Raw genomic sequence first — 54974 nt, 5'->3', positions numbered from 1 at the left:
TCCGCCCGTCGACCGATACCGGCGGAAAGACCGGCGGCAGCGCGCCGCTGGCGCGAACGTGGAGGGCGGAAACGCGTTCGCGATGCGTGTCGAACAATCGGTCGCTGCCGTCGGCCATGTCGACGGCCAGCGCAGCGTAGCGGATCGCGCCGTCGTTCAGCCGCTGCCAGTCGACGAGGCGCGCCAGCGTCCCGGCGAGCGGCGCCTGATCGAACAATGCGGGTGCGGCGGCATCGGCATCGGGGCGCCACCACGATCCCAGCGGCCCGACCGGGTCGAACCAGCCGGGTCGCCCGGCGAGCGCGGCGTGCTGCACCGCGAGCGTCCGGCGCCATGTCTCCGCCGCAGAGGGCCAGCCCGCGTCCACCGCCGCCGGGCGCCACAGGTCGTGCAAGGCGCCGATCCGTGCGCCGGGCGCGTTGCCGGCGATCACCGCGCCGTTGATCGCGCCGACCGACGTGCCGACGATCCAGTCCGGCTCCAGCCCGTGGCCGTGGAGCGCCTCGTACACGCCGGCCTGATAGCTGCCGAGCGCATTGCCGCCGGCGAGCACCAGCGCGAGACGGAAAGACGGGTCAGCCATCGTGTCGCAACGCAGCAAAGAGCGAAAGGTCCCACGCAACCAAGGGGATGTCGGCACATCGCAGCGGCCACGCGTTCGCTTGTCATTCGCGGGGCAGACGCCATATTGTGCATCGCAGCATTACACGTCTGGCGGCAATCCTGCCTTCTTTCGGCCTGCCTTCGGGAGTGCGCGCATGCGACGTCTGTCTGATACGATTAGCCGGCTGGTGGCGGCACGGGGGCCGGCGGAGCCGCAGGGCGCGGCCACGGTCGACCGGTTGCACGACCTCACCGACTTCGCGCCCAACCCCGGCAACCTGCGCGCGCGGTTGTACGTGCCGGCGCGATGCGCGCCGCGGCCGGCGCTGGTCGTGGTGCTGCACGGCTGCACGCAGACGGCGGCGGGCTACGATCAGGGATCGGGCTGGTCGCGGCTCGCCGACGAGGCGGGGTTCGTGCTGCTGTTCGCCGAGCAGCGGCGGGCGAACAATCCCAACCTTTGCTTCAACTGGTTCGCGCCCGAGGACATGGCGCGCGGGCAAGGCGAGGCGCAGTCGATCGCGGCGATGATCGCCGCGGTCGTCGCGGCGCAGGATGTTGATCCGGCGCGCATCTTCGTGACCGGCCTGTCGGCGGGCGGTGCGATGGCCGCGGTGATGCTGGCGACCTATCCCGAAGTGTTCGCGGGCGGCGCGATCATCGGCGGCCTGCCCTATGGCACGGCCAGCGGCGTCGCGCAGGCGCTCGACCGGATGCGCGGCCATGGCGTTCCGGATGCGGCGGCGCTGGCACGGCGGGTGACCGGCGCATCGGCGCATCGCGGCGCCTGGCCGATCCTGTCGGTGTGGCACGGCGATGCCGACGCAACGGTGCATCCCGCCAATGCCGAGGCGCTGCTGGCGCAATGGCGCGGCCTGCACGGGCTGGCGGAGGGAGCGGCGCAGCACGATCGCGTCGCCGGCCACCCGCACCGGACGTGGCGGGACACGGCGGGCCGGGCGGTGCTGGAGGATCATCGTGTCATCGGCATGGGCCATGGCACGCCGATCGCCGCGACGGGCGCCGAGGCATGTGGCGAGGCCAGTGCCTTCATGCTGGACGTCGGCCTGTCGTCGACGCGGCGGATCGCCGCCTTCTGGGGCATCGCGCCCGCGCTCGCCGACCGGCCCGACACGCCCGCTGCGGCGCCGACGCCTGCGCCGCCTCATGCGGACTCATCGCCGGCGGCCGTCATCAACGAGGCGCTGCGGGCGGCGGGGCTGCTGCGCTGATCCCTGCCCTCTCCCGCATTTCCCTTGCCCGCATCTTGCGGTAGGGCAGTGGCCATGCCTCTCGTTTTCGTCATGGTCGGCGGGGCCTTCGGGTCCGGCGCGCGCTATCTCACCGGGCGTGCCGCGCTGGCGCTGCTGGGTCCGGAATTTCCGTTCGGCACGCTGGCCGTCAACCTGATCGGCGGAGCGCTGATGGGCGTGCTCGTCGGCGTGCTCGCCCGCACCGGCGCGGCCGAATCGTGGCGGCTGCTGCTCGGCATCGGCGTGCTCGGCGGCTTTACCACGTTCTCCTCGTTCAGCCTGGACGTCGTCACGATGATCGAACGCGGCGCGGCGGGCGCGGCGCTGGGCTATGCGCTGCTGTCCGTGCTGGGGTCGGTGCTGGCGCTGTTCGCCGGCCTGTGGCTGACGCGCAGCCTGGGAGCGGCGGCATGAGCGAGACCCCCGGCATCCGCCAATTCGCGGTCGGTTACGACGACGATGGCATCCGCCTCGATCGCTGGTTCAAACGGCACCTGCCCGACACCAGCTTCACCACAGTCGCCAAATGGGCGCGCACCGGCCAGCTGCGCGTCGACGGCGCGCGCGCCACGCCCGGCGACCGGATCAAGGCGGGCCAGACGCTGCGCGTGCCGCCGCCCGAGCCCGAGGTGAAGGACGAGGCGGGCGCCGTCGTCGCGCGGCCCAAGCGCGAGCGGACGCCGCTGAGCGAGGACCAGATCGCCTTCGCGCGCGAAATGGTGATCCACAAGGACCTGCAGGCGCTCGTCCTCAACAAGCCGCCGGGCCTCGCGACGCAGGGCGGCACCAAGACCGCCGAACATGTCGACGGCCTGCTCGACGCGCTGCAATATGACGCCGAGGGGCGGCCGAAGCTGGTCCACCGCCTCGACAAGGATACCTCGGGTGCGCTGCTGGTCGCGCGCACCAGCCGCGCCGCCGCCTTCTTCGCCAAGGCCTTCTCCGGCCGCACGGCGCGAAAGGTCTATTGGGCGCTGGTCGTCGGCGTGCCCTCGATCGACGACGGCATGGTCGACCTGCCCATCGCCAAGCAGCCCGGCACCGGCGGCGAGAAGATGCACGTCGACGAGGAAAACGGCCAGGCGGCGCGTAGCCGTTATCGCGTCATCGAGCGGGCCGGCAACCGCTGCGCCTGGGTCGAGCTGCAACCCTTCACCGGTCGCACGCACCAGCTGCGCGTCCATATGGCGGCGATCGGCCATCCGATCGTCGGCGACGGCAAATACGGTGGGGCCGCGGCGTTCCTGACCGGCGGGATCAGCCGCAAGATGCATCTCCACGCCCGCCGCATCCGCGTCGACCATCCCGATGGCGGCAGCATCGATGAAACGGCGAGCCTGCCGACGCATTTCGCCGAGAGCCTCGCCAGCCTCGGCTTCGAGGAGGCGCAGGGCGACGCGCTGCCGCTGGAAGAGACCAAGAAGGGCCCGCCGCCCAAGTCCGTGCTGAAGCAGCGCGCCAAGGCGCATGCCAAGACGATGCGCAAGGAGCAGCGCGGCGAGCGGCGCCGCCGTGGCGGCCCGGACGCAGGTGGTAGCGGCACGGGGGGCCGCGGCGGCAAGGGCGGCGGCCGGAAGAGCTGATGCACCCCAGCCCGGCGTTCCGATCCGGCGCGGCGGAGGCCGACCTGCTCGCCCGCGCCGAGCGGATCGGCTTCGCGCATGTCTTCGCCGCGACGCCTGCTGGCCCGATGGTGGTGCATGCGCCGGTGACGCTGCACGGCGCCGCCCTCCGCTTCCACGTCGCGCGTGCCAACCGGATCGCGCCGCACCTCGACGGCGCGGCCGTGCTGGTCAGCCTGGCCGAGATCGACGGATATGTCAGCGCGAATTGGTATGCGCCGCCGGGCGACCAGGTGCCGACCTGGAATTTCGTCACGATCGAATGCGATGGCATCGCCCGCGCGATCGATGACGCGGCACTGACCGAACAGCTCGACCGGCTGGCGGCGGTGCACGAGCCGCGCGACAACCCCTGGACCCGCGCCAAGATGGATGCCGGCGTGTTCGCCCGCATGCTGACCGGCATCCGCGGGTTCGAGGTCACCGTGACGGCGGTGCGCGAGACGACCAAGCTCAGCCAGAACAAGACCGCCGCCGATCGCGCCGGCGTGATCGCCGGTTTTCTCCGCAGCGACAAGGCCGCGCTCGCCGATCGCATGGCGGACGGATGACGACGCCGCTCGCCTGGCCCGACCTTACCGGCCGGCCGCGGCCGATGGCGGATGCGACCTTCGCCTATGGCGACGCGCCGCTCCAGTGTGTCGACCTGTGGCGTCCGGCGGGAACAGGGCCGCATCCCGTGGTGGCGATGGTCCACGGCGGCTGCTGGCAGTCGGATATCGCCGACCGGCGGCTGATGGACTGGGTGGCGGCCGACCTGCGCGACAACGGTATCGCGGTGTGGAACATCGATTATCGCGGCGTCGATCGGACCGGCGGCGGCTATCCCGGCACCTTTTGTGACGTGGCCGCCGCCGCCGACGCGCTGCGGCTGCACGGCGCCGGGCTGGACCTTGGCCGCATCGTCGCCGTGGGTCATTCGGCGGGTGGCCATCTGGCGCTGTGGCTCGCCGCGCGGCCGCGCCTGCCGGTCGACAGCCCGTTGCGTGCCGACGATCCGCTGCCGATCGCCCATGTCGTCAGCCTGGGCGGCCTCCCCGATCTGGAGGCGGTCGCCGCCAGTCCCGACAACGGTTGCGGTACGGAGGTGATCGCGCGGCTGGTCGATGCGGGCCGGGCCGATCCGTTCGCCGACACTTCGGTTCCGCGCCTGTTGCCGCTCGGCGTGCCGCAGGATCTGGTCAACGGCCGCGAGGATCGCATCGTACCCTATCGCTTCGCCACCGACCATGTCGCGCGCGCCACCGCCGCGGGTGACGTGGCCCGGCTGCACACGGTCGCCGACACCGGCCATGTCGAGCTGATCGCGCCGGAGACGCCCGCCTGGGCCACAGCGCGCCGCCTCATCGCCGCCGCGCTGCGCCACACCCTGCCATGACCACGCTCGACCACGCCCGCGCCCTCGACCGCGCCGATCCGCTCGCCGGCTTCCGCGACCGCTTCGCGCTGCCCGAAGGCATCATCTATCTCGACGGCAATTCGCTCGGCGCGCTGCCCCGTGCGGTCGCGCCGGCGCTCGCCGATACGGCAGAGCGCCAATGGGGCGAGCGGCTGATCCGCAGCTGGAACGAAGGCTGGATCGACGCGCCGCAGCGGCTGGGCGCGCGCATCGCGCCGCTGATCGGCGCCGCCCCGCACGAGGTGATCGTCGGCGACACCACCTCGGCGCATCTGTTCAAGGCGCTGGTCGCCGCGCTGCGCCGCGATCCCGCCCGCCGCACCATCGTCAGCGAGGCGGGGAATTTCCCGACCGACCTGCATGTCGCCGAAGGGGCGGTCGGCTGCGTTCCCGGTGCCCGGCTGAAGGTGGTGGCGCGGGACGAACTCGCCGGTGCGCTGGACGCCGATACCGCCGTCCTCCTGCTCACCCATGTCCATTACAAGACCGCCGAACGCTTCGACCTGGCCGAATGGACGGCACGCGCGGAGGCGGCGGGGGCGCTGATGCTGTGGGATTTCAGCCATAGCGTCGGCGCGGTGCCGATCGACGTCACCGCCGCCGGTGCCGACCTCGCGGTCGGGTGCACCTATAAGTATCTCAACGGCGGGCCTGGCGCGCCCGCCTTCCTCTATGTCGCCGAGCGGTGGCAGGATGCGCTCGCCAATCCGGTGAGCGGCTGGATGGGGCATGCCGAACCCTTCGCCTTCCAGGACGGCTACCGGCCCGCGGCGGGCATGAAGCGATGGCTGGTCGGCACGCCGCCGATCCTCGGCATGGCGAGCCTGGAGGCGGCGCTGGCGATCTGGGACGCGGTCGACATGGCGGCCCTTACCGCCAAGAGCGCCAGCCTGTTCGCCATCCTGGCCGCCGCAGGCGATGCCGCCGGGCTGCCCTGCGTCACGCCGGTCGACCCGGCGCGGCGCGGCAGCCATATCAGTTTTCGCCACCCCTGCGCCTACGAGGTGACGCAGGCGCTGATCGCCCGCGGCGTGATCGGCGATTTTCGCGCACCCGACGTGATCCGCCTCGGCCTGACGCCGCTCTACCTCAGCCACGAGGACGTATGGCGCGCCGGCGAGCAGCTGCGCGAGGTGATCGCGACCGAGGCGTGGCGCGATCCGGCATTCGCCACCCGCAACGCGGTGACGTGAGCGGCGGGATTACTGGTCGAAGTCGTTCTGGTCGGCGCGGGTGCCGTGCAGCTGTGCCCAGAGCTGCTGCGTCCCCGCCTCCTGCGCGCGATTGACGAATTGCGAGGCGACCAGCCAGCCCTTCAACGGCCGGAGCGGCAGCAGCGTCCCCGCCGCCATGAACGGCACCGACGTGACGAGATGCACCCAGGCCGGCGGGTCGAACGCCACCTGCACCCACACGACGAAGGCGATCAGCGGCAGCGCGATGATGCAGAGCGAGAAGAACGCCGGGCCGTCATCCGGCGCGGCGAATCGGTAGTCCAGGCCGCACCGGTCGCAACGATCGACGATCTTCAGCCACGATTTGAACATGCGCCCCTCGCCGCAGCGCGGGCACAGCCCCTTCCACCCGCAGCGCAGGATCCAGCGGACCTTGGCCTTGCCGTCCAGCGGCGTCGTGGGATCGGCATCATCCGTTTGCATGACAAAGACATAGGCGCATGCGCCGCCGATACGATGGGACAAATTGTCCCGCCCGTCAGTCGTGCAGCAGCGGCAGGTCGAGATCGTGCAGGTTGATGGTCAGCTGCAGGGTCAGCGCATGGTCCATCTGCGCGCGCGCATGGCTGCGGCCGGGCCGGAACTGGTTGAGGTAGCCGATGTCGAGGTTCATCTCGCGGCCGATCGGCACCATCACCCCGGCGATGTTGCGCATCCGCTCATACCCGCTGCGCTGCCCCCAGCGCGTCGTGTTGGGCAGGAAGAAGCTTTCGTGGCTGGCGAACAGCGCGACGCCGCGCGAGCCCAGCGGGTAGTTGTAGCGGACCAGCGGACGGATGCGCACGCCGATCTCGGGCCCACGCGGATTGAAGCGTTCGTCGATCCGGAACCGCGTGGAGAAACGGCCGAAGGTCGCCACCACCTGCTGGCGCAGACGGTCCTCGTTCGCGCCGCTATTGCCGTTGTGCGCGCCGACCTTGCGATAGCCCCCGCCCAGCTCGACGCCCTTTGCCACACGCAGTCCCAGCAGCACGCCGAATTCGCTCTGGTACAGGCCATCCTGCCGATCGCTGAACCGCGCGATCTGTTCCAGCGTCACGCGCACGCCATCGGCGACCGGCACGTTGGTGTTGATCTGCGTCCAGAGCTGCGCATCCTGCTGCTGCGCACAGGCCGGCGCGGCGGCGGACGCGAGCGGCAGGGCGATGGCGCAGGCAAGGCGGCGGCGTGACATGGCATCGCTGCTAATGCGTGACGGGGCCGCTGTCACCTCGGGCCGATACGGCACCGGTGTCGGTCAGCGAGGCTGGCTTGACGGCAAATCCTACCGAGCGGATGGTGTATCGAAACGTGGGGAGGGAGATGCCATGCGGAAGGTGTTGGCGACAATTTGCATCACGCTGGCGATCGGCGGATGCAGCAAGGCACCCGATGCGGAAAACTCCGCCCCGTTCGCGAGCGGCAATCACAACAGTGTCGAAACCCTGGCCGACACCGGCGACACCGTGGGTGCGCCGGGCGTCGCGGTGACGGCGGCGCCCGGCGTCGCCTTCACCTATCATTACGGCTTCCGCCTGCCGCCGCGGGCGATCACCGCCACGCAGGAGGCGCATGCCCAAGCCTGTGAAAAGCTTGGCATCGCGCGCTGCCGCATCACCGGCATGGACTATCGCGTCGTCGGCGAGAACGACATTCGCGGGCGGCTGCTGTTCAAGCTCGATCCGACCATCGCCCGCGCATTCGGCAAGCGCGGTATCGACCTGGTGGCAGCCGCCAAGGGCAGCCTTGCCGATGCCACGATCACCGGCACCGATGCGGCGGAGGCGATCACCCGCGCCAACGCCGCCGCGCGCAAGGCCGCCGCCGCCGAACGGGACGCGGACCGAAGACTTGCCGCGTCCGGTCAAGGCACGGACGAGCGCGCCGAACTCCAGAGCCGCCGCATCGCCGCCGCCAACGCCGTCCAGGTCGCCACCGCCCAGGCGGAGGAGGCCCGCGCCAGCCTTGCCACCACGCCGATGGAGTTCGTGTACGAATCCGGCGACACCGTGCGCGGGTTCGATACCAGTGCGCCGCTGACCAGCGCGCTCGATACGATGGTGGTGTCCGCCCAGGTGACGCTCGCCGTGCTGCTCGGACTGATCGCGATCTTCGGCCCGCCGGCGATCGTGATCGTCGTCGGCCTGCTCCTCTGGCGCCGCATGCGCGGCCCGGTCGGCCGCTGGCGTGGCGGGGACGGCGAGTCGTAACGCACTGGTATGCACATGGGCGCAGGCACGCCGCCAAAGATTGCGCGCCTGCCCCCCTTCCCCTATAGGCCCGGCCAATCCGGCCCCGGCCCGCGAAACCCTCGCGCCGCCGGGGCTGCTCTTTTCAGGGGAAGTCGCGCATGGCTCGCCGCCGCCAGATCTATGAGGGCAAGGCCAAGATCCTGTACGAGGGTCCCGAACCCGGCACGCTGATCCAGTATTTCAAGGACGACGCCACCGCCTTCAACGCCCAGAAAAAGGGCACGATCAACGGCAAGGGCGTGCTCAACAACCGCATCAGCGAGCATGTCTTCACCCTGCTCGATGCGATTGGCGTGCCGACGCACTTCATCCGCCGCCTCAACATGCGCGAACAGCTGATCCGCCAGGTCGAGATCGTGCCGATCGAGGTCGTGGTGCGCAACGTCGCGGCGGGTTCGCTCTCCAAGCGCCTCGGCATCGAGGAAGGCGTCAAGCTGCCGCGCACGATCATCGAATATTATTACAAAGACGATGCGCTCGGCGATCCGATGATCTCCGACGAGCATATCGCCGCCTTCGGCTGGGCGAGCCAGGAGGAGATGCACGACATCGCCGACCTCGCCATCCGCGTGAACGATTTCCTCACCGGCCTGTTCGCCGGGATCGGCATCCGCCTGGTCGACTTCAAGCTGGAGTTCGGCCGGATCTGGGACAACGATTACGGCCGGATCATCCTGGCGGACGAGATCAGCCCCGACGGCTGCCGCCTGTGGGACATGAATTCCAACGAGAAGCTCGACAAGGACCGCTTCCGCCGCGATCTGGGCGGAGAGGCCGAGGCCTATCAGGAGGTCGCGCGCCGGCTCGGCCTGCTGCCCGAGGGCGAGGACAGCGCCGTGCTCGATCTCGATTCGCACCGCAAGCGGCGGGGTAAGTAAGCCATGAAACTGCGTATCTTCGTCACCCTGAAGCCCGGCGTGCTCGACCCGCAGGGCCGCGCCATCCACCACGCGCTCGGCAGCCTCGGCTTCGCCGGCGTCGAGGACGTGCGCGCGGGCAAGATGTTCGAGCTGGAGGTCGCCGACACGACCACCGACGAGGCGATCGACGGCATGTGCCGCCAGTTGCTGGCCAATACGGTGATCGAGAACTTCCGGGTGGAGCGCGCGTAAGATGAAGACCGCCGTCATCGTCTTTCCGGGATCGAACTGCGACCGCGACCTGGCCGTCGCGCTGGAGGCGGTGACCGGCACCCGGCCGGATATGGTGTGGCACGGCGACACCGCGCTGCCCGACGGCGTCGGTCTGGTCGCGGTGCCGGGTGGCTTCTCCTATGGCGATTACCTGCGCTCCGGCGCGATCGCCGCACGATCGCCGATCATGCAGGCGGTGGTGGAACAGGCCGGGCGCGGCCTGCCCGTGCTCGGCGTCTGCAACGGATTTCAGGTGCTGACCGAAGCCGGACTGCTGCCGGGCGCGCTGATGCGCAATGCGGGACTCGACTTCGTCTGTCGCGACGTCGCGCTCACCGTCGCCAATGCGCAGACGGCGTTCACCAGCCGCTATGACGCCGGCGAGACGATCCGCGTGCCGGTGGCGCACCACGACGGCAATTACTTCGCCGATGCCGACACGCTCGACCGGCTCGAAGGCGAAGGCCGCGTCGCCTTCCGCTATGGCGAGGCGGTGAACGGGTCGGCGCGCGATATCGCCGGCGTGCTCAATGCGGCGGGCAACGTGCTCGGCATGATGCCGCACCCCGAACGCAAGATCGAGGGCGCACACGGCGGCACCGACGGGCGCCGCCTGTTCGAGGGCGTGCTGGAGACGATCGGGGCCTGAGCGCCCCGCCCGCTTCCTTCGTCACACCCGCGCGCGAAACGGCGTGAAGTCGGTGCCGCGGTCGAACACGTCGACGCCCTCGGCCCGTTTCAGCGCACCGACGACGAGATAGGTCAGCGGGGTCAGGATCACCTCCCACGCGACCTTCAGCGCCCATTGCGTGAACAGCACGGTGACCACGAGCCGCGGCGTGAAGCCTTCGGCGCCCAGGAAGGCGACGGGGTAGAAGATCAGGCTGTCCACTCCCTCCCCCAGCACGGTCGAGCCGATGGTTCGCATCCACAGGTGCCGCCCCTCGCTCCACAGCTTCATCCGCGCCATGACGTAGGAGTTGACGAATTCGCCCGCCCAGAAGGCGAGCACGCTCGCCAGCACGATGCGCGGCACCTGGCCGAAGATCGTCGCATAGGCGGCCTGGTTGCCCCACGACGGTGCCGGCGGCAGCGCGACGACGACATAGGCCATGAACGCCATGAACACGACCGCCGCCGTCCCCGCCCAGATCACCCGGCGGGCGCGGGCATAGCCATAGACCTCGGTCAGCACGTCGCCGATCACGTAGCTGACCGGAAAGAACAGGATGCCCGCGCCGAACGGCCACGGCCCGATGCCGGGGATGACGACCTGCGCGACCTTGCCCGCGCCGATCACGTTCGACAGCAGCAGGATGGCGACGAAGGCCGCCATCACGAAATCATAATAGCGAAACGCCTGCCCGCGCATCGCACCGGCATCGACCGCCGGCTCGGCTCCCGTGTTCATGGCGGCAGATTATATGGCTGTTCCCGTCGCACGCAAATCGCGCTAACCCTGCCCCCGCGCGCGCCCGTAGCTCAGTTGGATAGAGCACGAGCCTTCTAAGCTTGGGGCCGCTGGTTCGAATCCAGCCGGGCGCGCCATTTCTGTTCAGCTTTGGGCACTGCGGCTCCCGGCGTCTGGGATGCCATGATGGCCCGTTCCAGCATCGCGTTGCGCCCCGTGATCCGTACCTCGCGGTCGCCGACCTCGACGCGATCGACGAGCAGGTGGATGTATTCCTTGCGCGTCCTGCCGTCCGGCTCGCGGAGCTTGTGGCGGAGCAGATCGCCGAACCGGGCGATGATCGCGGGCGTGATTCGCCGATCGCCGGCATCAAGCTGCCGTTCGAGGACGGCGATGTCGGCCTGCGTGCTGGCCTTCTGCGCACGAATGTTGCCCAGTTCGCTTGCAACCTGCGGATCGTCCGGGCTGAGCACCTCGAGCCGTACCAGCTTGATCACGCGGGCGCTCTCGCCTTCAAGCTGGGTCAGCCGGGCGCGAAGCCGCTTCAATTCGGCGGCGCGCTCGGCCACGGCAGTTGCTGACCGATCCAGCCATGTCTGGAGGAGCGCGGTCAGCCGTTCTGTCTGGACAAGATGGCGAGTCAAGGCGCCGACGACCAGATCGTCCAGTTGCGCCATCGGGACGCGGCGTCCCGAGCACGCATCCGGCCCGCGCTTGATCCGCGCCGAACAGGCGTAATAGCGATACTGACCGGATTTGCCGGTGCTGGTCATCATCCCTGCACCGCAGCCATTCCCGCCGCACCCGCAAACAGCGCGGCCAGTCAGCAGGTTTGTGTTGGTCTTCGCGGCCGCTTCACCCATCCGCGGGTCGCGGTCAGCCATCTGCTTCCGAACCGCGTAGAATGTCTCTTCATCAATGATCGGCGGTACCGGGATCGGCACCCACTCGCTTTCCGGCCGCACCTCCCCGGTGCGCGAGTCCCGCCGGTTGAAGCTGATGTAGCCGATATAAGCGGTGTTGGTCAGGATGTTGTGCAGCGTCCCGACGCTGAACCGCTTGCCTCGAATGCGATAGCCGCGGTCATTGAGATGATGCGCTAGGCCCGTGATCCCGATCGGGCCATCGGCGATGCCCTCTACATACGTCTTGAAGATATAGCGTACCATGTCGACCGTTTCTGGATCATGCTCCAGCTTCTTGCGGTCCTTGCCGCGTGTCTGCTGCACGGTGCAGGTGCGGAAGCCGATCGGCGGTGTCTGGCCATTCCAGAAGCCGTTGACAGCGTTGGCCACCATCGTTCGCCGAACATGCTTGGCGTTTTCGGCCGAATGATATTCGTCGAAGACGGCGAGCATCGACACGGCGAGATCGGATGTCGGATCGTCGCCGAAGTTCTGCGTCACTGAGATGATGCGGATCTTCTTGCGGCGAAGCCGCTCGCGATACCGCATGAAGTCGAGCGCGTTACGGAACAACCGCGATAGCGAATGCGCAAGGATGATGTCGATCGGATGCTCATCGGACTCGGCGAGCGCGATCATCTCGCGGAAGGCACGGCGATGGTCGTCGGTGGCGCTACCCGCCTCCGAGAAGACGCGGACCGCCTGAGCGCCGTTTTCCTCGATCCAGCGCTCGGCGGTGGCAATCTGATCTGGCAGCGACAGGTCGTTCTTCTCCTGCCGCGTTGTCGAAACCCGCGCATAGACGAAGACACGCTTACCCGCGATCGTTTCGGTTGTCATGACCAGGCCTTTCGAACAGCGCGGCGATCTCGCCGCCGAACAGCCGATCGATCAGCGCGACCTCCTGTTCGAGGGTCGACCATGAATCGTCGAAGGCCGCGCTGACAAGCCCCGGATCGTTGATGCGCGCATCAACGACCGGCGACGGGGAAGTCGCCTGAGGCGTTGGAGGTGATGCGCGCGGGCCCATGGGCCGGGCGTGGCAGGTTCAGCGCGGCGCCGTTGCGGGGGGGCGCTCGCGAATCTTTCGGACGAGCTTTCTTTATGGGTTCGCCATGCCAGGTCGACAAGAAGCACGCTGGTTTTCGACTCCTCTCCCTTTATCTCTAGCCGGTCGATGACATTCCCGATTTGCCGTATTTGACCGGTCGTTTTGATAGATAGCAATCGGGAATAGGTTTCGAGAAAGCCCTTGCCGGGGACACGAAATGAACCGCCCGACCCGGCAAGAATCCCACCTCGTGTTCGTTTGTGGGAAGGGCCGAGGTCGAGGTGCAGCATTGCCCACGCGACCGCGAAGCAAGTAGGTCCTGCCTCATGGAAAAACGAACCTGCCCCACGCCAGCTGAGGCGCTGACGATCGCCGAAACCGTGCTCCGAACTCGCTATCACGACGCGGCGTTCGCCTATGCCGCAGGATCAATCATGCGCGGGGAAGGCACTTATCTATCGGACATAGACCTGGTTGTCGTCTTTGATCGCCTCGACGCAGCGCGGCGAGAGTCCTTCATCGTCGATGGCGTTCCGATCGAGGCGTTCGTTCACGACCCCGAGACACTGGCGTGGTTCGTCAACGAGGATGCGACGCGGGGCCGCCCCAGCATTCTGAACATGATCGTGGAGGGAAGGATAATCGGCCTGGATCGGAGCCGTGCTGAAGGCTTGCGCGCTGGAGTAGCGGCTCGGCTGAAGAACGGACCGCCTTCGTTTTCAGCCACCGCATTGAACGCGTTGCGTTACGAGATCACGGACGCAGTGGATGATCTTCGTGGCGACCGAACTCTGACCGAGGCATTGGCGATCGGGGCCATGCTTCATTCAAAACTTGTAGAACTCGCCCTGCGCGGCCGAGGGCATTGGTATGGTGCTGGCAAGTGGGCGCCTCGCCTCCTGACCAAGATCAGTCCCGAATTGGCAGACCGGTTCGACGATGCCTTCCGGGTATTATTCGTTACGGGCGATGGTGGCCCTGTGATCGCGCTCGCCGAAGCAGAACTGGCTTCGCATGGCGGCCCGCTCTTTGATGGCGATCGTCGGGATGCACCTTCTTCGTGGCGCTTCGCCTGAAAGCCACCTTTCCCAATATACCAGCCCATAGGAGACGGGATCGCGAAACCTGGGTTTTATCCCGCCCCCAACCATACCGGCCGCCGGCGGAGATTTTTTTCCAGCTCCGGAAGGTTTCCGCACAGGGGCAGGCCGTGATTCCCGCCGCGCACAGACAGCATGGTCGAGGTCATCACCTCCTGGTCTTCGTCTTCGTCTTCGTCTGCTACTTCTTGCGCGAGGCCATTTCCCTCATCGGATCGGTCGACAGCGGCGAGATCATCATCCCGACGTTCTGCGCGCCGCGCCTTGCGGTGATATCGCCGGTCATAGGAAGCGACGGCGGTTGGTTATGCCCGAGACCGCCATGATCCGGCGACACGCCGTGCGCGTGACCAAGAGCGGCGACCACCCCTTCGGGTATGCGGCTGGTATCCTGCAGGACCATCGGCAGGACGCCCTTCCTGGCCCGGTGATAGCCTGTAATCGCGTCCCATTGGTAATGACGGTAATGCGCGATGTCGTCACCACGGTCGTTCAGCCACAAATGAGCCTGATAGCGCGCCGTGTAACCAAGCTCGCCCGGCTTGGGCCGGTCGGCAACCAGCGCCATCGCTTTCTTGCGCAGGCTGTCGCCTGACTTTGGCTTGAGGATGTCGTCCATGGCGAAGGGGCCAAACGCGAGGGGAAGGGCGTCCTCCTCCTTATCCATCGCCTGCTGCAACAGCCACAAGGCGGCGGCCGGATTGCTTTCGGCCATCCATGCAAAGCTGATCGTCGCGATCGCCCAGGAGACGCGTCGCATCGACACGGATGCCAGCTTTGGTCCCTTCGGCCTAAAGCGTCTGTTCCAACCTTGAGCCGTCATCATGAGTTCCACCAGTCCGACCGCGGCGTGCTGGCGCCAATCGAGCCCCCAGAATGTTGCGGCCGGGCGGTTCTGGCGTGACCAGCCATGGGTCCTGCGCGGTTCCAGCCAGAACGCAGGACTGGCGGCGAAATCGCGGGCGATGGCTTTGGACTCTTTCGGCGTCGCGGGCGTGACATCGAGACCGCCCCGTTCCTCGGCGGCCGCTGACAGGCTCGCCGCGCATACCCTTGCCCACGCCGCTGCCGCTTCGGCATCGCCGCGTTGCAGAACGGTACCCGGCGCGCTGAGCGCGATCGACTGATAAGGCAGCATCTCGATCGCCCGCAGGATCGCGGTCGGTTGATGGGGGCCGCCTGCCAGCGGAACGCGAGGCAGGAAGCGCCGCGTCGACAGCTCGATACCCGCATCGAACGCCATTTCGAGCAGCCCGGCATGGTTGACGGCAAGCCGCGCCAGTTCGGCATAGAGGACGGCGACCAGGAACGGCGGCAGATAGTCCGCCTCCGGCTTCGTCCATAGCGCCCGCACACGATGGGGCCACGGGTCGTCGATGATCGTGGGGTACAGCGCAAGCGCGCCTTTGAAGTCCTTGGCGATCACACGATCGAAGACCGGTCGATCGCGCAGCTTGAGATCGCCGAGGTACATCGCCAGATCGCGGGGCGAATGACCAAGGAGCGTGACGAGGTACTCGGCACGTTCGCAACGCGCGGCCATGTTGCTGATGGCAAAGGTGTCGGGTCCTCCGCCCGCACCGGCCTCGCGCGGGCGGATCAGGACCTGCCGCCAGAACGATCCGCCGAGTTGCGCCTCGCTCATCCCACCATCGATGATCGCACGAGCGCCATCGGGCAGCGGGATTTGATCGCTCAAGTGGCGGTGCGGCGTACGGGCGATGCCGCAGCCATCGGTGGCGGGTTGCCCTGGAATCCAATAGTCCCAGCCGCGCCGCAATCCGACCGCCGGATCGACGCTGTTGTCGAGGCCGGCCTGCGCGACGGCGGCGGCGACGTCGTCGATGATGCTCATGCACCAGCCTTATCGCGAGGGGAGTTTAGGGATCGTATGTCGCTGCGCGCCTCTTCGATCGCACGGCCGAGCGCCGCGTCATGATCGGCAAGCCACGCTTCCTGCGCGGTGCTGACGGCGACCAGCGCCTCCGCGGCGGTCGCCAGATCGTGCCAATCCTTTTCCGCGTCGCGTGGGGCTGCACCAAGCGCGATCTCGATCTGCTGCATCCAGCCGATCAGTCCCACGGCACGGCGCGCAAGCGCATCGTACCCCTGGAAGCGCTCGGCGCGTCCCCCGATGATGACCGAGCGGGTTTCATCGAGGATATCGGTCATGCCGCATCTCCCGCATCGTCCATGTCGCCCAGCGGCAGCTGGTCGGCTGCGGGCACGGCCTGGCTGGCTGACGCGTCCGGCGCGCTCGGGGCGGCGGAGGTCGGCGCATGCAGCGCATCCGGATCGGCCGACGCGGCCGCCAGCCGAGGATTGCCGCCGTTCTGCTCGATCCAGTCGTGCGCTTCCCCACGGTTCAACCTGGCGGGCGGTTCGAGGTCCAGGGTCGCCACCATCCGCCCGATCAGGAAACCCTGCGATCGCGTCATTGGCTTGCGCCGCCACGCGTCACTGTCGGGATTGTCGCGCTGCCAGACGCGAAAATCCGCGACGTCCTTTGCATACGCGTGGCTCGCGCGATCAAGCAGCAGCGCCTCCCCGCGCTTCGTCCACTCGTCGAGATGGGCACGGACCGCTGCGACCTCGGCAGCGATGCCCGTGGCGCCGGGCTGCGTAGCGGCGAAGGGAGCGACGATCGCGATATAGGCGTCGAGCGGCTGATGGCGGAGCCACACGCGCGCCGACGCCATCTCGCCGGTGTATCCCGCATCACGGTCCAGCCACGCCAGCGACATGCGATGCCATTGTTCCGAGCGCGTCGTGGACAACAGCCGGGTCTTCGCGTTGCGCGCCTTGCGCTTGATCTCGGCCAGGCGTTCCGCAGCCCGGCGTTCTACCGCGATGGCCGCTGCATATTCGCGGCGGCGGCGGGCTTCGGTGGCGTCATAATCCATGGGTCGTCTCCTCGTCCGTGATTGGACGGGCTGACGATACGGAGCTTCGATCCCGACTTTTGCGGGGGGCGCTCCACTTTCCCAGCATATTGATCTGTGGAGGCCGATTGTTCGCCTGTTGCAGGACCCGGCCGGTGTCCCCTGCACACCGCGGCGCTCCTGACCGACCAAATGGAGCGCACCCCGCAACATGGGTGAGCGGGAGCCCCTACGAGACGGAGGACCGCAGTCGAGGAAGTGATTGGGGGGTGGGATGCGGAAGAAATGTTGACCCCGGTCAACGGCGCATCCGCTTCCTGTCCCACCCCCCAGCCTGCGGCGTCACGATGAGGTGCCGCGATGCTGCTGGAGACCGAGGAAGGGATATGGGCGCGGGCGGACGCGCAGGTCTTCCGGTTGCTGATGGACGGTGGGCGGACCGAGCGCCGTCTTCGCGCCGCCGAGCGCACGGTTGCTGCAGCCTTCCGGCGCGTGGCTGCCCTTCGCGAACGTCGCCGGGCCGGAGCGGCCCGCGAACAGGCAGCTGCCGATCGCAGACTCGACCAGGAACTGTCGCGCGCGTGGGGGCGTCCGATGCGCATCCGTATGGCCAAAGCCGATCATCCGACATCGGTTGCAGTCACTGCCTCCCGCAAGATGGCGATGCTGGCGGGGGCTTCGAAGCGCGCCATCCGCACCTACCGGGTGCCGCTGGCCGACGAACGTGGGCGCGTCGCGCTGTTCTTCCGCGTTCGCTATGTCGGCTTCAAATCGAAGACGTGGCGCGCAGGCCTGGCTGCCGATCATGCACTCTATATCCTGCGCGACGAAGCGCTTGAGCGGGTGGGAGAGGTCGAGGTTGATTCCGGACCCATGTCGAACATGGGTACGGACGCGCATGAGATTGCCGCGTGCTGGCGCGCGCTCGAAGATGTCGAGGAAGGATACCGTGCCAATGCGATCGTCCAGCACCGTATCATCTGGAACCTGCCGCACGACCTGAACGCGACCGAACGCCGCGCGCTGGTGGAGGAGTTTTGCGGTCGCACCTTCGGTCGGTTGGGCCTGCCCTGGGTTGCAGCGATCCACACACCAGATGCGAAGGGCGACCAGCGAAACTACCATGCACATGTGTGCTTCTCGTTGCGCCCCTGCGAGCGCACCGGCGACCATGAATGGGCAATCGCCCAGGAGAAGCTGAACGGTCTGACCGACCCGGACGGTCTGAAGCTGATGCGCGCGCTGGCGAGCGGACATATGAACCGCGCCTGCCGCGCGGCTGGGCGGCCTGAGCGCTTCACTCATCGAACCTACCTGGAACGCGGCATCGACGCGCAACGCCAGGCCCATGTCGGCGCGGCTGCGATGGCGGCGCATGAGCGCGGCGAACATGTCCATGCCATCGCCCGCAACGCTATCGTCGCCGAGAGTAACGAGTTGGCCTTCGAGAAGGCTCGATCGACGCGAGAGGTCCAGGCCCTTAACCGTCTGACGTCGCTGCTCGACCGGCGCATCCAGATGGATCGTTCGCGTAATCGCATCGCCACCATGACGGCCCGCGCGGGTATGATCGCGAGGTCCGCGCGCGAAATGGTTGATTGGGTGCGCCGAGGCAGGTCCGCCGCTCGACCTTTCGCGCGAGATGCCGCCCCGATGGTTCGCGACTACGCCCGCTCGATCATGGAGCGGCTCCAGCGTGGGCGGACACTGCGCCACACTTCTGCGCTGCGGGGTACGGCCATGTCGCTGGCGAGCATGGCTCGATCGGTCGCGCAACGGATCGGCACGGTGCCAGCGCCGATCATGCCGTCCTCGGCGGCGACTGCACGATCACGCCGCATCGTGATCATCGCGACAGGCCAAACCACTTCGTCGACGCTGTATAGGAACTTGGCCGCGCAGCGGGCCGAAGCGGCGGCCATCCACCAGCGGCTCGTCGCGCGCGACCAACAAACCTCGACCGAACAGGCCCGCCGCCTGATTCTAACAACTGAACCGGCCCCCTACCGGCTGGAGCACAACCGCCTGGTCCTCGATCTGTCCTCGATGCCGACGGCGGGACGGCAGGTGATCGAAGGCTTGCCCCGCGACGATCTCGGCCACGCCTTGCGCGAGCGTCATCGCCTCGACCAGCAGCGTGAAGTTGAGCAACGGAAGGCCGCCGATGCAGCGGCGAAGCGGGATGAAGTCGAACGCGCTGCGAAGGTTGCCCGGCGGACTCTCGCCGAGGAAGCGTGCCGCATCCTGCGCGACGCGGAACCGCCTCCATATCGCCGCAGCGGCAAGCGGATCCAACTCGACTGGTCCGCTCTGCCCGAGCGCGACCGGAGCACGGTTATCGCGGTCGGCATCGGCGACGATGACCTGCGCCGCGCCCTCATCGAGCGCGCACGGCACGACGAGCGGGTGGACCGGACGGCCGCAATGCTGGACGCTATCGAACAGGAACGCCGTCATGTGCCGAGCATCGACGGTCGCCGACAGGTCGATCCGCGCACGCTGGCGGCATTCGGCCTTGGCCAGGAGGACGTGCAAACCGCACCGGTGCAGCGCGAGCTTGAGGATATCGCGGCGCAGCAGCTCGGCGAGATCCAGATGATCACAGTCTATTCCGAGGCTCATCCCCGCCAGCTGGTGCACCTGGAGGCGGGCTGGTCGCTCGACGAGGAAGCCCCCAAGGTCATGCGAGAATTGGTCGAGGCCTGGCAGCATGACGATAGGGTGCAGGCCGTCCTTGGCGGATTGGCGGAGCGCGAACGGACTGTCGTCCCGAGCCTTGGAGCTTCACAGCAAGTAGCAGATACTTTCCCGACCAGCCGCGACCACGTCGATGAACCGTCGAGCGCCTTGCGAATGGCTGTGACGGCCGAAACGGTGCGACGGATATCGTCGGCACCCACCGGAGCGCAAAAAGAGCGTAGCGAGGACCTGGGCGATCGCGCGACCCGCATCCAACGAAGCATCAATAATCCCGGCGATATGTCGCGATGAACGACAAAGCTGGAAGGCGCAGCCACGCTGGCAGCATGGAAAAGGGCGCTGATGGCGCTCATCCTCATGGGCAGCTGATGCGAAGGTTCTGAAGGAAGGGAAAAACAAGGTCGGCATGCGCCGGCTGGCCCTAAATTGGAATCTTCGTCGTCGATCGGCTTCCACCGGTCATTCCCAGCATCCGCGCTATTAACCCATCCGCCTCGTGCGGATTGGGAGCAATGGCGCGTGTCCGGAGCCAAATACATGCTTCCAACACCCATCATCACTGCGCTAAGCGCCGCTCGGCTCGACATCGGCCATCGCCTCGGCGTCGCCCGGCAGATTCCGGTCGGGGCGGCCGTCCTAACCGCCGAATTGCGCGGGACGGAGGTTCACTTCACCCTCGACAGCCGCGTCCTCCAGCCCTCCGATCCCGCGGAGGCCTTGCTGGTCTGGCTCGACCGGCACCTAACGCGTGAGGGCGCGACAATAGCTGGCTATCGCCTCGATGATGCCTCCGCGCAGCTCGCCCGTCTGCCCGGTGCCGAATGGTCGCCCTCCATTCGCGCGATGACGGGTTGCGGCAAGCAATATGTCCTCGACCTGTCCGCCAGCATCGACAACGGTCCGCTGACCTTCCGGCAGGCGTGCGCCCAGATGCGGATATTCTGCGCACCGGCCGATCCAGATTCCCGCTTTTCCGCCTGGGTGCGCTCCGATGTCCGCGACATCGAGCAAGATGCGCAGATTGATGCGATCGCCACCTTCCGCCTCATCATTCGCCGTCTCGCCTCCATTAATCCGGTCGGCCGCAGCATCGCCGCTGTCATCAGCAGTCATCTCGCCGTCTGGCTCGAACAGGCGGACCATCCCGCAGCACAGGCCCACATCGCCCATCTGCTGTCCGCAGCCGACTGATCCAACCCGGCCGCGTTGCGGCCAATCTCGAGGAATAACCATGTCTCTCATCGACCTGTCGATTGAGCAGCGCGGATTCGCGCCCGCTTCGATCGCGCTTGCCGTCCGGACCATCGGCGCCTGTCCGGCCGCCGGTCACCGGCCGGACGCTCGAATCCTCTGCGGCATCGGGCTCCTATCCGTCACGCCGGATGACGTCGGCGGCTACCGCTTCAGCGGCGACTCTCGTTGTCTGGGCAAAGGCGACATCCCCCAGGATCTACTCGACTGGCTGGAGCCGCGTATACCTGCGGCCGGTGGCATCATCAGCTGGCACAATTGGGGCAGCGTCCCGCGCCGTCTGCTCGCACTGGCCGAGCAGACGCGACATGCGCACATAGTCGCCGCTGCCGCGGACACCGCGGGCCGCTGGCGCGACATGCCGCGGGGACACACCTGGCACATTCGCCAAGCGCCCGCGATGCTCATGCCCTGTGTATGCCCCTTGGGAACCCGCGTCGACGAATGCGATGCGGAGATGCCCACCGTCCTGCTGCCCAACCCAACCACTACCGCGGCCGAGTTGATCGAGGAGGCGATCGCCGGCTGGCAATGCTGGGCGCGAGCCTTCGGCGACTTCGACGATGCCGACCACCCTGCGCAGGCCGCCCTTCGCGCCTTGGACCGCTGGCGCGCCGATCCGCCGGCCGCCCGCTGACCTCCCTTTCCTTAACGCTTGGGCGCGCAGCGCCCGCCGGAGAACCACCATGCATCACGATCTCACCTCGCTTTTTAAGAGCACGTCGCCCCGTTTCGTCGTCGTCCTCGATGCGGAACGCGCCTATGACCTTGAAGCCCATGCCCGCTACCAGGCGAGCGAACGCTTCCTTCCCGCCGATGCTGCGCATCTGTTGCCGCGCGATCCGCGCGTGACACCGCGTTGGCCCTGTCACCGGATCACCACCCTGTCCTGGCTGGTGATGACCGACGCTGAAGACGGCCTGCGGCCGGTCCGCCTAGAGACCCGCGGGCTGCCGGAGCAAGACGAAGCCGGCGGCCTCAAGGCATTCTTCGCCGACATGGAGCAGCTCGGCCACGTCCAACTTGTGACCTGGGGTGGCTTCCACACCGACCTGCCGCAGATCCTGATTGGCGCGCTGGATGCGGGACTACGGCTGCCACCAAATCTCACCGGGCTGCAATCACCATGGCGACGTGACGCCTCGGGGCACCTCGACCTGTGCAGCGAGATGTGTGGCGGTGCTACGCCTGCCCATCTCGCCGAATTCGCAGCCCGGCTTGGCATTCCGGCCAAGCTGACCTGTCGGCCGGACCTTGTCTCTCAGTTGATGCAGCAAGGGAAATGGTCGGCCGTCCGCTCGGTGTGCGAGGGTGACGTCATGACCACGGCGGCGCTGCTCATGCGATGGCGCCATCTGTCCGGCGGCGGCGCCTCGATGCTGGAAGCGACGCGGCGACTCGCCAGCTTCATCGCCGATCATTGTGGTCACCGACTCTACGCCGCTGACTGGCAGCAATATGGTGACGACCTCGTCGCTGCGGCCTTCGCGGCGGAAGCCCGCAAGCTGAAATTCCTCGCGCCGGCGGCATGCCGCTGAGGTGATCATGGCCTCTGTAAGGGGCGGAAAAGGAATAGGGGCCCACGGCCTCAAAGGAGATCATCGACATGAGCATCAATCAATCGATCGACACCATGCAGGCTTGGACCTTCGGCCTGCGCGTGGCGATGGGCTATCCGGAATACGCACCGATCGGGAATCCGGTGGCGTTCGCCTCAGGCGGACGCAAGACCTTCGCGGAGGCGATCGAGGTCGCCGCCATCGTCGAACAGACCGGCCGCGACCTGATCCTCGTCCAATTCGATCTGCCCATCGCCGATGGACCGATCGGCATCTCGCTGGCCACCCGCGCCAACGTCCACGTCGAATGGCATGCCAACGTGCAGCCTTACCTGGCCAGCGAAGACGCGTACGTTGAACTGCTGAGCGACACGCACCGTTGGTCTGTTGGGCCCCGGTCCGTCCTGACCGCTTCGGCGCTGCCGCCCCGCAACCGCATCAAGCGCGGCGTCGAGCGGGCCAACCGCCGCTGGCGAGAAATGACCGATCGAGTGCACGGCCTCGAGCTTCCCGGGTCCGTCTTCGTTCCCGCCGGCACGAGCTATGCCGACGCCCTGCCACTGGAAAGACTGCGAGCGGCGGCGTGACGTCGCACGACTACGAATGACTATCGGGCGGACGTTCCCTATCGTCCGCCCAATGACTCCGCCCGCCGATGCGGGTCAGCCCGTTGGACCTGTCAAACCGCATGAACGCCGAAGAGATCGAAGAAGCCGTATCCGACCTCGTCCAAACAACCACCGCATCGGGCTGGTGGGGGCGCGCCAGTGAACCGGCGTGATCGCCCATGATCGGCATCGCGACCACCCGCATCCGGCCTCTGACCGAGGATGTTTGCAACGAGATCATCGAGGCCGCCGGTGGGCGGCGTGCCCATCCCGACCAGGCCGAACGCCAGAAGCGTAATGCCGACTACATCCTCGGCGAATCCGTGATCGAGCTGAAGATCCTCGAGGACGAGGGGCTGAGCAAGATCGAGCGGCAACGGAAGCTAGCCGAGATCTTCACGGCGCTAGACCCGAACCGTCCGGTCTATGTACTCGATCGCGGCCAGCTCGATCTGAAAGGCCAACGGGCCTACGACCGCGCGATGGAGAGCCCGATCAAGGGCGCGGTCAAAAGCGCAAAGGGCCAGCTTGTCCAGACGCGGTCGGAGTTCCCCAACACCAAAAGATCGATCCTGCTGCTCGTCAATAACGGTAACACGGCGCTCGACCATGACGAGATCTGCGAGCTGGCCGGCCGCCGAGCGCGCAACGATACCGACGATATCGACGGCGTTGTCGTTGCCGGCGCCTATCTCCACAGCGACGGGTTCGACACTCTCGCGTTATGGCCGATCCACTACGTGCCAATCAGCCTAGACCAGCCCTTTCCAGAATATGATGCGCTGCACGAGGCCTTCCATGGCTACGCTGAGCGAGCGATGACAGAAGCGATCAGGAATGGTCTCTCGAAAGAGATGACCAAAAGACCGGTTCTCGACACCGGTTTCGATCTCGACGGCAAGACCTTCGTCAAGCCGGCGCCGCCGCTCGGCCAGAGCTCGGACTTCTACGTCAACGGTCGGCCTCGAGTGAACAGCGCCGGCGACGATTTTCCGCCGGTCGGCTTGGTGTTCCCAGAACTCGACCGCGCCGAATGGAACAGGTTTCGTGAGTTTATGCCCGACGACGGGTCGTTGGGCGAACGGTATGAGGATTGGCTCGCCGAGCGCGAACGGGCGCTCGACGAAGGCGCCGAGCTGAAGCCGACCGTGCCGATGACCGTCACGCTGGACGGCTGGCTTGCTAGCCTAGGCGGCGCGGCGCCACCCCGGCGCTTCGGCCCCGTGCGTCGTTACGCAACGACACTGTTTCAGCAGGCCGTCAATGCCGTGCTCGCGGGCTCGCGCAGTGTCGAAAATACCCGGATCGTGCCGAGCCGGTTCGTCTTGGTGACGACCGAGGTCATCGGCCAAGATCAAGCCAACGACGTTTCGCATATTTTGCTCGTCGAGCCCCAGGCCGGAGCCGAGCCGCGGATCACGACGCTGGTGAAGAATGCGCGGATCAGATTCCAACATGCGGGCGCGCTCGGTGCCTCCTATGCCGTCAAGCACTGCGCAAGCAGCTTGCAATGGCAAAAGGACAAGACCTACGCGTGGCAATGAGCAAATCCTTCGACCTCCGCCGGACACCCGACCCCGCCTGGCGGGCCGAACTGCGGTCGATCGGCGAAAAACGTTCGTCGATTAAGTAGTTTTGCCTTCACCGCTAGAGCCACCCGCTGCTTCAATATTTCCCTTCGCGGGCTCGGGCGGTCTCATTTCGTCCATCAACTTAATCCAAAGCTGAGGGGGCACGGGCAACCTGAGCCGACGGCAGGCGAGCAGGAGGACCGGCCAGTGCTCGAGACGTATAGCGGAAAGAGCGGGATAGTCCGGATTGGCCTGCGCCTCGGCCCGCTGCGCCGCAATTAACTCCGAGCCATCGGTCCCGACCTTGAGCCCGGTGATCGATGATCCCTGCCACGGGTCTCCCTGCCAAATCTTATTCTCGGTCCGGCTGTTGGGGACCCAGGCCTGGAAGCTGCAGTTCGACGCCTCAGCCTGCTGGAATTCCCCGATCTCGGCGATGGTGTCCGCATCGTCCAGGATGTAGGCGACGGTCGCCAGGAGCGGCATGGTTACGCTCGCCGCCATCGCCGCCTGCCGGTATTCATCGGTCGCGCTTTCCGGATGCCGCAGGAGGAAGCCATAACTTCCGTCGTCCGAAGGATAGCGGCCATGGTGTCGGTAGGCGAACATGATGCGCTGCGCCGCCTCGCGAACCCACTGACGTGCCGCGTCCCTGGTGTCGCGCACGGAGCACAGGAGCAGGAGCGCTAGGGCGAGGTCAGTCGAATGGTGGTCGGCGAACGGCGTCAGTAGCGTCGGGTTGGCGAACGGCATCCGTCCCAATGCCTCCGCGATCCTCCTCGCCGGCCAATTGGGGAGGTCCGAGGTCTGCGGCGCGGCGCCCTCTCCGGGTTCCATCCAGAGCTGCCAGAGCCCACCCATCGCCACCCGGCCCGCGGTCTCGAACATCGACAGGTTGATGTCGAGGCCGTCGACGGACCCGACGGCGAAGCTGAGCACGTGCAGTTTTCCCGCGTGGGGCAGGACCTTCTTCCCGTACAGCTCGTCCCATATCTGAAGGTGCAGGCTGACGACCTGGTGAAAAGAGTGACTGGCGTCGAGCCGGCGACCCCGATCTCCCTCGATCTGCCGGTACAACAGGTTCCAGGCCCTCAGTGTCACGATCTCGCTCGCCTGATACGGTGCCTCCAGGTTCCCTGCATCCCGACCCCAGACGAACAGGATCCACAAGGCGAGGTAGAGAATTCGGACCTTCGCCACGGGATCGGCCTCGCCCTGCGCGACCTTCGCAACGAGCCGCTCGAAATGCGCGATCGACCGCTCGGGGTCGTCCGCCGTCGCAGCCGCCTTCCTCAGAAGCGACCGCAGCTCGCCCGAGAACAGCTCCTCGCGGAGCGCGCCGTCGAGAATTTTGCGGGTCAGCGTGTCCCCGGTCCAGACTTGGTAGTCCAGCGTATCTGTCCGGTTGGACAGCATGTAGCCGTTGATGAGCGGCTCCATCGCCTCGGGCACGATGCCGCCGAGCGTTATGCAGATTACGACCTTCAGGCCCTGGTGCTCGGGAGCACGGTTGTTGAGGATGACGTCCTTGATCTCGTCGAGCGACTGCCGAAGCGCCTGGTCCGCACCCGCCCATTCCTGCCGCGTCAGGTCGCCGCGCTTTATGGAGAAAACGAACAGCTTCCGCTCACCGTCGGCGTCGGTGCCGACGGCTATGACATCCGCGCCATACTGCCTGTTGCCGGAAACCGGCCTGCGGACGACCTCGAATCCCATGCTCGTCAACAGATCGGGGATCACGACGTCGAGCTCGTTCTGTTCCTTTAGACCCTTAAAATATTCGCGGATGATCGGCGTGATCACGGCGCTTTCCCCATGGATAGCACGATGCGCTGATACCAGAATCCGACCGGATCGATCGCGTCCAGCCGCGCCAGCGGGATGGAATGGGATACGGTGCCCATCCGGAACTCCTGCCGCTGCGGCAGACCATCGCCGGTGAACACCTCGCTCACAACGCTGTCGCCGTGCAGCACGCGCGTGATCGGGATGAGGTCCATGATTCCGGATCGCTTCGGCATATCCTCACGGACCTTGCGTTGCGCCTCGGTGCGATACAGCTGTCGCAGGAAGCTCTGCCGTGCCGTGGGACCCAACTCCGGGATGACGCCGGTCGATCGCACCGCGCCCTCATAATTAGCGAGTGAGGACAGCAGGCGCGATATGCGCTCCTGAACGATGGACGGCTGGCTGGGGGATGCGCTCTCGAGATACTCTTTCGGACCGTCCCAGTAACTGATCAGCACGGGGTTGAAGAGGAGTGCCTCGAGGCCGTCCCCGGCATCCGCTTGGCCAGTGCGCATGAGGCTCAAGATGATGGATGTCGCAGTCACCGGCTGGATCATGAGGCTGCTGACGACCTTCCTCGCCGAGGCTAGGGTCTGCTCCGCGCTGAGCTCAAAGCGGCCGAAGTCCAGCTCGAGCGTCATTTCCTTCGTTGACGCCGGGATGGAGGTGATGTCGCGCACCGCGTCGATCAGCCTGTCCGCCCCGTCCGCAATCCAATCCTCGACCACCGCCTCGAGCGACCCGTCGTTCGCCGTGAGGATCTGGTGGGCGCTGTCGTCCATCGCCTCGATGTCGGCGATGCCACTCGCCAGGATGTGCTTGAGCAGGTCCCGGTATGGCTCACCCTCGACGCCACGCAGCCGCTGGGCGATCGCCATGTTGACCGCCTCGATCGTGTCGGCCTCACCCTTCTCAACCCCTCCGAGCAGCGCCAGAAAGCGCCGCCGAAGCCCGTCGGATATCGCGTCCCTGGTCATGAACATGCGGGTCGCCGCGATGCGGCGGAGGCGCGCGTCTGCCTGGTCGGCGACCGCGTCCAGCACCGCCTCGGCGCCTGCCGGGTCGCTGCCCTCCCGGAGGCCAATGGTGAGTGCGGCCTCGAACGCGCTCGCCCGGCGTTCGGGATCACCGGCGGAAAGCGCGGCGTATATAGCATCCGACACAATGGACATCTCGGTCTCTTCCGCGGTCGAGACCGTGCCGAGCACGAAGCCCGCCGCGTCTGCTTCCGCGGCGTCACCGTTGACTAGCATCGTCGTGACGAGCGCAAGGTATCTCGCGCGGTCGACCCGCAGGCCGGCCTGTAGCGTGGCAATCCGCAGCGAAGCGGGCACGTCTCCGTCGGCCATCGCCTGAAGCATGGCGTTGACACGACGCTCGTCGCGGGCTGCCCATCCGGCGACCGCATCGAACATGAAGTAGGGGACGGTTCCGTCCCTCGAGCGCGCCGTGAACGCGTTCGCCATGCCGATGACGGTCGTTGGGTCCAACTCGAGTGCCTCGATGGCGGCACCGTAGACCGTGCCGGCAAAGTGGTCGACGGGTCCGGGCGTCCCCGTCGCCGTGGCGGCCAAGTCGATCAGGCCTGCCCGATGGGCGTCGGCCACCGACGCTTTGAAGAGACGGCCCGCATCGTCGTCGAGCGCGAGAAGCGCATCGCGAAACAGCGCCTCCAACGTGCCGTCGGCCGCCGCGCTACTGAGCGCGCCGGGCGAGGTATCGGGCGATTCACGTCGTCTTGCCATGGTCGCACCCGATCACGCGACGGCTGGCGCGGCAACCGATATCAATCGGGAAGTTAAGAAAAGCGGCGCGATCGCGGCCAAAGGGGATGCGTTTTTCCCGCGAAAGCCTGTGAGCCGATATGGTGGCTATCGACAGGGCACCACAAAGTGACATCAGTGTACCGATGAAGATCGTGACCACAGCTAGCGGAAACGTCCGTCGGGTTTCAAGGAATGCTTGATTTCACCCGAATCATCGCCGGTGTTGCCGGCCAGCGCGAGACGTTTGAGGAACTGGTTTGCCAGATCGCCAGGCGCGTGCCGCCGAACGGAAGCTCCGAGTTCCGACGGATTCATGGCGCGGGGGGCGACGGCGGGGTCGAAGCCGTCTGGCTGCTGAAGAACGGCGAGGAGGTCGGATACCAGGCCAAATTCTATGTCACCTCCGCCGGCATCGACTGGGCCGCGATCGACAACTCGGTCGACACCGCGCTCTCTACCCACTCGGCGATGACGACGATGCACATCGCCATCGCTTGCTCACTCACCGGGCCCACGAGGCGGCGGACCAAGGCGGGCGCGCCCACCGCCAACGGCTGGAGCGAGTGGGACACGCGTAAGGCCAAATGGACGGCTAATGCGGCGGCTCTCGGCCGGGAGGTCGAATTCGTCCCCTGGACGGCACCAGACATCGAGGAACTCCTTACCAGGCCGGAGACGATTGGACTCTCCGATTACTGGTTCGGCGCGATTGAACTGACGCCAGAGCGGCTTGCGCAGGAATGCCAACGAACGGTCGATGCACTCGAGGAACGGTATCACCCCGAGGACCACGTCGACGTATCGACGCGGTCGGTCTTTGACGGCCTGCTGCACAACGCCGCCCTCGGCCAAGCCATCGCGACGACGCGCGCCGTTCTCGTCGATACACGACGCCTTGGCCGTCGGCCGGCCCTGCTCGGCAGCGCGGACGGCGCGCGACTGGAGACGATCGACGCACTCGCCACAAAGCTGATCGACAGCATGGCGCAGCCTCCGGGGCCGCGCGACGAAGCAGCATACTCCGGCTGGGAGAGCACCGCGCTCGAACTGCGACAGCTGCTGTTCGAGTCGATCGAGGCCGACGGCGACCTCCTGCGCAAGGCCAAGGACAAGGACAAGACCGCCCCGTCCGACGGGACGACGCCGATTCCGATCGAAGAAGGCAATGACCGAGCCTCCCTCGACTACCATCTCCACGGCCTGCGAAAATTGCAGGACGCCGTCGGCGACGTACTGCGACTGACCGCCTCCAGCGCGTGCAGGGCTGATGCGACACGCTTCGCCCTGCTCGACGGGAGAGCTGGCTCGGGCAAATCGCACCTCATTGCCTCCGAGATCGAGCGCGCGCTGGCAAGCCGCGCGCCGGCCCTATTCATGATCGGGACGGACTTTACCACCCACGGTACTCCCGAGAACCAGACGCTTGCGCACTTCGAATGGGGCCAGTCCACCTTCGACAAGATGCTGGGTGCGCTGTCGGCCCGGGCCGAGGCGGAAGGGACACGGGGACTCGTCGCGATCGACGCGCTCAATGAAGGTGCCGGTGCGGCGCTCTGGAGGAGCACGCTGCAGGGATTCGCGCGACGGGTGCTCACCTTCCCCAATCTGGCGCTGTGCGTGTCATGCCGGCGCGAATACCTGGATCACCTGATCATGCCCGCGGTCGCGCAGATGGCGACGACGGTCGAGATCACGGGCTTCGAGACCCCCGCCGACGTCGAGCGGGCCGCGCGCGTCTACATGGACAAGCGCGGGATCGTACGCCCGGCAACGCCTTGGCTAAACCCCGAATTCTCTAATCCGTTGTTTCTGCGGACGACGTGCCTTGCGCTCCAAGCCGAGGGGCGCACCGCTTTCCCCCGCGGGATGCGGGGCACCAGCGAGGTGCTGAACTTCTACTTGACGTCGACCGGTCGGCATCTCGGCACGAGCTACGACGGTAGCGATGTGCTCGTAGGACCGCTGCGCTCGGCCGTGCTGGCGCTGGCGACGTCCATGGCGGACGCCATGCGGGACAGCGTCCGGCGCGGCGACGCGCACCGGATCGTCGAGCAGGCGTTCGAGGGGTTCGCCCCTCCAGCGAGCAAGACCTGGCTCGAGACCCTGCGCTTCCAGGGGCTGCTCAGATACGATCCCGACCCGGGCACCAACCCCAAGGATCCGCTTGCGGTCCCTGTCGACGTGGTCCGCTTCTCGTTCCAGCGCTTCAGCGACCATCTCGTGGCCCGTGCACTGCTCGAAGGGGTGCCGTCCCCCGCTGGCCTATTCGAACCGGGCGGCAAGCTCGCCTTTCTCCTTGCAGAATATGGTGTCGCCTACGAGTGGAGCGGGCTGTTCTACGCGCTCTTCCTGCATTTCGCCGACCGCTATGGCGTGGAACTGGTCGATGAGCTGCCGGGCGGGTTCGACGACTGGTGGGACAGATGGCCGGTCGAGGACGCCTTCGTCGACAGCATCCGCTGGCGTTCGCCAACGGCTTTCTCCGACCGGACGCTCGAACTGCTGAACCGCCTCAGCCGACATGAGGAGGACATCACCGCGCTGCTGGTCGAACTCGCGGTCGTCGAGGATCACCCCTGGAATGTCGAGCTCCTCCACCGCAACCTGATCTCGCGGACCATCGCCGAGCGCGACGCATTTTGGACAGTCGCGATCAACGCCGCCCATGACGATCCTGGTCACCCACTCGTCCGCCTCACGGACTGGAGCCTGAATTCAGGCGCCGGCCAGGCCTCCGACGCTACCTTGGGCCTCGCGCTCGTGACCCTCGCCTGGAGCTGCGCCAGCACGAGCGCCCGCATCCGCGACACGGCGTCGAAGGCGGTCCTCTCGATCCTCGCGACCCGCCCCGCGCTCGCCGCGCCGTTGTTCGAGCGTTTCACCGGCTGCGACGATCCTTACGTCGTGGAACGGCTCTACGCCGCGCTGTACGGAGCAGCGCTGAGGACGCCGGATCCCGCCACCCTGGGCAAATTCGCGAGCGTCGCCTGGCGTAACTGCTTCGAGGGCGGCGCCCCAGTTCACCTGCTTGCCAGGGACTACGCGCGCGGGACCATAGAACTGGCCGTATCGGTGGGCTCGTGCGATCCATCCGTCGATCTCGTGCGCTGCCGCCCGCCTTACGGCTCGACGCCCCCCAGCTTCAGCGTCACGAAGGCTCGCGTCGACGCCCGCGGCGAGCGGGTTGGCGCGCGTTCGATCCTGAGTTCCTGCTACGACGGCCTAGCCGACTTCGGCCGCTACGTCCTGGAAGGACGCGTGCACCGCTTCTCGGAAGCTCGCCTGTCTGGGCCGCGTCCGATCACGGCGGACGAAAGCGGGGAGGCGTTCTTCAAGGAAGTCGTTGCCGGCCGGAGCGACATTGAGAGTGCGTTCTCCGAGCTCCGCACCGCCTATGCAGAAAGGCGCGTCAGCTTCGATCGCGACTCTTTTGAGGTAATCGTCCCCCCAGCCGACCGTCGCCGGATCGTCCGTGCGACGGCATCGCTCCTAGCGCTCCTGACGCCCCCGCAGCGCAAGCGCTACGCGGCCGAGGCGAACGCCTGGGTGATGGGAAGCGGTGGCCACGAGTGGATCATCCCAGGCAAGGGCAAGGGCGCGGAGTTCGATGCGCAGAAATGCAAGGTCTGGGTGGCCAACCGGGCGCTCTCGTTCGGCTGGACGGCGGAACGCTTCCCGGGCGACCGATATCTTTCCGGAAGAAGCGAGCGGGGTGGTCGCATCGAGCGGATCGGCAAGAAATATCAGCGGATCGCCATGATGGAACTGCTGGCGCGCCTCGCGGACAACTTCTGGATGAAGCCGCAATGGGGAAGCGGTGCCGCGGTCTACGACAATCCGCTCGACGTTGAGTTCACCCGCGACCTCGAACCTTCGATCATGCCTGCCGACCAAGAGACGACGACGCGGGCCGACCTGCCGCAGGTCCCGCCACTCGTCTGCGAATCGCTGCCGGTCGAGCGGAGGGGCGACTGGGTGGCGGATCCGGACCTGCCTGGCAGCCGCCTCGCCCTGGCAACCTGCCCTGACCTTGGCGAGCCGGGCTGGTTGACCCTCTATCGCTACGCGGGGCACGACATCGACGCCGAACGCGAGGACCGGCACCTGGATGCGCCGTGGCTCCAGAGCGACTTCCACTTCCTCGCCGCCGTGCTCCTCTCTCCCGACGACAGGGCGCGCCTGATCGAAGACGCAGTCGCCGACGCATACGACTTCCACGAATGGCTACCGGGCCAGACGACCGACGGTCCCTACGTCGGCGAGCTGGCGCGACGCGACACGTGGCGCGATGAACCTTGGACGACACTCGACGCTCGCCTGATCGGAAAGTCCCGCAGTTACAGAGTCATACGGCCCACCGCAGACTTCCTCTGGGAGAGCCATCTCGACGGGAGCCTGCCCAACGGGTTCTCCCGGCACGTGCCGATACCCTGGCTGATCCGTGGTCTGGGACTCATGGCAGATATGAATAACCTCGGCGTCTTCCTCGATGCGAAAGGAGCACCGACGATCGTCACGGGAAGAGCCAGGGGTGGCGATCGGGGCAGTTACGTCCTTGTCCGCCGCGACCCGTTCCTAGCCTTGGCACGGAAGAACGACCTCGAGCCTATCTGGACAGTGATCGGAGAACGCCGCGCGACGACGCTCAAGAAGAAGCGACACCCAGACATCCGCGTGCGCTACAATGGATTGCTTTGGTTCGAGAGCAATACGGAGAAGCATGCGCACTGGTCGAACAACGACTAGGTGCGCTCCCTTGGTCAGCTTGTTGAGGTGCAGAGGACAAGATGAATAATCGGCAGGTTTCGGGCTTGCGGCGAATCAGCTTAAATGGCCGTAGCTGGGCGCATCGCTGCCGTCGGACCGCCCTCAAGATCAGATTTCCCAGCAATCTGAGTGTCAATCGCTTTCATCCCGGGCGCGCCAAAATCAACCCGGCCGGATAGCCCTGAGCACCGCTAACTGCAAAATGGTATGGAGGCTGACCCTCCGCCCGATAGCAAGACGTTGAGGCGGGGTAGATATCTACGCAGATCCGAGTAGATCACTAGTATGAGCATTGATCTTTTCGGAGCCTTCAAGCCTGACAACGAACTGCATCCGCAGTATCTGAAAACGCGCGACGATCCGAAATTTGCTCCAGCGCGCGCAGTCCTGCGCGAGATTGCGGCAACCATGACGGACCCGGACGGCAATTTCGCCGAGCAATTTCAGACCCACGGCTTCGACGCGCGCACCTTCGAGATATACCTGCAGGCTCTCTTCACCGAAGGCGGGCACTCAATCGACCGCACCCACGACCGGCCGGACTTCCTTATCTCCCGCGACGGGGTGACCGCGGCGGTTGAGGCCGTGACGGCTAACCCGCCCCCAGCGAAGAATTATCAGCCGTACGTCCCGGTGCAGCGGAAGCCGCCGAAGGGTCGTGAGGAAGCCATGCGATACCTCAAACACGAGGTCGCGATCAAGCTCGGCAGCCCGCTCTATTCCAAGCTCCAAAAACGGTATTGGGAACTCCCTCACGTCGCCGGACTCCCGCTGGTGCTGGCAATCGAAACCTTTCACGGGGATGGATCGCTGACGCTTTCGTCGATTGCGCTATCGCAGTACCTTCTGGGAGTGGATCACCGGTTCCGCTTTGATAAAGTCGGAAATTTGGTGGTAGAGGCAGACGCGATAGCCGAACACGTCGGCTCGAAAACGATACCGTCGAACTTCTTTGCGCAGCCAGAGGCGGAGCACATCTCCGCAGTGCTGTTCTGCAACGCCGGCACAATTCCAAAATTCGCGCGCATTGGCCACCAGGGTGCATATCGATCAGACGCGGTCCGGATGGTGCGCTACGGCAACTGCCTAGACCTGGATCCCAACGCGACCCGCCCGCAACCGTTCGCGTTCGAGGTCGGCGATCCGGACGTTCCGCTGGAGCCATGGCGCGACGGCTCAGTACTGATCCACAATCCCAACGCGCTCCTTCCGCTGCCACCGGAGTGGCTGGGCGCGGGGGCCGAAGAGGATCTCGGACCTAACGGGACCATTGTCACCACGTGGAAAGATCCGTTCCAACCATTCGCGTCGCACACTGCGATGTTTGCTGGGAACATCAGCGACAACGAAATGTGGACTGCGATAGAGTTCGAAATGATGAAGCTGGCTATGGGGCAAGCTCTAGGCGATAGTTGGCGGTGATGGCGGCGCAGGCGTTTCGGCAGGGATCGCGCCAATGACGGTCGTCGCATGCTGGCTGGATGAGGCGTTCGGCGTCAGGTCAGTCGCCGCGTTGGCCGACGCTCGGGCGTCGGAGAAGACGAGCGGCACATGGCACACGCACTCCGACAGCACGATCAAGCTCTTTGCCATTGAAGTTCGCTGCTTTCACGTCGATTCCCTCTCGCCCGGCTTGGGCGTGCATGTCGATCCCTACCACGAAACCACCATCGGGATCGGGTTCGCCGGACACTGCTTCGAGGCCCTCACCGTCATCGCCCATATCCAACGGGCAATGGGTGCGCTGAGTAGCGTCGGCGGCGGGGAGCCACTGCCTACGGCCGAGGGGCTGGTCAACCTCGCCAAAGTGATCGCCGAGCGCTACCTTCGCGACCATCGCTTCGGAACGAAGCGGGGGTTGGAGTTGCTGCTGTTCGGCTGGGACGGCCCAAACCTGCCATGGGTCGGGAAACTGGTCTGGAGCCGACGGGATCGAATAATCTCGAGCAAGCTGTACGACCCTGCCTCGTCCTTGGTCGTGACTATCGGCGACGAGGGCAGATCAACTCAGATCACCGTCGCGGCGCGCCTATTTCGGAAGGTAGGACGCCGGCTTGCGTTGCGGCGCGGCGAGACGCGGACGGAGAGCAATGAATTCGCCAAAGCCGTGCTGGCCGTGCACGCATCCCGGTTCGTTGAGGAAGGTGTGGGTAAGATTATTGAAGATGAGTTTGCGCGAAGCGTTGGCGGCGTGCGGCAGAAGGTTCAGATCGGGTGGGACAGCAATCGCGCAGTTGGCGCCTTCACCGCTGATGACAGGCCGCAGCTGATGGATGGGCTACCATCTGCCAGTCGGGCGTCTCTTCTCGCACCTATTCCGATCGTGCAAAAGATGCAGTGAATGGCTTGCGAGTGAGATACTTATCCCGACGGGGACGACGGGAACGGTTGCAAAATTCGCGGTCAACCAGCCCTCAGGACGGAAATCTCCCAATGATCTGAGTGCCCATCGCTTTCACCTCGGGCGCGCCAACGTACCGTGTACGTCAGTGCCGGCAGCGAGTGGCCTCAGATCCGCAGCAGGATGTTGGCGAGCAGGGGGCGGATCCGGCGCAGTTCGCCGCGGTGCGCCTCGGCGAGGTGTTCGATCAGTTCCTCGCCCTTTTCGGTGAGCGACACGGGCACGCGGCGCCGGTCGCCGTCCGTCTCGCGCCGTTCGACCAGTTCCTGTTTCGCCAGCCGGTCGATGAGGCCGGTTACGCTGTTCGGCCGCAGCGCCAATTGCTGGGCGAGCTCGCCGATCAGCATCGCCGCATCGGGCGCCGCACGGATGGCGAGCATCGCCTGATGCTGCTGCGGAGTCAGGCCGGCACCCTGCGCCGCCGTCTCGCTGAAGGACAGGAATTCGCGCAGCTCCCGGCGGAAACCGGCCAGTGCACGATATTCCTCTTCGGTGATCGCTCTACCCATGTCATTTTAATTACACGACCTTGGCCTGGGTTCCACCTCGTAATACGAAACATCGGTTAGCGGCTGGGGCGGTCAGTGCATCCGGGTCGCCAGATTGCCGAGCACCACCAGGGTTCCTGCGACCATCAACACCACGATCAGACTGGAGAAGAGCAGGAGCATGAGATCGTGCCGGGACGAGCGGCCGAGGCCGATATGGAGAAAACAGCGGAAGTGGACGACGGCCTGCACCAGCGCCAAGACGAAGACCACGGCGAGCGTCGTGCCCCGATCGGCGAAGTGCCAATCGACGCCGGCGAAGGCGGCCCCGGTCAGGAGCAGCGCCAGCACCAGGCCGACGACGTAGGATCGCGTCTCGCGTGCGCGTTCGCTCATGCCGCCAGCCCCTGCAGATAGACGACCGAGAAGATCGCGATCCAGACGATATCGAGGAAATGCCAGAACAGCCCCAGCCACAGCAGGTTGATCTTCACCCGCTCGTCGAGACCGATCGTCACCACCTGTACCGCCATGACGATGATCCACAGGCATCCTGTCGCGACGTGCAGCCCGTGCAGCGGCACCAGCGCGAAGAACCCCGACAGGAAGCCGCTGCGCTGCGGCCAGGCGTGGTGCGCGAACATCGTCGCGAAATCACGCAACTCCATGACGAGAAAGCCGATGCCGAGCAGCAGCGTGATCGCCATCCAGCCCAGCAGCCGCACCCGCGAATCCCGGTATTTCAGCGACAGCGACGCCATGCCCCAGGTCACGCTGCTGGCGAGCAACAGGCAGGTTTCGATGAAGGCCGGGCGCAGTTCGAACACGTCCTGCGGCGTCGGGCCGCCGGCCGTTCCCGCCAGCATCACGCCATAGGTGGCGAAGAGCAGCGCGAAGATGATCGCATCGCTCATCAGGAACAGCCAGAAGCCGAACAGGCCCTGTTCGGCCTCGCGATCTGGCACGTCGGCGTGATCGTCCAGCACCGGGCCGGGATGGGGCGCGCGGGCGGCGGTCATGCCGCTGCCTCTGCCGCGGGGTCGGCGACGCCGCGATTGGCGGTGCTGATCTCGAGCGCGCGGGTGATCGCCGGCGTCCGCTTCACGGTATCGCGCCAGTGGCGGTCGGTCGCCTCGACCTCAGCGGCCGGGATTGTCCGGTCGACGTTGCGCACGGCGCTGCGGACGATGACAGTCGCGACGACCGCGACCATGCCGACGATCGCCAGCCACCAGGCGTGCCATACCAGACCCAGTGCCGTGAGGAGGGCGGCGATGCCGATCACCGGCCCCAGCGCACTCGGCCGCGGCGTGGTGATGGGATGGTAACGGTCGGGCGGCGCGATGGCGGGGCCGTCATGCTTGCCGTCGTAGAAGGGATAGGGTCCGTCGACCTGCGGCGACACCGCGAAATTATACTCGGGCGGCGGCGAGGAGGTCGCCCATTCCAGGCCGCGGCCGTCCCACGGATCGCCCGCCCACACCTCGGTCGCGTGGCGATTGCGGATGCTGACCCACAATTGCACCATCAGCGACGCAAGCGCCGCAAGCACGACGAAGGCCCCTGCCAGCGCGACGTACAGCCAGGGGCGGAAATCGGGCTCCAGGATCTCGGCGGTGCGCCGCGCCATGCCGCTCGCCCCCAGCACGTACAGCGGCATGAAGGCGAGATAGAAGCCGATCACCCAGCAGCCGAACGCGATCCGGCCCCAGCGTTCGTCGAGGCGGAAGCCGAACGCCTTGGGGAACCAGTAATGATAGCCGGCGAGCAGGCCGTAGAGCAGGCCCGGGATCAGCATGTTGTGGAAATGCGCGACCAGGAACAGGGTGTTGTGGAACACGTAATCGAGCGGCGGGATCGCCAGCACGATGCCGCTGAGGCCGCCCAGCGTAAACGTCACCATGAAGGCGAGCGCGTACAGCATCGGCACGGTGAAGCGCACCCGCCCGCGGAACATCGTCCAGATCCAGTCATAGATCTTGACGCCGGTCGGGATGCCGATCGTCATCGTCGCGATGCCGAACACGGCATTGAGGTTCGCCGACTGCCCCATCGTGAAGAAATGGTGGACCCACACCGTGAAGCTGAGCACCGCGATCGTCATCGTCGCGATGACGAGCGAGGTATAGCCGTACAGGCGCTTGCCGGAAAACGTCGAGACGACTTCGGAATAGATGCCGAAGGCGGGGAGGATGAGGATGTAGACCTCCGGATGGCCGAACAGCCAGAACAAATTGGCATAGTTCATCATGTTGCCACCAAGCGCGTTGGTGAACATGTGGAAGCCGAGATAGCGGTCGAGTGCGAGCAGCGCGGTGGCGACGGTCAGCGGCGGCATGGCGAAGATCATCAGGATCGCGGTGCACAGCGACGTCCAGCAGAACAGCTGCATCCGCATCAGCGTCATGCCCGGGCAGCGCAGCTTGTGTATGGTGCAGGCGATGTTGATCCCGCCCAGCGTCGAGCCGATCGATCCCAGCGTCACCGCCCAGATCCAGTAATCCGGCCCGACATCCGGGCTGAAGGCGAGGCCGGTATATGGGGGATAGCCCGTCCAGCCGCCGGTCGAGAACCGGCCGACCACCAGCGACACCATCATCAGCACCGCGCCGGCGCCGGTCAGCCACAGCGCGACCGAATTGGCCCAGGGAAACGCCATATCCCGCGCGCCGATCTGCAGCGGCATGATATAGTTGATGAGGCCGGTGATGAACGGCATCGCCATGAAGAAGATCATGATCGAACCGTGGGTGGAAAACAGCTGCGCGAAATGGTCGGAGGACAGCACGCCCGCATGCTCGATCGCGGTTGCCTGCTGCACGCGCATCAGCACCGCCTCGATGATCGCGCGCGCCATCATCACGAACGCGACGACGATATACATGATGCCGATCTTCTTGTGATCGAGACTGGTCAGCCAGTCGCGCCACAGCGTGCCCCATAGACGGTAGCGGGTCAGCAGCAGCACCAGCGCGGCGGCGGCGACGATCACCAGAATGGCGGCACCAGCGGCGATGCCCTCGGAGAGGCTGGGGTGCTGCCAGGCGCGCACGATCGGCAGGTCTGTCCACGCGAAGCGGCCGAGCAGCGCCGGCAGGACGGGTGTGGCGCTCATCGCGCGGTTTCCCTCATCACGTGATGGAACAGGCCGGGCGGGACGCTGGCGTAGAACGACGGCTGCGGCGCGACCGCCCGGCGCGACAGCTGCGACCAGGCCGCCGCGTCGAGCGGTCGGGCACCGGCGCGAACCCGCGCCAGCCACGCGGCATAGTCTCGCGGCGGCAGCGCCAGGACGGTGAATGTCTGCTTCGGAAAGCCGTTTCCATTATATTGCACGTTCGCCCCCCGATAGAGTCCGGGCCGATCGGCGCGCAGGTTCAACTGCGTCCGCATCGCCGGCATCGCGTAGATCTGCCCGCCCAATCGCGGAATCATCATCGATTGCATCACGGTGGCGCTGGTGAGATCGAGCCGCACCGGGCGCCCCACGGGGATCGCCAGCTGGTCCACCGCGGCGACGCGCGCGTCCGGATAGACGAACAGCCATTTCCAATCGAGCGCCACCGCCTGCACCACCAGTGGCGCCGCCGCCTCCCCCGATGCGGCGGGCAGCGGGCGATAGGGATCGTCGCGATGCGTCGCGTGCCACAGCAGCACCGACAGCAGCACGACGATCGCCACCGGCGGGAACCAGATAAACCCCTCCAGCCCCCAGGAGAACGCCCATTTGGGGCGATAGGCATGATGCCGGTTCGCCCGCCGGTAATGCCAGGCGACGAGCGGCACCAGCAGCAGCACCGGCGCCGCGACGAAGGCGAGCACGATGGCGACCACCGCGAACAGATGGCGCTGGTCGTCCGCCACCGGACCGGCGGCGGCGAGGAAGCCATGCGACAGGGCCGCGCAGCCGCCGAGGGCGAGCGGCAGCACCAGCAGCGCCACGCTCGCGCCGAACGCGCGCCTCAAGGCAGCCGCCGGATCGTGGCGCGGCGCAATTCGCGGTCGTTGCGCGAGTAATAGAGCCAGATCCGCCCCTCCCGCACGACAGCGGAGGCGGCGAAGGCGATGTCGCGCGGCCCGTCGACGTCGTCGGGCGGCGCAATCAGCGGCGCTTCGCCACGCGCGACGATGCGAGCGAGGTCCGGGGTGAAGGCGACCCAGCCGATGCCCCAGTTCGCCTGCGCGTCGGCACCGTTGTAGAACATGATAGGGCAGTCGGGATCGCCGGTCAGCAGCGGCCCGGTCGACAGGTGGTAATCGTCCCACATCGACGGGCGGACCGTGAAGGGATCGCCGCGGTGATGCCAGTCCGCGTCCGGCCCGGTGCCATCGGCGAGGCCGATCAGCGAATGGCCGTCATGCGCATATTCGTAGAGCAGCCGCCAGCGATCGCCATCGCGCATCACCGCCGCTTCCTTGCTGTTGCGTTCGCTCTTGCTGTTGCGCAGCGCGACGCCGCGCTTGGTCAGCGACGCCATATCCGGTCCGGTGGCGTACAGCATGTGGCCGGTGCCGCCATCGTCGACGCCGGTGTAGAGCACGGTATAGCCGTCGTCGGTGCGCACCACCGTCGGGTCTTCGCAGCCGGCGGCATCGTCACCGGTGCCGCCGATGATCGCCGGCTCATCGGCCATGCGGAACAGCGCGCCGTCGCTGCCGCTGCGGCCATACCAGATGCGGCCCGAATCCGCGTCCGCCGCGCCTTCGGCGGGCACGGCGCGCAGCAGCATGTGGAAACCGGAATCGCCCGGTTCCTGCCAGACGTACGGGCTCATCAGGTCGCGCTTGAGCAGCACGTCCGGGCCGAAGATCGCGATGTCGTCGATCCGCTCGACCGCGAAGCCGATGTCGGGTCGGGCTGCGCCCCCCTTCCCGCTCATGCCGCCGCCGCCCACGCCTGTGCCAGTCCGGCACGGCTGCGCGCGATCACCGCGTCGAGATCCGTCGCGTAGAGGGAATCTTCGACGTCGATCGAGAAGATCTCGATCACATAGGGGCGGTCGTATCCGGTGCGGCGCGTCGCCGCGAGTAACGCGGCGAGTGGAATGCTGCCGTCGCCCGGCACGATGCGATCGGCGAACGAGCGCGGGCGCCGCCAGTCGCTCGCCTGCACCGTGAAGATGCGATCACCCGCCCGGGCGATCGCGCCCTCGACATCGTCGTTCTGCCAGATGTTCCAATAGTCGAGGCACAGGCCGACCGCGTCGCTGCCGCTGTCGGCGATCACGTCGAGCGCTTGGTCGATCGTCCAGATGGCGCTTTCGACGTTGACCGAAGTGGGGTTGAGCGGCTCCAGCGCCAACAGCACGCCATGATCGGCGGCGACCCGCCCCAGTTCGCCCAGTTCCCGCGCCACGACGCGCATTGCGTCTGCCATGTCGCCCTCGGGATGGGCGCCGGTGTTGGTGATGAAGGGCACGCCCGGCGCGTATTTCGCGAGCCGCTCGATCGTGCCGCGCAGGGCGGCGACGCGGTCCTGCAATGCCGGCGGGTCGGGCATCATCCGGCTGGAGAAGAAGGTACGCACGCGCGGCTGGACGCCGCTGATCGTCAGGCCGGCAGCGGCGATGGACGCCATCTGATCGGCCAGGCGGGCATCGTCCAGCTTGGCCTCCACCACCTCGATCGCGTCGACGCCGCCTGCCGCATAATGCGCGACATCCTCGTCGAACGACCAAGGTTGCGTAGTGAATTCACTGATCCCGAAAACGAATGCCCCGTCTGCCATGCGCGCCTCCCTAGCGGCACTGAACCATTTCGCTGCACGAAATATCCATTAAGCAGGATTACTGATCCCGATGAGCACCGGTCGAACCATCGCCCGCGCCTAGGCGCCCGTGCCCTGCAACAGCGACAGGCCCCCATCCATCACGATCTGCGCACCGGTGATGTACGCGCCCGCCGGAGAGGCGAGGAACACCGCCAGCCCCGCCACTTCGTCCGGGCGCCCGGCACGGCCGGCGGGGATGTTGCGCTCCAAGGATTCGCGATAGTCGGCATCGTGCAGCGCCTTGTCGTTCATCGGCGTCAGGATCATCCCCGGTGCGATCGCATTGACCGTGATGCCGCGCTTGGCGACCTCGATCGCCAGCGTCCGGGTCAGGTTCGCCTGCCCGCCCTTCGCCGCGTCGTAATCGGCGCCGCCGGTCCGCATCGCGAAGGCGTGGATCGAGGTGATGTTGACGATCGCCCCCGGCCGTCCGGTCGGCTGCAGATCGCGCACGAAGCGGCGGCAGGTGAGGAAACTGCCGGTCAGGTCGGTGGCGAGCAGCCGGTTCCATTGCTCCAGCTGCATGTCGGCGACCTTCACGCCGCTCATGTTGAGGCCGGCCGAATTGACCAGGATGTCCGGCACGCCGAGCGCATCGGCGACCGCGTCATAGCCCTGTTCGACCGAGGCTTCGTCGGCGACATCGACCTGCACCGCGAAGCCGCGTCCACCCAGCGCCTGGACCGCGCGCACGCCGCTGTCGGCGGCATCCTTGTCCTTGAAATAGAAGATGCCGACGTCCGCGCCCGCCGCCGCAAGCGCCGCGACGCAGGCAGCCCCGATCCCGGATTCACCCCCGGTGACGATGGCGATACGATGCTGGAGCGTGGACGACGACATAAAACGGGCTTCCTTCGCATGACGAGATAAAGCCGGAACCGTCGAGCCGCTGGAACGCTCCACCGCCAACACGATTTGCAAAGGACGGCGGATGGCGGAGGAGCGTGCACCCCTGGTGGTGGTGACCGGGGCGGCGGGAACGATCGGCACCGTCCTCGGCCATGCGCTGGCGGGCGGCTATACCGTCGTCGGTCTGGACGAGCCGGGCAAGACGGCCGACATGCCGCTGATCCCGGTCGATCTCACCGCCGATGCCTCGGTCGATCACGCGCTGGAGCGGCTGCGCGACGAACATGGCGCGCGGATCGCGAGCGTCATCCACCTGGCCGGCTACGACGATTTCTCGGGCGAGCCCAATCCGCTGTACCAGGAACTCACCGTCGACGGCACGCGGCGGCTGCTGGACGGGCTGCAACGCTTTCGCGTCGAACAGTTCGTGTTCATGAGCACGATGCTGGTCGAACAGGCGACCGGCCCCGACGGCACGGTGGACGAGGATCGCCCGCTCCAGCCGCGCTGGGCCTATCCGCAGTCCAAAGCGGAGGCGGAGGCGGTGGTGCGCGAACGCCACGGCGCCATCCCCGGGGTGATCCTGCGGCTCGCCGGCCTGTATGACGAGCGCACGGTGGTGCCGACGCTCGCGCACCAGATCGCCCGCATCCGCGAGCGCGCGCTGGAGAGCCATGTCTACGCCGGCGACCTCGATACCGCGCAGTCGATGATCCATCATGCCGATGTCGCCAGCGCGATGCGCGCGGTGGTGGACCGGCGCGCGGCGTTGCCGGCGAACACGGTGATGCTGCTCGGCGAACCCGACCCGCCGGGCTATCGCCGGTTGCAGGACGCGATCGGCGAAGCGCTGCACGGCGAGGCGTGGACGACGCTGCGCGTGCCCGCCGCGGTGGCGGCGGCGGGCGCCTGGGTACAGGACACGGTGCTGAAGCACCTGCCCGAGCGGCTGGGCGGAACGGACGATCCGTTCCTGCGCCCGTTCATGATGGCGGCGGCGGGCGACACCTATGCGCTCGACATCGATCGCGCCCGCACCCTGCTCGGCTGGGAACCGCGGCATCGCCTGCTCGGCGTGCTGCCCGCGATCATCGCCGGCCTGAAGGACGACCCCGAGGGCTGGTACGCGCGCAACGGCATCCACCGCAATCCGTGATCGTTTATGTCGCAGGAGGATATTTCGCCGCGCGGCGGCGTTGGGCGGGCACGAGCAAAGGGGCAGCCTATGGATACGCACTACGACCTGATCGTGATCGGCAGCGGCCCGGGCGGCGCGTCGCTGGCGCAGGCGCTGGCGCCGACCGGCAAGCGTATCCTGATCCTCGAACGCGGCGGCTACCTGCCGCGCGAGGAGGCGAACTGGAGCGCCAAGGCGGTGTTCGTCGACGGCCGCTACCAGGCGGACGAAACCTGGATCGCCCGCGACGGCCGCGCATTCCATCCGCAGCTGCATTATTACGTCGGCGGCAATTCGAAGGTCTACGGCGCCGCGCTGTTCCGGCTGCGCGAGCGTGACTTCGAGGCGGTGCGGCACAAGGACGGCGTCTCCCCCGCCTGGCCTCTATCATATGCCGACTTCGCGCCCTGGTATGACGCGGCCGAAGCGCTGTTCCATGTCCATGGCCGCCGCGGCGAGGACCCGCTCGATCCCGGCGCCACCCCCTACCCCTTCATCCCCGTCCGCCACGAGCCCAAGGTGCAGGAACTGTCCGACCGCCTGAGCGGCATCGGCCTCCACCCCTTTCACCTGCCGCTCGGTATCCGGCTCGACCAGAAGGAGGACGGGTTCGCGACGCCGACCAGCACCTGCATGCGCTGTTCGTTCTTCGACGGCTTTCCCTGCCTGCTCAACGGCAAGGCGGATGCGCAGGTGATGTGCGTCGACCCGATGCTGGCGGCGCACGACAACGTCACGCTGCTGACCGGCGCCTATGCCGAGCGGCTGGACACGGACGACAGCGGTCGCCGCATCACCGGCGTGCAGGTGACGCGCGACGGGCGCCAGGAACATTACACCGCCGGCACGGTGGTGGTCGCGTGCGGCGCACTGTCGTCCGCACTGCTGCTGCTGCGATCGGCGAACGATGCACATCCCAACGGGCTCGCCAACGGCTCCGGCCTCGTCGGCCGCAACTATATGCGCCACGAGATGAGCATCGTGATGGCGGTGATGAAGGAGGCGAACGACACCGTCTTCCAGAAGACGCTGGCTCTGAGCGATTATTACTTCGGCACCGACGAATGGGGTGACGCCGACGGGCCGTGGCCGCTCGGCCTCATCCAGATGTGCGCCACCAGCCACGCCGAACAGATCAAGGGCGAGGCGCCGCTCGGTGCGCTGATGCAGCACCTGCCCGACATGCCGTTCGAGGAACTGGCGCGCCATTCGATGGACTTCTGGTTGCAGGCCGAGGACCTGCCTCGTCCGGACAACCGTGTCTATTACCAGGGGGATCAGGTGCACCTCGATCTCACCCCGACCAGCCCGGAAGCGCTGGACCGGCTTAAGGCGAAGCTGAAGCACATCCTGTCGGCAATCGGCTGGCCGGCGATGCTGGTCGACCGGTCGCTGTACCTCGGCAAGGACATTCCGCTCGCCGGCACCGCGCACCAGGCGGGCACCTGCCGCTTCGGCACCGACCCCGCCCAGTCCGTCCTCGATCTCGATTGCCGCGCGCATGAGGTCGACAACCTCTACGTTACCGACGCCAGCTTCTTCCCCTCGATCGGCGCGGTCAATCCGACGCTGACCATCATCGCCAACGCGCTGCGCGTCGCCGACGTGCTGAAGGCGCGGCTGTGACCGCCGCCGCCATCGCGGCGCTGGTGGTGCGGTGCGGGCTGGTGCTGCTGTTCCTGCCGTTCAGCGCGGCCGACAAGTTGCTCGGCTTTCGCCACGCGGTCGGGCAGGCGGAGGGGGTGTTTCCGAAGCCGCTGGCGGTGATCGCGATCCTGATCGGCCTCGCCATCGAGATCGTCTGCTCGCTGGGCGTCGTCACCGGCATCGCCGATCGCGCCGCCGCGCTGGTGATCGCCGGCTATTGCGCGGGCACGGCAGTGCTCTTCAAACGCTTCTGGGCGCAGGGCGATTTCTGGGCGGACGCGGACGGCAAGGGCCGCACGCTGTTCTGGGATTTTCTCAAGAACCTATCGCTCGGCGCGGGCTTCCTGCTGATCGTCGTCGGCAGCGACGGCCGCGGCCTCGCGCCCTTCGTCGACGCCCCCTTCGCATCCACCCATCCCTACAGGAGCCAGCCATGAGCGATGCCGGTCCGCCGCCGACCACCCCCTTCCAGCACCTCTACGTCGATGCCGACGGGGTCAGCCGCTTCGCCGATTGCGCGCTCGACGGCTATCAACAGAAAAGCGTCGGCCCTGCCGACCCGCAGTGGAACAAGGCGCTGGAGCGTGGCGAGGCGACGGTGGTGTTCACCGTGCAACCGGTCGGCTGGGTCGGCGACTGGCACGAGAACCCGGCACCGCAATGGATCGTCGTGCTGTCCGGCCGCTGGTGGGTGGAGGCGATGGACGGCACCCGCATCGAACAGGGTCCCGGCGAATTCTCGTTCGGCGAGGATCAGGGCTGCACCGAACGCGACGGGCGCAAGGGCCATCGGTCGGGCACGATCGGCGACGAGCCCTGCCGCCTGATGACCGTGCAATTGCATCGCGACCCCCGCCGCGAACCCTGTTCGGTATGACGCTGCACGCGATCCGCGGTTTTCGGCTGGTCACCGCCGACCCGGACCGGCTGTCGCGCTTCTACGCCGCGCTCGGCTTCACGGTCGGCAAGACCGAGCCGATCGCGGCTGAGGAGGCGGCGCGGATCGGGGTGGCGGGTGGCATGCGGACAAGCCTGCGGCTCGGCGACATGCCGGTGACGCTCGATTGTTTCGATCGGCCGGGCCGCCCCTATCCCGCCGACGCCGATGCGGCATCGGCCTGTTTCCAGCATCTCGCGCTCGTCACCGACGACGCCGCCGCTGCATGGGCGCGTGCGCAGGCGGCGGGGGCGGTGGCGATCTCTCGCGATGGGCCGGTCGCGCTGCCGGCGAGCTCTGGTGGCGTCACCGCGATCAAGTTCCGCGATCCCGAGGGCCACCCGCTGGAGTTCCTGCAATTCCCGGACATGGCCGCCGCGGGCTGGCCGGGCCGCGGCGTGATCGGCATCGATCATAGCGCGATCGCCGTCGCCGACGCCGAGCGGTCTCGCGCTTTCTATCGCGCGCATGGCCTGTCGGAAGGTCACGCCACCCACAATCACGGGCCGGCGCAAGGGGCGCTCGATGGGCTCGACGATCCCGATGCGCAGGTCGTGCCGATGCAGCCGCCGGTGGCACGTCCGCACCTCGAGCTGCTCGGCTACCGCCGCCCGCCGGTCGGCGGCCCCACGCCGGCGATCGGCGACATCGCCGCGACGCGCATCCTGTGGGCCGCCGATGCGGACGGGGTATGGCAGGACCCCGACGGACATTGGCACGAGACGGTCAGGCGCTGAGGTCCAGCGCCAGCAGGCGCTCGCTGGCGGCGATGAATAGCCGGTGGCCATCGGGCGAGAAGCACAGGTTCGAAACGACGCCGTCGACCGCGACGCAGCCGAGCCGTCCGCCGTCCGCGTCGAGCACCGTCACCCCTTTCGCGCCGCTGACCCACAGCCAGCCGCGATCATCGACCGCCAGTCCGTCCGGATAGCCCCGATCGGCACGGTAAAGCCGCCGCCGGTCCGACAGGCCACCGTCCGCATCGACGTGGAAGGCGAACAGGTCCTGCCGGTCCCCGGCGGTGAAGCCGGGCACCTCGGCGAGCGACACCGACGTGTCGGTGACGTAGAGCGTCGCTCCGTCCGGGGAGAAGGCGATCCCGTTGGGCTGTTCGAAATCGGCCATCCGCGCGAGCGTGCCGTCGGCCGGATCGTAGCGGTAGACGCTGCGGTGATCGAGTTCCGGTTCGGCAAGCGCGCCCTGGCTCGGCATGACGATGCCGAAGTTCGGATCGGTGAACCACACCGCCCCGTCTGCCGCGATCGTCACGTCATTGGGTGAATTGAGCCGCTGCCCCTCGTAATGCGTCACCACCGGTTCGGGCTGTCCGGCCGAATCCGGCGCCGAGCGGCTGATACAGCGGCGGCCGTGTTCGCAATGCCAGATGCTGCCATCGGCCGCGACGGCATTGCCGTTCATGAACCAGGTCGCATCGATCACCACCTCGACCCGGCCGTCTTCCGCATACCAGGCCGACAGCCGGCGGTTCGGCACATCGGAAAACAGCAGCCGCCCCGCCGCCGCCTGCCACGCCGGCCCTTCGATATGGATGCCGCCCGCGTGCAGTTCGAGCAATGGCGCATCGGCCGCCAGCACCGTCCCCAGTCGCGCATCGTCGATCCGCACCGCCCCGGTCGAGAGGCAGCGCGGCGGACCGGGACGGCGCAGCAGGCGGCCGGGCAGCAGGGTCGTCATCCAGGGTCCTTTCCGATGCGGCCACGCGGGGTCATGCGGGCACATCCTGGAACGCGCGACGGGGCGATCCGCAGCAACGCTCCGGCCGTTTTGGACGCTTTGCCGTTTTCCCCTGAACCTTCAACCGCTTCCGGGGTTCTGAAGCCTCCGGTCACCGCAGCAGGACACCACATAATGCCGCGCCAGAACGATGATCCCAAGGCCCGCCGCCTGAAATGGGCAGCCGGAATCGCGGTCGCCTTCATCGCGCTGACCATCATCGCGATCTTCATCGGCGAAAACCTGACGCACAAGCAGGTGCTCGACGATGCCAAGCAGGAGAATGCGGCCGCGATCGGCTAGGCTGGGATCATTCCCATTCGATCGTGCCGGGCGGCTTGGACGTGTAATCGTAGACGACGCGGTTGACGCCCTTCACCTCGTTGACGATGCGGGTCGCGACGCGGGGCAGGAAGTCGCTCGGGAAGTCGAAGACCTCGGCGGTCATGCCGTCGGTCGAGGTGACCGCACGCAGCGCCAGCACGGAATCATAGGTGCGCCCGTCACCCATCACGCCGACGGTGCGGACCGGCAGCAACACCGCAAATGCCTGCCAGATCGCATCGTACAGCCCGGCGTTGCGGATCTCTTCAAGATAGATCGCATCCGCCTTGCGCAAGATGTCGCAGCGTTCCTGCGTGACTTCGCCGGGGATGCGGATAGCAAGGCCTGGACCGGGGAACGGGTGACGGCCGACGAACACCTCGGGCAGGCCCAGTTCACGACCCAGCGCGCGCACCTCGTCCTTGAACAATTCGCGCAAGGGCTCGACGAGCTTCATGTTCATGCGCTCTGGCAGGCCGCCGACATTGTGGTGGCTCTTGATCGTCACCGACGGGCCGCCGGTGAAGCTGACGCTCTCGATCACGTCGGGATAGAGCGTGCCCTGCGCCAGGAACTCGGCGCCGCCGATCTTCTTGGCCTCCGCCTCGAACACGTCGATGAAGGTCTTGCCGATGAACTTGCGCTTGGCCTCGGGGTCGGTGACGCCGGCGAGGCCGCTCATGAACAATGTCTGCGCCTGCACATGGACGAGCGGAATGTTGTAATGGCCGCGGAACAGCCCGACGACCTGCTCGGCCTCCCCTGCCCTCAGGATGCCGCCGTCGACGAACACGCAGGTCAGTTGGTCGCCGATCGCCTCGTGGATCAGCAGCGCGGCGACCGAGGAGTCGACGCCGCCCGACAGGCCGCAGATCACCTTGCCACTGCCGACCTGGGCGCGGATGTCGGCGATCTTAGCCTCGCGGAACTCGGCCATCGTCCAGTCGCCGGCGAGGCCGCAGACGTGGCGCGCGAAATTGGCGATCAGCTTGCCGCCGTCGGGGGTATGGACCACCTCCGGATGGAATTGCACGCCGTAGAAGCGCCGCGCCTCGTCGGCGACGATCGCATAGGGCGCACCCTCCGACGTGGCGACGGGGGTGAAGCCGGGCGGCAGCGCATCGACCTTGTCGCCGTGGCTCATCCAGACCTGGTGGCGCTCGCCCTCCGCCCACAGGCCGTCGAACAGCGCGCAGGGGTGCTTCACCTCGACATAGGCCTTGCCGAACTCGCCGCCGTCGCCCGAGACGATGACATTGCCGCCGAGCTGCGCGCTCATCAGCTGCTGGCCGTAGCAGATGCCGAGGATCGGCACGCCCGCCTCGAAGAAGCGCTGCGGCGCGCGCGGCGATGTGGCGAGCGTCACCGAGGCGGGGCCGCCCGACAGGATGATGCCGGCCGGGCGGATCCGGTCGAACGCTTCCTCGGCTGACTGGAAGGGCGCGACCTCGCTGTAGACGCCGGCCTCGCGGACGCGGCGGGCGATCAACTGGGTCACCTGGCTGCCGAAGTCGACGATCAGGATGGTGTCGGTATGCTGCATGGGCGCAGGCCTTAGCGGGCGCGCCCGCCAAGGCCAAGCCCGGCCGGCGGGGCCGAGGCCCCGTCCGACGACGCGGCTTCGCCGCGGCGGGCCGACAACTTCGAGCTTCAAACCTGATCCGTTTGTCCTGAGCCTGTCGAAGGGCATCGTGCCGCGCACGCCCGGCCCGTGGCGATCTGCCCTTCGACAGCTCAGGGCAAACGGAGATTAGAGCGAGCCGGGTCTACAGCTCGATGCTCTGATGCGCGACGCCCACGAAAAAGGCCGCACCATCGCTGGCGCGGCCTATCCCATTTCCGCAACACGACTCGGCAAAGCCGGGGCGTCGGACGTCGCTGTCCGCGGCGCCGGCCGGACGAGGCGTGAGCCTCGTCGCAGCCACGCTGCGGCTTACGCCGCCTCGTCGAAATCCTCGTCCGACTGGACCGGACCCGAATCCTGGCCCTTGGCCGAGACGTCGCGGTCGACGAACTCGATGATCGCCATCGGCGAAGCGTCCGACGCGCGGATGCCGGCCTTGATAATGCGGGTGTAGCCGCCGTTGCGATCGGCGTAGCGCGAGGCGAGGACGTCGAACAGCTTCACCAGCTGCGCATCGTCGAGCAGGCGGGCATGGGCGAGACGACGGTTGGACAGGCCACCCTTCTTCGCCAGCGTCACCAGCTTTTCGACATAGGGGCGCAGTTCCTTCGCCTTGGCGACGGTGGTGGTGATCTGCTCATGCTTGATGAGCGCGGCCGACATGTTGCGGAACAGAGCCGTACGATGGGCCGAGGTACGCTGCAGCTTACGGCCGCCGACGCGATGACGCATGGGTAAGTCCTTCGTTCGTTAAGGGGCCGTGTCACGGAACCCCAGAGCTGGCGGTGTTGTGAGAGGGCCACCGCCCATCGCCCTTTTGGAAAGTCTCAAAAGTCACGCCAAGGAGCATGCCTTTCGGGTGGCCGGGTGGCGGTGCGGCGAAGCCGCACCGGTCACGTCGAACGGGATCGGGTTGCGGCGTTGCCGCTCCCCGACCCGTCGGCCGGGCTTACGCCGTCTCGCGGATAGCATCGCTATCCGCGTGCGGCTCAGCCCATGATCTCCTGTTCCAGCTTCTTGGCCATCTCTTCGATGTTCTCAGGCGGCCAGCCGGGGATTTCCATGCCGAGGCGCAGCCCCATCGACGACAGCACTTCCTTGATCTCGTTCAAGGACTTGCGGCCGAAGTTCGGGGTACGCAGCATTTCGGCCTCGGTCTTGCCGACCAGATCGCCGATGTAGATGATATTGTCGTTCTTCAGGCAGTTGGCCGAACGCACCGACAGTTCCAGCTCGTCGACCTTCTTGAGAAGGTAACGGTTGATCTGCTGCGTGTCGCTCGCCGCTTCGCCGCCGGCAGCCGGAGCGGCCGCCTGGCCGATCGGAGCCGAAGACCGCGTGATCGCCGAATCGTCGAAGTGGACGAACAGCGCCAGCTGGTCCTGAAGGATGCGGCCGGCATAGGCCACCGCGTCTTCCGGGGTCACCGTGCCGTCGGTCTCGATTGTCAGCGTCAGCTTGTCGTAATCGAGGTCCTGCCCGACGCGGGTCGGATCGACCTTGTACGACACCTGGCGCACCGGCGAATAGAGCGCGTCGACCGGGATCAGGCCGATCGGCGCGTCGGCCGGACGGTTGGCGGTCGCGGGGACATAGCCCTTACCGATGTCGGCGGTCAGCTCCATGTTGAGCGTCGCGCCTTCGTCGAGGTGGCACAGGACGAGGTCGGGGTTCATCACCTCGATATCGCCCGACACGGCGATGTCGCCGGCCTTCACCTCGGCAGGACCGGTCGCGGAGAGCTGGAGGCGCTTGGGCCCCTCGCCCTGCATGCGGATCGCGATCTGCTTGACGTTGAGGACGATGTCGGTGACGTCCTCGCGGACGCCGGCCAGGCTGCTGAATTCGTGCAGCACGTTCTCGATCTTGATCGAGGTCACCGCCGCGCCCTGCAGCGAGGAGAGCAGCACGCGGCGCAGCGCGTTGCCGAGCGTCAGGCCGAAGCCACGCTCCAGCGGCTCGGCCACGAAGGTCGCCTTGCGCTTGCCATCGCCGCCCTTCTTCTCAAGGCCGTTGGGCTTCTTCAGTTCCTGCCAGTTCTTTGCGTTGACAGACACAGGTGTCCCCTAATTTGGGCCGGAACGGGGGCGGTTCCAGCCGGGAGAAAGACGCGCCGACTCGTCAGCCGGCGCGTGGGAGATCAGACGCGGCGGCGCTTCGACGGACGCACGCCATTGTGCGGGATCGAGGTGACGTCACGGATCGAGGTGATCTGGAAACCGACCGCCTGCAGCGCGCGCAGCGCCGATTCGCGGCCCGAACCCGGACCCTTCACTTCGACTTCCAGGGTGCGGACGCCGTGCTCGGCGGCCTTCTTGCCGGCGTCTTCCGCAGCCACCTGGGCGGCATACGGGGTCGACTTGCGGCTGCCCTTGAAGCCCATCATGCCGGCGGACGACCACGAGATGGCGTTGCCCTGCGCGTCGGTGATGGTGATCATGGTGTTGTTGAAGCTGGCGTTCACATGGGCGACGCCGGCGGTGATGTTCTTGCGTTCGCGACGGCGAAGACGCTGCGGTTCACGTGCCATGGATTAAGTCCTGACCTTGTCTAGCTGAAACGCCGGGCGATCGTTGCCGACCCGCCTCCGGCGAAAGAAGGAAGCGCGGAGGCGCTTACTTCTTCTTACCTGCGATCGGCTTCGCCTTGCCCTTGCGGGTGCGCGCATTGGTGTGCGTGCGCTGGCCGCGAACCGGCAGGCCCTTGCGATGACGCAGGCCGCGATAGCAGGCGAGATCCATCAGGCGCTTGATGTTCATCGCGGTTTCGCGACGCAGGTCGCCTTCCACGGTGTGATCGGCGTCGATCGTCTCGCGGATCTGCAACACTTCCTGATCGGTCAGGTCCTGAACGCGGCGCTCGGGCGCGATGTTCAGCTTGGTCGTGATTTCCTTCGACTTGGCCGGGCCAATGCCGTGGATGTACGTGAGCGCGATCACCACGCGCTTGTTGGTCGGGATGTTGACACCCGCGATACGTGCCATGAAACGTTTCTCCTAGCTCCACGGGGAACGGCATGGCTAGCCACGATCCCCATCTCATCGCATCCTCCGAGCCATACCGGCCGCCCTTGCCCTACGCAAAGCACGGCGAACGCAAACGAGCGCCGCCGCAAGCCGGTATTTCGGAGAGGAGTGCAGGTAGGCGCGCGCAAACGCCCTGTCAAGCGACCGGTTCCGCACCGCTTTGCCGGGACCGCCATCACCGGGCCGACGGATCGCCCGGTGATGGCCATGCCTTATTGCCGGTGCGCGACGAACTGCGTTTTCGTCCCCTGCCGCCGGTCTTCGTTGACCATCGTCATGCTACGGCCGTCGGGCGCCAGCGTCATGGTATAGACGTACACCACCTTGCCGTCGCGTGTGTCGGTTTCCACGATCGTGCGCGGGCCGGCCCGGCGGACCTGTGCCATGGTGCGCGCGGGATCACCGACGATCGGCACCGCAGGTCCACCGAAGCGCGCGGTGAAGGTTTCGCCGCTCGGCTGCGAGAAGGTGAGCGCGCGGCCGTCGTCCTTCAGGGTCAGGTACAGGCTCGAATCGCTGATCGCCTTGATCGCTTCGCGCCGCCAGCTGCCCGACGCGGCATGCGCCCCGGCGGGCGCCGGGCCGATGCGGGTTTCGACCTTGGTACCGCTCTGCTCCACGCCCTTCGCATTGTCCGTCGACCGCCAGCGGCTGGTCAGCGTCCTGCCGTCCGGCGACACGGTGTCGGTGCTGGTCGTCACCACCTTGCCGCCGCGCGTATAGCGGTAGGCGATGGTGCGGGCATCCACCGGCTTGACCGCGATGTGATCCCAATAATCGTGGCCGGGCGACGCCTGCGCGGTGCCGTCCGCCTTCACCGCGACCGCCGGCACGCAGCTGGAGCAGCTGTAGCGCCCATCCTTCAGCATGAAGACATCGGGCTTGGCCGGCAGCTTGGCGGAGGCGACATCGCCCTTCCATGTTCCGGAGAAGGATGCGGCCTTCTGCGCGGCGGCAGGAACGGCAGCGGCGGAAAGGCACAGCGCGCCGATACAGGCGCCAATGAGGATACGGGACATCGGAGTTCCTTCGGACAAGAGGGAACGCGCTACTCGGTGATGCCGAGGCTAGGACCGATCCGCCACAGCGTCAATCGATACCGATCCGGCCCCAGTCGCCGTGCGTGTCCGTGCCAGCGCCAGCCACCAGCGGCGCAGCGCGATGGCGGTCCACAGCAGTTCCACCGCGCCGAACGGCCAGGCGCCCTGGAGGAAGCCGTAGATCGAACTGAGCACGCACCCCGCCGCAAAGCCCAGCGTCCACCACGGCGAACGATCCTCCATCAGATAGCAGAGCAGCATGAAGAGGATGGCGAACAGGCCGAAGAGGCTGAGCGGGTCCATGGGAATCCTGATGATCGGGGCGTGGCGATCGCGAACCGGCATATCCTGCCTTTCCCGCGATGCCAGTAGGTTAGCAGACGTTTATCGCCCGTGTTAACCATTTGGCAGGAGCGAATCGGCCATATCGTCGGGCGAAAGGACACCGCGATGGCTCTTGCCCAGCATGCCTATGACCGGATTGCGAAAAAGGTACAGGCGCCGGCACCCGTCGCGCTCGCCCCCTGGTCGCCCCCGGCGATGAGCGAACTCGTCGCGCGGATCGATGCGGCGCTGATCGCGCGCCGCGCCGCCTGACCCGCCGGGCTCCCGCAACCGCGGCAGCCCGGCCACTCCCCGTCAGACCAGCGGCAGCGGCCCCTTGGCCGTGAAGGCCATCAGCAGCAGCATCGCCGACAGGCCAGCGGACAGGCCGCACAGCACGTAGCCGACATATTGCAGCATCGGTGGATTGGGCCGCTTCAGCCGTGCATTGCGCGACGCGCCCTGCAGCACGAAACTCATCAGCATCCCATAGGTCAACACGATCGCCCCAAGCATAACGCTCCTTCTTGCCGCTACCGGCGCAAAGCCCCACGAAATAGCGGCCCCCCGGCCGCGTTCGTCCGACACGCTATCGCGCGCCGCCTGACAAGTGGTTAACCGTCGATCGTTCGGAAAATACGACGATCGGTCCGAATCAGATCGGTAATACGATCCGCGCGACCAGCCCCGGCACATTGTCCGCCAGTTCGAAGCGGCCATTGTGCAGGCGGGCCACCGCCTCGATCAGCGCCATGCCCAGCCCCGCACCCGGCGTCGTCCGCGCCGCATCGAGGCGGC

The 54974-nt window shown here is 66.7% G+C and carries 56 protein-coding genes, 1 tRNA gene and 1 pseudogene (2 of these 58 only partly in view); 29 read left to right on the top strand and 29 right to left on the bottom strand.

The window, feature by feature from the left end:
* Nucleotides 1-583: the 5' portion of a patatin-like phospholipase family protein gene (locus tag AC4GY7_RS08355; protein ID WP_491112953.1), read on the bottom strand. Its footprint begins 416 nt before the window's first position; the window shows 583 of its 999 coding nt (coding positions 1-583); it begins with the start codon at nucleotides 581-583; its stop codon lies beyond the left edge, outside the window.
* A gap of 175 nt (nucleotides 584-758) precedes the next feature.
* On the opposite strand from AC4GY7_RS08355, the gene AC4GY7_RS08350 reads away from it, so the two are divergent.
* From AC4GY7_RS08350 to kynU, 6 genes are read left to right on the top strand one after another with little or no spacing between them, the layout of a single operon-like run.
* Nucleotides 759-1835 carry an extracellular catalytic domain type 1 short-chain-length polyhydroxyalkanoate depolymerase gene (locus AC4GY7_RS08350; RefSeq protein WP_491112952.1) on the top strand — a complete coding sequence of 359 codons (1077 nt, stop codon included), beginning with the start codon at nucleotides 759-761 and terminating at the stop codon, nucleotides 1833-1835.
* Nucleotides 1836-1889: 54 nt separating this feature from the next.
* Entirely contained in the window at nucleotides 1890-2270 is a 381-nt protein-coding gene (gene crcB, locus AC4GY7_RS08345) for a fluoride efflux transporter CrcB (protein ID WP_491112951.1), read from the top strand.
* On the top strand, nucleotides 2267-3439 hold the full coding sequence (locus tag AC4GY7_RS08340) for an RluA family pseudouridine synthase (RefSeq protein WP_491112950.1): 1173 nt from the start codon (nucleotides 2267-2269) through the stop codon (nucleotides 3437-3439). The genes crcB and AC4GY7_RS08340 overlap by 4 nt, the downstream gene beginning before the upstream one ends.
* On the top strand, nucleotides 3439-4029 hold the full coding sequence (locus AC4GY7_RS08335; RefSeq protein ID WP_491112949.1) for an FMN-binding negative transcriptional regulator: 591 nt from the start codon (nucleotides 3439-3441) through the stop codon (nucleotides 4027-4029). Before AC4GY7_RS08340 ends, AC4GY7_RS08335 begins: the two co-directional genes overlap by 1 nt.
* Entirely contained in the window at nucleotides 4026-4856 is an 831-nt protein-coding gene (locus tag AC4GY7_RS08330) for an alpha/beta hydrolase (RefSeq protein WP_491112948.1), read from the top strand. The genes AC4GY7_RS08335 and AC4GY7_RS08330 overlap by 4 nt, the downstream gene beginning before the upstream one ends.
* Nucleotides 4853-6070, top strand: a complete 1218-nt coding sequence (gene kynU / locus AC4GY7_RS08325) for a kynureninase (RefSeq protein WP_491112947.1) — start codon at nucleotides 4853-4855, stop codon at nucleotides 6068-6070. The genes AC4GY7_RS08330 and kynU overlap by 4 nt, the downstream gene beginning before the upstream one ends.
* 9 nt (nucleotides 6071-6079) lie before the next feature.
* Here kynU and AC4GY7_RS08320 read toward each other — a convergent pair whose 3' ends face one another.
* Both AC4GY7_RS08320 and AC4GY7_RS08315 read right to left on the bottom strand, forming a co-directional pair.
* On the bottom strand, nucleotides 6080-6535 hold the full coding sequence (locus AC4GY7_RS08320) for a DUF983 domain-containing protein (RefSeq protein WP_491112946.1): 456 nt from the start codon (nucleotides 6533-6535) through the stop codon (nucleotides 6080-6082).
* A 55-nt stretch (nucleotides 6536-6590) separates the two neighbouring features.
* The gene (locus AC4GY7_RS08315) at nucleotides 6591-7286 is read right to left on the bottom strand and encodes a DUF2490 domain-containing protein (protein ID WP_491112945.1); all 696 of its coding nucleotides are present in this window, start codon (nucleotides 7284-7286) and stop codon (nucleotides 6591-6593) included.
* A 133-nt stretch (nucleotides 7287-7419) separates the two neighbouring features.
* On the opposite strand from AC4GY7_RS08315, the gene AC4GY7_RS08310 reads away from it, so the two are divergent.
* From AC4GY7_RS08310 to purQ, 4 genes are all read left to right on the top strand, one after another.
* Entirely contained in the window at nucleotides 7420-8301 is an 882-nt protein-coding gene (locus tag AC4GY7_RS08310) for a hypothetical protein (protein ID WP_491112944.1), read from the top strand.
* A gap of 140 nt (nucleotides 8302-8441) precedes the next feature.
* A complete protein-coding gene (gene purC, locus AC4GY7_RS08305; RefSeq protein ID WP_443583870.1) occupies nucleotides 8442-9221 on the top strand; it encodes a phosphoribosylaminoimidazolesuccinocarboxamide synthase in 780 nt (259 codons plus the stop codon).
* A 3-nt stretch (nucleotides 9222-9224) separates the two neighbouring features.
* Nucleotides 9225-9455, top strand: coding sequence for a phosphoribosylformylglycinamidine synthase subunit PurS (gene purS / locus AC4GY7_RS08300; protein ID WP_443583871.1), 231 nt, complete (start codon nucleotides 9225-9227; stop codon nucleotides 9453-9455).
* Nucleotide 9456: 1 nt separating this feature from the next.
* A complete protein-coding gene (gene purQ / locus AC4GY7_RS08295; RefSeq protein ID WP_443583872.1) occupies nucleotides 9457-10125 on the top strand; it encodes a phosphoribosylformylglycinamidine synthase subunit PurQ in 669 nt (222 codons plus the stop codon).
* 21 nt (nucleotides 10126-10146) lie between these two features.
* On the opposite strand, the gene AC4GY7_RS08290 is transcribed toward purQ, so the two are convergent.
* Nucleotides 10147-10887 carry a queuosine precursor transporter gene (locus AC4GY7_RS08290; protein WP_491112943.1) on the bottom strand — a complete coding sequence of 247 codons (741 nt, stop codon included), beginning with the start codon at nucleotides 10885-10887 and terminating at the stop codon, nucleotides 10147-10149.
* A gap of 60 nt (nucleotides 10888-10947) precedes the next feature.
* Between AC4GY7_RS08290 and AC4GY7_RS08285 the strand changes: the two genes are divergently transcribed.
* Together AC4GY7_RS08285 and AC4GY7_RS08280 are read left to right on the top strand one after the other, a co-directional pair.
* Nucleotides 10948-11024: transfer RNA gene (locus AC4GY7_RS08285), tRNA-Arg, on the top strand.
* Complete coding sequence (locus AC4GY7_RS08280; RefSeq protein ID WP_491112942.1) at nucleotides 10989-11468, top strand: hypothetical protein; 480 nt, start codon at nucleotides 10989-10991, stop codon at nucleotides 11466-11468. The genes AC4GY7_RS08285 and AC4GY7_RS08280 overlap by 36 nt, the downstream gene beginning before the upstream one ends.
* Before the next feature lie 72 nt (nucleotides 11469-11540).
* On the opposite strand, the pseudogene AC4GY7_RS08275 reads toward AC4GY7_RS08280, so the two are convergent.
* Together AC4GY7_RS08275 and AC4GY7_RS08270 are read right to left on the bottom strand one after the other, a co-directional pair.
* A pseudogene (locus AC4GY7_RS08275) lies at nucleotides 11541-12632 on the bottom strand (recombinase family protein); the annotation flags it as partial.
* Entirely contained in the window at nucleotides 12607-12822 is a 216-nt protein-coding gene (locus tag AC4GY7_RS08270; RefSeq protein ID WP_491112941.1) for a hypothetical protein, read from the bottom strand. The pseudogene AC4GY7_RS08275 and the gene AC4GY7_RS08270, both read right to left, overlap by 26 nt.
* 347 nt (nucleotides 12823-13169) lie before the next feature.
* On the opposite strand from AC4GY7_RS08270, the gene AC4GY7_RS08265 reads away from it, so the two are divergent.
* Nucleotides 13170-13919, top strand: a complete 750-nt coding sequence (locus AC4GY7_RS08265; RefSeq protein WP_491112940.1) for a nucleotidyltransferase domain-containing protein — start codon at nucleotides 13170-13172, stop codon at nucleotides 13917-13919.
* Nucleotides 13920-14124: 205 nt separating this feature from the next.
* Here AC4GY7_RS08265 and AC4GY7_RS08260 read toward each other — a convergent pair whose 3' ends face one another.
* From AC4GY7_RS08260 to AC4GY7_RS08250, 3 genes are read right to left on the bottom strand one after another with little or no spacing between them, the layout of a single operon-like run.
* Nucleotides 14125-15798: a hypothetical protein gene (locus AC4GY7_RS08260; protein WP_491112939.1), complete on the bottom strand. Its 1674-nt coding sequence runs from the start codon at nucleotides 15796-15798 to the stop codon at nucleotides 14125-14127.
* Nucleotides 15795-16115, bottom strand: a complete 321-nt coding sequence (locus tag AC4GY7_RS08255) for a hypothetical protein (RefSeq protein WP_491112938.1) — start codon at nucleotides 16113-16115, stop codon at nucleotides 15795-15797. The genes AC4GY7_RS08260 and AC4GY7_RS08255 overlap by 4 nt, the downstream gene beginning before the upstream one ends.
* Nucleotides 16112-16846 (bottom strand): hypothetical protein, encoded by a 735-nt coding sequence (locus AC4GY7_RS08250; RefSeq protein WP_491112937.1) that lies wholly within the window; start codon nucleotides 16844-16846, stop codon nucleotides 16112-16114. The genes AC4GY7_RS08255 and AC4GY7_RS08250 overlap by 4 nt, the downstream gene beginning before the upstream one ends.
* 339 nt (nucleotides 16847-17185) lie before the next feature.
* Here AC4GY7_RS08250 and AC4GY7_RS08245 point away from each other — a divergent pair, with 339 nt between their 5' ends.
* The 6 genes from AC4GY7_RS08245 to AC4GY7_RS08220 all read left to right on the top strand — a co-directional run bounded on the left by AC4GY7_RS08245 (nucleotide 17186) and on the right by AC4GY7_RS08220 (nucleotide 24487).
* Nucleotides 17186-19816, top strand: coding sequence for a MobA/MobL family protein (locus AC4GY7_RS08245; RefSeq protein WP_491112936.1), 2631 nt, complete (start codon nucleotides 17186-17188; stop codon nucleotides 19814-19816).
* A 135-nt stretch (nucleotides 19817-19951) separates the two neighbouring features.
* Entirely contained in the window at nucleotides 19952-20716 is a 765-nt protein-coding gene (locus AC4GY7_RS08240; RefSeq protein ID WP_491112935.1) for a hypothetical protein, read from the top strand.
* Between the two features lie 40 nt (nucleotides 20717-20756).
* The gene (locus tag AC4GY7_RS08235; protein WP_491112934.1) at nucleotides 20757-21413 is read left to right on the top strand and encodes a hypothetical protein; all 657 of its coding nucleotides are present in this window, start codon (nucleotides 20757-20759) and stop codon (nucleotides 21411-21413) included.
* Nucleotides 21414-21462: 49 nt separating this feature from the next.
* A complete protein-coding gene (locus AC4GY7_RS08230; protein WP_491112933.1) occupies nucleotides 21463-22314 on the top strand; it encodes a hypothetical protein in 852 nt (283 codons plus the stop codon).
* A gap of 68 nt (nucleotides 22315-22382) precedes the next feature.
* Entirely contained in the window at nucleotides 22383-22922 is a 540-nt protein-coding gene (locus tag AC4GY7_RS08225) for a hypothetical protein (protein ID WP_491112932.1), read from the top strand.
* A 200-nt stretch (nucleotides 22923-23122) separates the two neighbouring features.
* Entirely contained in the window at nucleotides 23123-24487 is a 1365-nt protein-coding gene (locus AC4GY7_RS08220) for a hypothetical protein (protein ID WP_491112931.1), read from the top strand.
* A gap of 81 nt (nucleotides 24488-24568) precedes the next feature.
* On the opposite strand, the gene AC4GY7_RS08215 is transcribed toward AC4GY7_RS08220, so the two are convergent.
* Together AC4GY7_RS08215 and AC4GY7_RS08210 are read right to left on the bottom strand one after the other, a co-directional pair.
* The gene (locus tag AC4GY7_RS08215) at nucleotides 24569-26317 is read right to left on the bottom strand and encodes a hypothetical protein (protein WP_491112930.1); all 1749 of its coding nucleotides are present in this window, start codon (nucleotides 26315-26317) and stop codon (nucleotides 24569-24571) included.
* Nucleotides 26314-28047: a hypothetical protein gene (locus AC4GY7_RS08210; protein WP_491112929.1), complete on the bottom strand. Its 1734-nt coding sequence runs from the start codon at nucleotides 28045-28047 to the stop codon at nucleotides 26314-26316. The genes AC4GY7_RS08215 and AC4GY7_RS08210 overlap by 4 nt, the downstream gene beginning before the upstream one ends.
* Before the next feature lie 213 nt (nucleotides 28048-28260).
* Between AC4GY7_RS08210 and AC4GY7_RS08205 the strand changes: the two genes are divergently transcribed.
* The 3 genes from AC4GY7_RS08205 (at nucleotide 28261) to AC4GY7_RS08195 (ending at nucleotide 35176) form a co-directional block, all read left to right on the top strand.
* Complete coding sequence (locus tag AC4GY7_RS08205; RefSeq protein ID WP_491112928.1) at nucleotides 28261-32814, top strand: NACHT domain-containing protein; 4554 nt, start codon at nucleotides 28261-28263, stop codon at nucleotides 32812-32814.
* A gap of 306 nt (nucleotides 32815-33120) precedes the next feature.
* A complete protein-coding gene (locus AC4GY7_RS08200; RefSeq protein WP_491112927.1) occupies nucleotides 33121-34257 on the top strand; it encodes a hypothetical protein in 1137 nt (378 codons plus the stop codon).
* 34 nt (nucleotides 34258-34291) lie between these two features.
* A complete protein-coding gene (locus AC4GY7_RS08195; RefSeq protein WP_491112926.1) occupies nucleotides 34292-35176 on the top strand; it encodes a hypothetical protein in 885 nt (294 codons plus the stop codon).
* Nucleotides 35177-35343: 167 nt separating this feature from the next.
* Here AC4GY7_RS08195 and AC4GY7_RS08190 read toward each other — a convergent pair whose 3' ends face one another.
* The 8 genes from AC4GY7_RS08190 to AC4GY7_RS08155 form a co-directional block, all read right to left on the bottom strand.
* Nucleotides 35344-35745: a MarR family winged helix-turn-helix transcriptional regulator gene (locus tag AC4GY7_RS08190; RefSeq protein WP_443583893.1), complete on the bottom strand. Its 402-nt coding sequence runs from the start codon at nucleotides 35743-35745 to the stop codon at nucleotides 35344-35346.
* Between the two features lie 72 nt (nucleotides 35746-35817).
* Nucleotides 35818-36120: a cytochrome o ubiquinol oxidase subunit IV gene (locus AC4GY7_RS08185; protein WP_491112925.1), complete on the bottom strand. Its 303-nt coding sequence runs from the start codon at nucleotides 36118-36120 to the stop codon at nucleotides 35818-35820.
* The gene (locus AC4GY7_RS08180; RefSeq protein WP_491112924.1) at nucleotides 36117-36743 is read right to left on the bottom strand and encodes a cytochrome c oxidase subunit 3; all 627 of its coding nucleotides are present in this window, start codon (nucleotides 36741-36743) and stop codon (nucleotides 36117-36119) included. Before AC4GY7_RS08180 ends, AC4GY7_RS08185 begins: the two co-directional genes overlap by 4 nt.
* Nucleotides 36740-38839, bottom strand: a complete 2100-nt coding sequence (locus AC4GY7_RS08175) for a cbb3-type cytochrome c oxidase subunit I (RefSeq protein WP_491112923.1) — start codon at nucleotides 38837-38839, stop codon at nucleotides 36740-36742. The genes AC4GY7_RS08180 and AC4GY7_RS08175 overlap by 4 nt, the downstream gene beginning before the upstream one ends.
* Complete coding sequence (locus tag AC4GY7_RS08170) at nucleotides 38836-39690, bottom strand: ubiquinol oxidase subunit II (RefSeq protein ID WP_491112922.1); 855 nt, start codon at nucleotides 39688-39690, stop codon at nucleotides 38836-38838. The genes AC4GY7_RS08175 and AC4GY7_RS08170 overlap by 4 nt, the downstream gene beginning before the upstream one ends.
* Nucleotides 39687-40604: a glycoside hydrolase family 130 protein gene (locus tag AC4GY7_RS08165; RefSeq protein WP_491112921.1), complete on the bottom strand. Its 918-nt coding sequence runs from the start codon at nucleotides 40602-40604 to the stop codon at nucleotides 39687-39689. The genes AC4GY7_RS08170 and AC4GY7_RS08165 overlap by 4 nt, the downstream gene beginning before the upstream one ends.
* Complete coding sequence (locus AC4GY7_RS08160; protein WP_491112920.1) at nucleotides 40601-41452, bottom strand: sugar phosphate isomerase/epimerase family protein; 852 nt, start codon at nucleotides 41450-41452, stop codon at nucleotides 40601-40603. The genes AC4GY7_RS08165 and AC4GY7_RS08160 overlap by 4 nt, the downstream gene beginning before the upstream one ends.
* A gap of 99 nt (nucleotides 41453-41551) precedes the next feature.
* Entirely contained in the window at nucleotides 41552-42334 is a 783-nt protein-coding gene (locus AC4GY7_RS08155; RefSeq protein ID WP_443583900.1) for an SDR family NAD(P)-dependent oxidoreductase, read from the bottom strand.
* Between the two features lie 91 nt (nucleotides 42335-42425).
* On the opposite strand from AC4GY7_RS08155, the gene AC4GY7_RS08150 reads away from it, so the two are divergent.
* The 5 genes from AC4GY7_RS08150 (at nucleotide 42426) to AC4GY7_RS08130 (ending at nucleotide 46841) form a co-directional block, all read left to right on the top strand.
* The gene (locus tag AC4GY7_RS08150) at nucleotides 42426-43499 is read left to right on the top strand and encodes an NAD-dependent epimerase/dehydratase family protein (RefSeq protein WP_491112919.1); all 1074 of its coding nucleotides are present in this window, start codon (nucleotides 42426-42428) and stop codon (nucleotides 43497-43499) included.
* A 69-nt stretch (nucleotides 43500-43568) separates the two neighbouring features.
* Entirely contained in the window at nucleotides 43569-45146 is a 1578-nt protein-coding gene (locus AC4GY7_RS08145; protein WP_491112918.1) for a GMC oxidoreductase, read from the top strand.
* Complete coding sequence (locus AC4GY7_RS08140) at nucleotides 45143-45604, top strand: DoxX family protein (RefSeq protein WP_491112917.1); 462 nt, start codon at nucleotides 45143-45145, stop codon at nucleotides 45602-45604. Before AC4GY7_RS08145 ends, AC4GY7_RS08140 begins: the two co-directional genes overlap by 4 nt.
* A complete protein-coding gene (locus AC4GY7_RS08135) occupies nucleotides 45601-46044 on the top strand; it encodes a cupin domain-containing protein (protein WP_491112916.1) in 444 nt (147 codons plus the stop codon). Before AC4GY7_RS08140 ends, AC4GY7_RS08135 begins: the two co-directional genes overlap by 4 nt.
* Nucleotides 46041-46841, top strand: coding sequence for a VOC family protein (locus AC4GY7_RS08130; protein ID WP_491112915.1), 801 nt, complete (start codon nucleotides 46041-46043; stop codon nucleotides 46839-46841). The genes AC4GY7_RS08135 and AC4GY7_RS08130 overlap by 4 nt, the downstream gene beginning before the upstream one ends.
* Here the strand turns inward: AC4GY7_RS08130 and AC4GY7_RS08125 are convergent.
* Complete coding sequence (locus AC4GY7_RS08125) at nucleotides 46831-47799, bottom strand: SMP-30/gluconolactonase/LRE family protein (RefSeq protein ID WP_491112914.1); 969 nt, start codon at nucleotides 47797-47799, stop codon at nucleotides 46831-46833. The two genes, AC4GY7_RS08130 and AC4GY7_RS08125, sit on opposite strands and share 11 nt — an antisense overlap.
* A 174-nt stretch (nucleotides 47800-47973) precedes the next feature.
* Between AC4GY7_RS08125 and AC4GY7_RS08120 the strand changes: the two genes are divergently transcribed.
* Complete coding sequence (locus AC4GY7_RS08120) at nucleotides 47974-48141, top strand: hypothetical protein (protein ID WP_491112913.1); 168 nt, start codon at nucleotides 47974-47976, stop codon at nucleotides 48139-48141.
* Between the two features lie 7 nt (nucleotides 48142-48148).
* Here the strand turns inward: AC4GY7_RS08120 and guaA are convergent, their stop codons facing one another.
* From guaA to AC4GY7_RS08085, 7 genes are all read right to left on the bottom strand, one after another.
* Nucleotides 48149-49705 (bottom strand): glutamine-hydrolyzing GMP synthase, encoded by a 1557-nt coding sequence (gene guaA, locus AC4GY7_RS08115; RefSeq protein ID WP_443583908.1) that lies wholly within the window; start codon nucleotides 49703-49705, stop codon nucleotides 48149-48151.
* A gap of 390 nt (nucleotides 49706-50095) precedes the next feature.
* On the bottom strand, nucleotides 50096-50518 hold the full coding sequence (gene rplQ / locus AC4GY7_RS08110; protein WP_443583909.1) for a 50S ribosomal protein L17: 423 nt from the start codon (nucleotides 50516-50518) through the stop codon (nucleotides 50096-50098).
* A gap of 257 nt (nucleotides 50519-50775) precedes the next feature.
* Complete coding sequence (locus AC4GY7_RS08105) at nucleotides 50776-51843, bottom strand: DNA-directed RNA polymerase subunit alpha (RefSeq protein WP_491112912.1); 1068 nt, start codon at nucleotides 51841-51843, stop codon at nucleotides 50776-50778.
* Nucleotides 51844-51926: 83 nt separating this feature from the next.
* The gene (gene rpsK, locus AC4GY7_RS08100; RefSeq protein ID WP_017979464.1) at nucleotides 51927-52316 is read right to left on the bottom strand and encodes a 30S ribosomal protein S11; all 390 of its coding nucleotides are present in this window, start codon (nucleotides 52314-52316) and stop codon (nucleotides 51927-51929) included.
* Nucleotides 52317-52401: 85 nt separating this feature from the next.
* Nucleotides 52402-52770: a 30S ribosomal protein S13 gene (gene rpsM / locus AC4GY7_RS08095; protein WP_491112911.1), complete on the bottom strand. Its 369-nt coding sequence runs from the start codon at nucleotides 52768-52770 to the stop codon at nucleotides 52402-52404.
* Nucleotides 52771-53024: 254 nt separating this feature from the next.
* Complete coding sequence (locus AC4GY7_RS08090) at nucleotides 53025-53831, bottom strand: hypothetical protein (protein ID WP_491112910.1); 807 nt, start codon at nucleotides 53829-53831, stop codon at nucleotides 53025-53027.
* 48 nt (nucleotides 53832-53879) lie between these two features.
* Nucleotides 53880-54155 (bottom strand): hypothetical protein, encoded by a 276-nt coding sequence (locus tag AC4GY7_RS08085; RefSeq protein WP_491112909.1) that lies wholly within the window; start codon nucleotides 54153-54155, stop codon nucleotides 53880-53882.
* Nucleotides 54156-54302: 147 nt separating this feature from the next.
* Between AC4GY7_RS08085 and AC4GY7_RS08080 the strand changes: the two genes are divergently transcribed.
* The gene (locus AC4GY7_RS08080; protein ID WP_443583914.1) at nucleotides 54303-54449 is read left to right on the top strand and encodes a hypothetical protein; all 147 of its coding nucleotides are present in this window, start codon (nucleotides 54303-54305) and stop codon (nucleotides 54447-54449) included.
* A gap of 42 nt (nucleotides 54450-54491) precedes the next feature.
* Here the strand turns inward: AC4GY7_RS08080 and AC4GY7_RS08075 are convergent, their stop codons facing one another.
* Nucleotides 54492-54656 carry a hypothetical protein gene (locus AC4GY7_RS08075; RefSeq protein WP_443583915.1) on the bottom strand — a complete coding sequence of 55 codons (165 nt, stop codon included), beginning with the start codon at nucleotides 54654-54656 and terminating at the stop codon, nucleotides 54492-54494.
* Between the two features lie 175 nt (nucleotides 54657-54831).
* On the bottom strand, nucleotides 54832-54974 hold the final stretch of the coding sequence (locus tag AC4GY7_RS08070) for a sensor histidine kinase (RefSeq protein ID WP_491112908.1). Its footprint extends 1195 nt past the window's final position; only the last 143 of its 1338 coding nucleotides appear in the window; its start codon lies beyond the right edge, outside the window — the gene reads right to left on this strand; the stop codon is at nucleotides 54832-54834.

It is taken from the genome of Sphingomonas sp. SP5 (genome assembly GCF_058313455.1).
The sequence above is the reverse complement of the archived record's forward strand: the minus strand, read 5'-3'. Positions and strand labels throughout refer to the sequence as shown.

Bases quoted from the DNA above. Each gene is read 5' to 3' on its own strand.
- AC4GY7_RS08315 (WP_491112945.1), bottom strand. From the start codon at position 7,286: ATGTCACGCCGCCGCCTTGCCTGCGCCATCGCCCTGCCGCTCGCGTCC.
- AC4GY7_RS08165 (WP_491112921.1), bottom strand. From the start codon at position 40,604: ATGAGCGGGAAGGGGGGCGCAGCCCGACCCGACATCGGCTTCGCGGTC.
- AC4GY7_RS08210 (WP_491112929.1), bottom strand. From the start codon at position 28,047: ATGGCAAGACGACGTGAATCGCCCGATACCTCGCCCGGCGCGCTCAGT.
- AC4GY7_RS08245 (WP_491112936.1), top strand. From the start codon at position 17,186: ATGCTGCTGGAGACCGAGGAAGGGATATGGGCGCGGGCGGACGCGCAG.
- AC4GY7_RS08190 (WP_443583893.1), bottom strand. From the start codon at position 35,745: ATGGGTAGAGCGATCACCGAAGAGGAATATCGTGCACTGGCCGGTTTC.
- AC4GY7_RS08225 (WP_491112932.1), top strand. From the start codon at position 22,383: ATGAGCATCAATCAATCGATCGACACCATGCAGGCTTGGACCTTCGGC.
- AC4GY7_RS08290 (WP_491112943.1), bottom strand. From the start codon at position 10,887: ATGAACACGGGAGCCGAGCCGGCGGTCGATGCCGGTGCGATGCGCGGG.
- AC4GY7_RS08255 (WP_491112938.1), bottom strand. From the start codon at position 16,115: ATGACCGATATCCTCGATGAAACCCGCTCGGTCATCATCGGGGGACGC.
- AC4GY7_RS08155 (WP_443583900.1), bottom strand. From the start codon at position 42,334: ATGTCGTCGTCCACGCTCCAGCATCGTATCGCCATCGTCACCGGGGGT.
- AC4GY7_RS08335 (WP_491112949.1), top strand. From the start codon at position 3,439: ATGCACCCCAGCCCGGCGTTCCGATCCGGCGCGGCGGAGGCCGACCTG.
- AC4GY7_RS08135 (WP_491112916.1), top strand. From the start codon at position 45,601: ATGAGCGATGCCGGTCCGCCGCCGACCACCCCCTTCCAGCACCTCTAC.
- kynU (WP_491112947.1), top strand. From the start codon at position 4,853: ATGACCACGCTCGACCACGCCCGCGCCCTCGACCGCGCCGATCCGCTC.
- AC4GY7_RS08250 (WP_491112937.1), bottom strand. From the start codon at position 16,846: ATGGATTATGACGCCACCGAAGCCCGCCGCCGCCGCGAATATGCAGCG.
- AC4GY7_RS08150 (WP_491112919.1), top strand. From the start codon at position 42,426: ATGGCGGAGGAGCGTGCACCCCTGGTGGTGGTGACCGGGGCGGCGGGA.
- AC4GY7_RS08195 (WP_491112926.1), top strand. From the start codon at position 34,292: ATGACGGTCGTCGCATGCTGGCTGGATGAGGCGTTCGGCGTCAGGTCA.
- AC4GY7_RS08085 (WP_491112909.1), bottom strand. From the start codon at position 54,155: ATGGACCCGCTCAGCCTCTTCGGCCTGTTCGCCATCCTCTTCATGCTG.
- purQ (WP_443583872.1), top strand. From the start codon at position 9,457: ATGAAGACCGCCGTCATCGTCTTTCCGGGATCGAACTGCGACCGCGAC.
- AC4GY7_RS08090 (WP_491112910.1), bottom strand. From the start codon at position 53,831: ATGTCCCGTATCCTCATTGGCGCCTGTATCGGCGCGCTGTGCCTTTCC.
- AC4GY7_RS08320 (WP_491112946.1), bottom strand. From the start codon at position 6,535: ATGCAAACGGATGATGCCGATCCCACGACGCCGCTGGACGGCAAGGCC.
- AC4GY7_RS08185 (WP_491112925.1), bottom strand. From the start codon at position 36,120: ATGAGCGAACGCGCACGCGAGACGCGATCCTACGTCGTCGGCCTGGTG.
- guaA (WP_443583908.1), bottom strand. From the start codon at position 49,705: ATGCAGCATACCGACACCATCCTGATCGTCGACTTCGGCAGCCAGGTG.
- AC4GY7_RS08265 (WP_491112940.1), top strand. From the start codon at position 13,170: ATGGAAAAACGAACCTGCCCCACGCCAGCTGAGGCGCTGACGATCGCC.
- purC (WP_443583870.1), top strand. From the start codon at position 8,442: ATGGCTCGCCGCCGCCAGATCTATGAGGGCAAGGCCAAGATCCTGTAC.
- purS (WP_443583871.1), top strand. From the start codon at position 9,225: ATGAAACTGCGTATCTTCGTCACCCTGAAGCCCGGCGTGCTCGACCCG.
- AC4GY7_RS08080 (WP_443583914.1), top strand. From the start codon at position 54,303: ATGGCTCTTGCCCAGCATGCCTATGACCGGATTGCGAAAAAGGTACAG.
- AC4GY7_RS08235 (WP_491112934.1), top strand. From the start codon at position 20,757: ATGTCTCTCATCGACCTGTCGATTGAGCAGCGCGGATTCGCGCCCGCT.
- AC4GY7_RS08205 (WP_491112928.1), top strand. From the start codon at position 28,261: ATGCTTGATTTCACCCGAATCATCGCCGGTGTTGCCGGCCAGCGCGAG.
- AC4GY7_RS08160 (WP_491112920.1), bottom strand. From the start codon at position 41,452: ATGGCAGACGGGGCATTCGTTTTCGGGATCAGTGAATTCACTACGCAA.
- AC4GY7_RS08340 (WP_491112950.1), top strand. From the start codon at position 2,267: ATGAGCGAGACCCCCGGCATCCGCCAATTCGCGGTCGGTTACGACGAC.
- AC4GY7_RS08120 (WP_491112913.1), top strand. From the start codon at position 47,974: ATGCCGCGCCAGAACGATGATCCCAAGGCCCGCCGCCTGAAATGGGCA.
- AC4GY7_RS08200 (WP_491112927.1), top strand. From the start codon at position 33,121: ATGAGCATTGATCTTTTCGGAGCCTTCAAGCCTGACAACGAACTGCAT.
- rpsK (WP_017979464.1), bottom strand. From the start codon at position 52,316: ATGGCACGTGAACCGCAGCGTCTTCGCCGTCGCGAACGCAAGAACATC.
- crcB (WP_491112951.1), top strand. From the start codon at position 1,890: ATGCCTCTCGTTTTCGTCATGGTCGGCGGGGCCTTCGGGTCCGGCGCG.
- AC4GY7_RS08270 (WP_491112941.1), bottom strand. From the start codon at position 12,822: ATGGGCCCGCGCGCATCACCTCCAACGCCTCAGGCGACTTCCCCGTCG.
- AC4GY7_RS08230 (WP_491112933.1), top strand. From the start codon at position 21,463: ATGCATCACGATCTCACCTCGCTTTTTAAGAGCACGTCGCCCCGTTTC.
- AC4GY7_RS08130 (WP_491112915.1), top strand. From the start codon at position 46,041: ATGACGCTGCACGCGATCCGCGGTTTTCGGCTGGTCACCGCCGACCCG.
- AC4GY7_RS08180 (WP_491112924.1), bottom strand. From the start codon at position 36,743: ATGACCGCCGCCCGCGCGCCCCATCCCGGCCCGGTGCTGGACGATCAC.
- AC4GY7_RS08350 (WP_491112952.1), top strand. From the start codon at position 759: ATGCGACGTCTGTCTGATACGATTAGCCGGCTGGTGGCGGCACGGGGG.
- AC4GY7_RS08330 (WP_491112948.1), top strand. From the start codon at position 4,026: ATGACGACGCCGCTCGCCTGGCCCGACCTTACCGGCCGGCCGCGGCCG.
- AC4GY7_RS08145 (WP_491112918.1), top strand. From the start codon at position 43,569: ATGGATACGCACTACGACCTGATCGTGATCGGCAGCGGCCCGGGCGGC.
- AC4GY7_RS08260 (WP_491112939.1), bottom strand. From the start codon at position 15,798: ATGAGCATCATCGACGACGTCGCCGCCGCCGTCGCGCAGGCCGGCCTC.
- AC4GY7_RS08125 (WP_491112914.1), bottom strand. From the start codon at position 47,799: ATGACGACCCTGCTGCCCGGCCGCCTGCTGCGCCGTCCCGGTCCGCCG.
- rplQ (WP_443583909.1), bottom strand. From the start codon at position 50,518: ATGCGTCATCGCGTCGGCGGCCGTAAGCTGCAGCGTACCTCGGCCCAT.
- rpsM (WP_491112911.1), bottom strand. From the start codon at position 52,770: ATGGCACGTATCGCGGGTGTCAACATCCCGACCAACAAGCGCGTGGTG.
- AC4GY7_RS08310 (WP_491112944.1), top strand. From the start codon at position 7,420: ATGCGGAAGGTGTTGGCGACAATTTGCATCACGCTGGCGATCGGCGGA.
- AC4GY7_RS08075 (WP_443583915.1), bottom strand. From the start codon at position 54,656: ATGAGTTTCGTGCTGCAGGGCGCGTCGCGCAATGCACGGCTGAAGCGG.
- AC4GY7_RS08175 (WP_491112923.1), bottom strand. From the start codon at position 38,839: ATGAGCGCCACACCCGTCCTGCCGGCGCTGCTCGGCCGCTTCGCGTGG.
- AC4GY7_RS08220 (WP_491112931.1), top strand. From the start codon at position 23,123: ATGATCGGCATCGCGACCACCCGCATCCGGCCTCTGACCGAGGATGTT.